Source organism: Sphingomonas sp. BK481 (assembly GCF_014194875.1).
Classification (GTDB): Bacteria; Pseudomonadota; Alphaproteobacteria; order Sphingomonadales; family Sphingomonadaceae; genus Sphingomonas; species Sphingomonas aerolata.
Genome location: NZ_JACIAP010000020.1, coordinates 1 through 41,742 on the forward strand (window position 1 = coordinate 1; position 41,742 = coordinate 41,742).

At 56.8% G+C, this 41,742-nt stretch carries 38 protein-coding genes and 3 pseudogenes; 16 read left to right on the forward strand and 25 right to left on the reverse strand.

Going from position 1 to position 41,742, the window contains the following annotated elements:
• Positions 1-741 precede the first annotated feature (741 nt).
• Positions 742-1,473: pseudogene (locus FHY04_RS23110) on the forward strand (Tn3 family transposase); the annotation flags it as partial.
• Between the two features lie 608 nt (positions 1,474-2,081).
• On the opposite strand, the gene FHY04_RS20795 reads toward FHY04_RS23110, so the two are convergent.
• The 7 genes from FHY04_RS20795 to FHY04_RS20825 all read right to left on the reverse strand — a co-directional run bounded on the left by FHY04_RS20795 (position 2,082) and on the right by FHY04_RS20825 (position 11,380).
• Positions 2,082-3,035 carry a replication initiator protein A gene (locus tag FHY04_RS20795; protein ID WP_183937725.1) on the reverse strand — a complete coding sequence of 318 codons (954 nt, stop codon included), beginning with the start codon at positions 3,033-3,035 and terminating at the stop codon, positions 2,082-2,084.
• Positions 3,032-3,361 carry a hypothetical protein gene (locus tag FHY04_RS20800; protein WP_183937727.1) on the reverse strand — a complete coding sequence of 110 codons (330 nt, stop codon included), beginning with the start codon at positions 3,359-3,361 and terminating at the stop codon, positions 3,032-3,034. The genes FHY04_RS20795 and FHY04_RS20800 overlap by 4 nt, the downstream gene beginning before the upstream one ends.
• On the reverse strand, positions 3,361-4,014 hold the full coding sequence (locus tag FHY04_RS20805) for a ParA family protein (protein ID WP_183937729.1): 654 nt from the start codon (positions 4,012-4,014) through the stop codon (positions 3,361-3,363). Before FHY04_RS20805 ends, FHY04_RS20800 begins: the two co-directional genes overlap by 1 nt.
• A gap of 2,354 nt (positions 4,015-6,368) precedes the next feature.
• Complete coding sequence (locus tag FHY04_RS20810; RefSeq protein ID WP_183937731.1) at positions 6,369-7,772, reverse strand: hypothetical protein; 1,404 nt, start codon at positions 7,770-7,772, stop codon at positions 6,369-6,371.
• Positions 7,773-8,126: 354 nt separating this feature from the next.
• Positions 8,127-9,563: a hypothetical protein gene (locus FHY04_RS20815; RefSeq protein ID WP_183937733.1), complete on the reverse strand. Its 1,437-nt coding sequence runs from the start codon at positions 9,561-9,563 to the stop codon at positions 8,127-8,129.
• 70 nt (positions 9,564-9,633) lie between these two features.
• Positions 9,634-10,752 carry a LuxR C-terminal-related transcriptional regulator gene (locus FHY04_RS20820; protein ID WP_183937735.1) on the reverse strand — a complete coding sequence of 373 codons (1,119 nt, stop codon included), beginning with the start codon at positions 10,750-10,752 and terminating at the stop codon, positions 9,634-9,636.
• A 1-nt stretch (position 10,753) separates the two neighbouring features.
• Entirely contained in the window at positions 10,754-11,380 is a 627-nt protein-coding gene (locus FHY04_RS20825) for a recombinase family protein (RefSeq protein WP_183937737.1), read from the reverse strand.
• A gap of 129 nt (positions 11,381-11,509) precedes the next feature.
• Here FHY04_RS20825 and FHY04_RS20830 point away from each other — a divergent pair.
• Together FHY04_RS20830 and FHY04_RS22790 are read left to right on the forward strand one after the other, a co-directional pair.
• Positions 11,510-13,767: pseudogene (locus tag FHY04_RS20830) on the forward strand (Tn3 family transposase).
• A gap of 120 nt (positions 13,768-13,887) precedes the next feature.
• The gene (locus tag FHY04_RS22790; protein WP_260171705.1) at positions 13,888-13,992 is read left to right on the forward strand and encodes a zinc-binding dehydrogenase; all 105 of its coding nucleotides are present in this window, start codon (positions 13,888-13,890) and stop codon (positions 13,990-13,992) included.
• Positions 13,993-14,123: 131 nt separating this feature from the next.
• On the opposite strand, the gene FHY04_RS20840 is transcribed toward FHY04_RS22790, so the two are convergent.
• Positions 14,124-14,582: an EAL domain-containing protein gene (locus FHY04_RS20840; protein WP_183937739.1), complete on the reverse strand. Its 459-nt coding sequence runs from the start codon at positions 14,580-14,582 to the stop codon at positions 14,124-14,126.
• A gap of 508 nt (positions 14,583-15,090) precedes the next feature.
• Between FHY04_RS20840 and FHY04_RS22345 the strand changes: the two genes are divergently transcribed.
• Positions 15,091-15,237, forward strand: a complete 147-nt coding sequence (locus FHY04_RS22345; protein ID WP_221211921.1) for a hypothetical protein — start codon at positions 15,091-15,093, stop codon at positions 15,235-15,237.
• A 632-nt stretch (positions 15,238-15,869) separates the two neighbouring features.
• Here FHY04_RS22345 and FHY04_RS20845 read toward each other — a convergent pair.
• Positions 15,870-17,927, reverse strand: a complete 2,058-nt coding sequence (locus tag FHY04_RS20845) for a hypothetical protein (RefSeq protein ID WP_221211922.1) — start codon at positions 17,925-17,927, stop codon at positions 15,870-15,872.
• A 654-nt stretch (positions 17,928-18,581) separates the two neighbouring features.
• On the reverse strand, positions 18,582-19,556 hold the full coding sequence (gene opgC, locus FHY04_RS20850) for an OpgC domain-containing protein (protein ID WP_183937781.1): 975 nt from the start codon (positions 19,554-19,556) through the stop codon (positions 18,582-18,584).
• Between the two features lie 708 nt (positions 19,557-20,264).
• On the opposite strand from opgC, the gene FHY04_RS20855 reads away from it, so the two are divergent.
• Positions 20,265-21,263 carry a phosphoribosyltransferase family protein gene (locus FHY04_RS20855; protein ID WP_183937743.1) on the forward strand — a complete coding sequence of 333 codons (999 nt, stop codon included), beginning with the start codon at positions 20,265-20,267 and terminating at the stop codon, positions 21,261-21,263.
• Between the two features lie 439 nt (positions 21,264-21,702).
• Here the strand turns inward: FHY04_RS20855 and FHY04_RS20860 are convergent, their stop codons facing one another.
• Entirely contained in the window at positions 21,703-22,641 is a 939-nt protein-coding gene (locus FHY04_RS20860) for a ribose-phosphate pyrophosphokinase (RefSeq protein ID WP_183937745.1), read from the reverse strand.
• Positions 22,642-22,737: 96 nt separating this feature from the next.
• Here FHY04_RS20860 and FHY04_RS20865 point away from each other — a divergent pair.
• Positions 22,738-22,991 (forward strand): annotated as a pseudogene (locus FHY04_RS20865) (integrase core domain-containing protein); the annotation flags it as partial.
• A 211-nt stretch (positions 22,992-23,202) separates the two neighbouring features.
• On the opposite strand, the gene FHY04_RS20870 reads toward FHY04_RS20865, so the two are convergent.
• Positions 23,203-23,604 (reverse strand): hypothetical protein, encoded by a 402-nt coding sequence (locus tag FHY04_RS20870; protein WP_183937746.1) that lies wholly within the window; start codon positions 23,602-23,604, stop codon positions 23,203-23,205.
• A 479-nt stretch (positions 23,605-24,083) separates the two neighbouring features.
• Here FHY04_RS20870 and FHY04_RS23000 point away from each other — a divergent pair, with 479 nt between their 5' ends.
• Positions 24,084-24,230, forward strand: coding sequence for a hypothetical protein (locus FHY04_RS23000; protein WP_311725856.1), 147 nt, complete (start codon positions 24,084-24,086; stop codon positions 24,228-24,230).
• 920 nt (positions 24,231-25,150) lie between these two features.
• Here FHY04_RS23000 and FHY04_RS20880 read toward each other — a convergent pair.
• Positions 25,151-25,372 carry a hypothetical protein gene (locus tag FHY04_RS20880; protein ID WP_183937748.1) on the reverse strand — a complete coding sequence of 74 codons (222 nt, stop codon included), beginning with the start codon at positions 25,370-25,372 and terminating at the stop codon, positions 25,151-25,153.
• 327 nt (positions 25,373-25,699) lie between these two features.
• Positions 25,700-25,942: a hypothetical protein gene (locus FHY04_RS20885; protein ID WP_183937749.1), complete on the reverse strand. Its 243-nt coding sequence runs from the start codon at positions 25,940-25,942 to the stop codon at positions 25,700-25,702.
• A 1,106-nt stretch (positions 25,943-27,048) separates the two neighbouring features.
• Here FHY04_RS20885 and FHY04_RS23115 point away from each other — a divergent pair.
• A complete protein-coding gene (locus FHY04_RS23115) occupies positions 27,049-27,285 on the forward strand; it encodes an integrase core domain-containing protein (protein WP_409349187.1) in 237 nt (78 codons plus the stop codon).
• 1,102 nt (positions 27,286-28,387) lie between these two features.
• Here the strand turns inward: FHY04_RS23115 and FHY04_RS20895 are convergent.
• From FHY04_RS20895 to FHY04_RS20920, 6 genes are all read right to left on the reverse strand, one after another.
• Positions 28,388-28,822, reverse strand: coding sequence for a hypothetical protein (locus FHY04_RS20895; RefSeq protein WP_183937753.1), 435 nt, complete (start codon positions 28,820-28,822; stop codon positions 28,388-28,390).
• A gap of 83 nt (positions 28,823-28,905) precedes the next feature.
• The gene (locus FHY04_RS20900; protein WP_183937755.1) at positions 28,906-29,712 is read right to left on the reverse strand and encodes a hypothetical protein; all 807 of its coding nucleotides are present in this window, start codon (positions 29,710-29,712) and stop codon (positions 28,906-28,908) included.
• A gap of 3 nt (positions 29,713-29,715) precedes the next feature.
• A complete protein-coding gene (locus tag FHY04_RS20905; protein ID WP_183937756.1) occupies positions 29,716-30,789 on the reverse strand; it encodes a DGQHR domain-containing protein in 1,074 nt (357 codons plus the stop codon).
• 541 nt (positions 30,790-31,330) lie between these two features.
• Complete coding sequence (locus FHY04_RS20910) at positions 31,331-31,540, reverse strand: hypothetical protein (protein ID WP_183937758.1); 210 nt, start codon at positions 31,538-31,540, stop codon at positions 31,331-31,333.
• 157 nt (positions 31,541-31,697) lie between these two features.
• Entirely contained in the window at positions 31,698-32,249 is a 552-nt protein-coding gene (locus FHY04_RS20915; RefSeq protein WP_183937760.1) for an FxDxF family PEP-CTERM protein, read from the reverse strand.
• A gap of 316 nt (positions 32,250-32,565) precedes the next feature.
• On the reverse strand, positions 32,566-32,907 hold the full coding sequence (locus FHY04_RS20920; RefSeq protein ID WP_183937762.1) for a hypothetical protein: 342 nt from the start codon (positions 32,905-32,907) through the stop codon (positions 32,566-32,568).
• Between the two features lie 216 nt (positions 32,908-33,123).
• Here FHY04_RS20920 and FHY04_RS20925 point away from each other — a divergent pair, with 216 nt between their 5' ends.
• Positions 33,124-33,705, forward strand: a complete 582-nt coding sequence (locus FHY04_RS20925) for a recombinase family protein (RefSeq protein WP_183937763.1) — start codon at positions 33,124-33,126, stop codon at positions 33,703-33,705.
• 50 nt (positions 33,706-33,755) lie between these two features.
• Complete coding sequence (locus tag FHY04_RS20930; RefSeq protein ID WP_183937765.1) at positions 33,756-33,974, forward strand: hypothetical protein; 219 nt, start codon at positions 33,756-33,758, stop codon at positions 33,972-33,974.
• 510 nt (positions 33,975-34,484) lie between these two features.
• Here FHY04_RS20930 and FHY04_RS20935 read toward each other — a convergent pair.
• The 4 genes from FHY04_RS20935 to FHY04_RS22810 all read right to left on the reverse strand — a co-directional run bounded on the left by FHY04_RS20935 (position 34,485) and on the right by FHY04_RS22810 (position 36,790).
• Positions 34,485-34,985 (reverse strand): MucR family transcriptional regulator, encoded by a 501-nt coding sequence (locus FHY04_RS20935; protein ID WP_183937767.1) that lies wholly within the window; start codon positions 34,983-34,985, stop codon positions 34,485-34,487.
• Positions 34,986-35,316: 331 nt separating this feature from the next.
• Positions 35,317-35,724: a response regulator gene (locus FHY04_RS20940; protein ID WP_183937769.1), complete on the reverse strand. Its 408-nt coding sequence runs from the start codon at positions 35,722-35,724 to the stop codon at positions 35,317-35,319.
• Between the two features lie 752 nt (positions 35,725-36,476).
• Positions 36,477-36,668: a DUF6771 family protein gene (locus FHY04_RS23120; protein ID WP_056405810.1), complete on the reverse strand. Its 192-nt coding sequence runs from the start codon at positions 36,666-36,668 to the stop codon at positions 36,477-36,479.
• Positions 36,668-36,790 carry a hypothetical protein gene (locus FHY04_RS22810; protein ID WP_260171700.1) on the reverse strand — a complete coding sequence of 41 codons (123 nt, stop codon included), beginning with the start codon at positions 36,788-36,790 and terminating at the stop codon, positions 36,668-36,670. The genes FHY04_RS23120 and FHY04_RS22810 overlap by 1 nt, the downstream gene beginning before the upstream one ends.
• Positions 36,791-37,044: 254 nt before the next feature.
• On the opposite strand from FHY04_RS22810, the gene FHY04_RS20950 reads away from it, so the two are divergent.
• The 6 genes from FHY04_RS20950 to FHY04_RS20975 all read left to right on the forward strand — a co-directional run bounded on the left by FHY04_RS20950 (position 37,045) and on the right by FHY04_RS20975 (position 40,663).
• Positions 37,045-37,662 (forward strand): hypothetical protein, encoded by a 618-nt coding sequence (locus tag FHY04_RS20950; protein ID WP_183937771.1) that lies wholly within the window; start codon positions 37,045-37,047, stop codon positions 37,660-37,662.
• 183 nt (positions 37,663-37,845) lie between these two features.
• On the forward strand, positions 37,846-38,280 hold the full coding sequence (locus FHY04_RS20955; RefSeq protein ID WP_183937773.1) for a pyridoxamine 5'-phosphate oxidase family protein: 435 nt from the start codon (positions 37,846-37,848) through the stop codon (positions 38,278-38,280).
• Between the two features lie 156 nt (positions 38,281-38,436).
• The gene (locus FHY04_RS20960) at positions 38,437-39,000 is read left to right on the forward strand and encodes a recombinase family protein (protein ID WP_183937775.1); all 564 of its coding nucleotides are present in this window, start codon (positions 38,437-38,439) and stop codon (positions 38,998-39,000) included.
• 409 nt (positions 39,001-39,409) lie between these two features.
• Positions 39,410-39,541, forward strand: a complete 132-nt coding sequence (locus tag FHY04_RS22815; RefSeq protein ID WP_260171702.1) for a hypothetical protein — start codon at positions 39,410-39,412, stop codon at positions 39,539-39,541.
• 67 nt (positions 39,542-39,608) lie between these two features.
• A complete protein-coding gene (locus FHY04_RS20970) occupies positions 39,609-40,091 on the forward strand; it encodes a helix-turn-helix domain-containing protein (RefSeq protein WP_183937777.1) in 483 nt (160 codons plus the stop codon).
• Positions 40,091-40,663: a putative toxin-antitoxin system toxin component, PIN family gene (locus FHY04_RS20975; protein ID WP_183937779.1), complete on the forward strand. Its 573-nt coding sequence runs from the start codon at positions 40,091-40,093 to the stop codon at positions 40,661-40,663. Before FHY04_RS20970 ends, FHY04_RS20975 begins: the two co-directional genes overlap by 1 nt.
• A gap of 144 nt (positions 40,664-40,807) precedes the next feature.
• Here the strand turns inward: FHY04_RS20975 and FHY04_RS22820 are convergent, their stop codons facing one another.
• On the reverse strand, positions 40,808-41,593 hold the full coding sequence (locus tag FHY04_RS22820) for a transposase (protein ID WP_260171703.1): 786 nt from the start codon (positions 41,591-41,593) through the stop codon (positions 40,808-40,810).
• Positions 41,594-41,742 lie beyond the last annotated feature (149 nt).

A 41,742-nucleotide genomic window follows, 5' to 3' on the forward strand; every position in this document is an offset into this window, starting at 1 on the left:
CATCGGCCGCATCGTGGACCTCTACTCACCCCAGGAATGCTCGAACTATTTTGCAGCCGCTGGTTACGATGCAGACTGATCAGAAACCGCTCTAATGGATCGTCTTTAGACGATCCATCGTGTGTGTTCGCGTCGCCGTTTTTCGCGGCTAAATTCTGGTTGGTGGTCATCGCTGCGGCTCCATCATATTGATGTCGGCAGGGAGATTTCTAGCGGCCGAAACATGGCGAACCTGTTCGGCATGAGCGCTGGACGTATCAATGGATCGGGACATTTTGCCTCCTGTTGATCAAGAGGCGAGCCCGGCCAGAAGCCGGGCGTTGGAAACCCTGCGCTAGGACAAGGCGCTGCCACCTTTGGGCAAGCCTTGGACATGCGTGACAGCCGCCCGGCCGAGAAGCTCGACCGGACCTAGCGATTGTCGGGGTTTCCATGCCCCACGGACGGGATTGACCGTGCCGCGCACTCTCGATTGCACTAGCTGCCGCTGCGCGCAAGACATGCTTGCGGGTGCAGCCCGTCAAGGATGCCGGGCAGGAGATTGCCCCTGCTGTCCATCAGAGCTTGTGCGATGATCTGCCCCCTTAGGCGCCGCGTGTCGAAGCGCATGCGCTCGTCGCAGTGTGATCCTCCATATCATCGCTACAGAACCGCTGGAGCGCTGATTGTTGCACACCCATGCCGGAGTACCTTACTCTGGCCCCAGCGGGCCTCTTAGAGCTTCTGGAAGCCATGCAGGGCATTCGCAAGCATGTCACCGACACTGCCGGGGCGGTCGATCACGTTTTCGACCTATGCCATCTACTCGGCTTCCGCCTCGCATCGCGCATCTGTGACCTCAACGAGCGCCGGCCGTATGGCTTGTCACTCCTCGACCCGTGGCCGACACTACGCCCGTTCGTAGCCGCTCCGGTTACCGTTAGCGCGATCGAGGCGGATTGTGTCGAAACGCTGCGGCTCGCGGCCTCGATCTGGGCGGTCACCGTCAGTGCCTCGGTTATGTTGCGCAAGCTGGCGGTTTTTCGCGTCAAAACTCGGCTGCCCGCGCATTGCTCGAGATCGGGGGGATCGAGCGCACCCTGTCATGCTCGACTGGTTTGACGATCCCGAACAGCGGCGTCGCACCGGTACCACCCTCAACAAGGGTGAAGCCCAGAATGTGCTCACCCGCGCTATCTTCTTAAACCGCCTCGGTGAATTGCACTACCGTACATTCGAGAACCAGCGCCATCGTGACTCCGGGCTGATCCTTCTTATCGCGGCCGTCACCCTCTGGAACACGGTCTATCTCGACCTCGCTGTCCGGCATCTGTGCGCCAGCGGTGCCGAGATGCCGGACGAACTGCTCGCCCGTGTCGCGCCGTTGCGGTGGGAGCACATTAGCCTCACCGGCGATTATCTGTGAAGCGAGACGGACAAACCTCGTGAACGGTTCAGCCCTTTTCGCCTCATCAGAACGGTCGGGATGTTTAGCCTACGTTTTCGAACATCCTCTTACCGGTTTCCTTGCCCTTATACATAACACGATTACTACTACGACGGTACGGAAGACTAGGTGACGGCCACTCTCACTACCCTGCCCTTTTACGGAACGATGCAGGTACACACCATCAGATCCGTCTGTGTTTATCGAAAGCATGGGGCTCTTAGGCCGTCCTGTGACGGCGTTAGCCGGCATAGAGGAAAAGCGCATTGATCCTGACGATCAATTCCACAGCCCTTTCTTATCTCACTCCAGGCTGCTCATTTGCGTTAGAGATTCTGTTAAATATGAACTGTTAAGAAGGTTAAGCTTCGAAAAAGTGGAATTTGTGGCCTGTTTTGAATTTCTTACGGGAGAGCCCAGTGGGTGATACCCCGTCATTTGGTGGGTGATCCCCCGATAGTGTGGTGGGTGATCCCCCGAAGCGATAGTGTGTGAAACCCCGAGCCTGTTAATCTGAAAAATGGCTTTTCAACTTGGTTGTCCACAGGTTGGGCAGTCCAGCGAACTTAGACGCTGTCAGTTAAGGTCCGAGGACTGGCGTTCTTGGTGGGTGATACCCCGACAATTTTAACCGCGGTGGGTGATACCCCGATAGTCACCGCCGGCCTGCAAGATGGTCCATCTTGGCGTCTACTTGCTCGGTGCGCCGGCGATCAGCATCGAATCGAGCGCGTCGATCTTCCTCCGCCCGCGTCCGCTCAGCGAGGGCTATCGCTTCAGCCTCGCCACGACGCCTGAACATGACGGCAGCGCTTTTATCCGCCGTCTTTGCCGGTTCCATTATGTAATCGGGGAGCTGGTTGGCCTCGATCACCCGTCGAAGCATCCGATTGAACTCCTTGGGCTGGGCATCGCTACCCGTTTTGTCGCGCAGCACCTCTACCCGACATAACCACCCACCCTGTTGCGATCCGACATGCTTGCGCGCAATGCGATACAGCGCCCGCTCCAGCCCCCCGGACAAGAGAAAATAGTCGGGGTGCATAGTCAGCAACGATTTCTCGTTGACGATACCCTCATAAACCCAGTCCGACAGGGTCAACGTCATACCCCGTGGTTGCTCGGTCTCAGCGTCCGTGTCGAACGTCCAGCTATCGAGCCAGTTGAAGCCGGCCTTCTGCCGACGTGTCGTTGCGCGGATCGAGGTGGTAATGGAAGTGGTCTGGAGCCGGAGCAGTGCGGCTTGCAGTTCCTGATAGTCCCTGCCGCCTGTGCCGCGCTTGATCGCCCGTAAAAGGTCATAGGGTGTTGTCGTCAACGTGCGCGGCAGATCATTCAAACCCTGCTGCTTCATACGGTTTAGCGTGGATGCAGCCCATATCAGAATATCGGCGTCCCATATGGTCGCCATGCCATAATCCGGGATCGCCTGCACACGCACCCAGGCCTCGCCGTCAGGACTGCGATATTCGATGGGCTTGAGACGCTTGCGCTTCTGGAGCGAAAAGAACGGTCTCTCCATCAGCTCTCGCTGGTCGCGAAGCGACAGATCGCCCAGCGCCGGGATGAATAGGTCGAACTCGGGATTGGGATCGCGCCGCTTGCTCATGGCGCGAACCTGGTATGGCCTCGCTTGACCAAATACTGACGAAGCAAGCGCTCGGTAACGACAGTGAGCGGTTCCCCGCCCTCCTCGACGCTGAGCTGACGCAACGCGCGGTGCATGTCCTCGGGGATGTGGATCAGCACAGGCTTCTTGCCGGCATGGCTGCTGCGCCGCGCCGGTGCGGACGGCGCCGACGGGTTGGCCGGGCGTCGTGGCGTAGCCGCCTTCGGCGGTTCGGGAATCACGTCAGCGACGGAGGTAGCTGTGGGTGTTGAATCCGCAGGTTCGTCATCGAAGATGCCCGCAAGAGCGGAGGGCTTACGGGCCATTACGCCGCCTCGCTTACTGGCTTAGTCGCATATCCGCTTAATCGCTTAGCTTCAGCATAGGCGGCGCGTAGCTCGACCGCCGCTTTGCTCTCAGGATTCGTCTCGGCAGCGGTGCGGCCCTGCGGTGTAGCCTTGTAAAAATCCTTGCGGAAATGAAGCCGACTGTCGAACACCGTCACGCTCTTGGCAACGAAGCCGGCCTGGGCCTCCTGCCCCTCTCCACCCTGATGTGGGACTTGAGTGAGGATGACTGCGAACGGCGTACCGGCCTGCTGCACCTGCTTGACGGTCTGCAACACCGAATGAACATCCAGCCCGCGTGGTGCGACTGGAATAATAACGAAATCTGCCTGCTCCGCTGCAAGCATGGCGATATCCTTGGAGTTTGCAGGCGTGTCGATGATGATAAGGTCGATCTTGCCGCTGGCTCGCCCGCGCGAGACGTGAAGCGGCAGGCCAGCGACGCTGCTGTCCTTCACTGTCACGTCTTCCTCGCCCCGGCGCTCCGACCAGTAAAGCGCCGAGCCCTGCCGATCGTCGGCATCGAGAATTACTACGGATGCGCCTTCGCGCGCTGCCTCAACGGCAAATCCCGTGGAGAGGGTGGTCTTGGATTGACCGCCCTTTTGCGCGATCACGGCCCATACCTGCACAGCTGCTGCTCCTAATAATCGGTTAAGCGACTTATATAGCTTAGTCGCTTAGTAGTAAAGACGGTAAGTTGCTTAGCCATCCCCTTCCTGCTGTTTCGACCACTGCCGAGTGGATCGCTGCACATCGACCTATGACCAATTGGGCAAAAGCGGCGGGCCAGCCGCCTGAGCCATTTCCGGGCGGTCCACAGGGTCTAGCCGCAAGCCGCGCACTCGCATTTGGGTAGCCGTGCCGCCTGCTTTTTCGGTAGCGTCGCCGCCCCGCCATTGACTGGGCCATGGGGAGGGCGCCAGTTGCAGCCAGCATCGGTGGGACTACAGGGGAGGGCGTTGCCGAGCATGGCGGCGCGCATCGGTCCGACCACGCCAAACCACGGTCGGCTGCGACAAATTAAAGATAGAACGCGGTCCCCGCAGAACGCTTCAAATGAACCACATTAAGCCATTAATCCATTAAGCTGTTAATCTACTAAGCCACGAAGCTACTAAGCTACTAAGCTACTAAGCTACTAAGCTACTAGGCTACTAAGCTACTAAGCTAGTGGGCGTTAGGCCTGCGATTGGGTAGGCATGCGGGAGTTATGACGGGGCTGCCCTGTAGATATCAGCGCTGATTGGCACGGTTCTGTCAGAGATAAGTGTCACCTAGCAGGGGTGCGTGGCGTTCTCGGAGTCGATCCTATTTGTAGAATCGAAGCTACACAGGCCGCGTCGCAAAAGGGGTCCCTTTTGCAACGGCAAAAACGCTTACCTGCAGTCATTCGAGGCTTATATACGGTGAGAAAATGCGACGTCGCGTCTTAACCTCATCGTCATGATCGGCTTGCGATAGAGCGACATGATTCGATGGTATTGCCATGCTGCCTTGACCCGAACGTGCGCCGGGTGAAAAAAAGTCGACAGCACCGATGAGGTCATCGGGATGGTAAATGACGACGGCACGTTTAAGATTGAACTCGTCGCGGACGGTATTCCGGGCGTCGTTTTGCCAGACGCGCGAATGATCAAAGGCCGGTTGTCGCCCGCCGCGCTGAAGCGCTTTCGAACGTTGGAACAAAGTTCCTCGCCAGTTGACGCCACAGTGCGCCTTAGGCAGGCGGTAAATCGTCGCTCCCAGAAAGTAGGCAGACCACCCGGTGATTTAGTTGTGACAATCTGCGATTTTCAAGCGCCTAGATTTAGATAAAACATTCCCTAAGTGTTTGATCCCACGGTTTGATGGTGCGAATAAGCGGATGTTAGTCACCCGTAAAAAGGTCGAGGCCCCAACCAACCCCACAAGCGGCAAGTAGGGGGCCGGTGAGAGGATGGTCAAAAACGTACGCTAAGACGGTGATGTGCCAACGGCGTGATCGACAGCTGTGATCCTACCTCGTTTGAAGGATGCCTTGTCCGGGACGATGCTATATCATGAGAACGCGCAGGCTTCTGTGTTTGGGGATGTCAGATGAAAGCTACTTCGTGCGTAGTATGTGCGATCACATCGTTGACGTTCTGCAACCCCGCTTTCGCGAGCGTTATTGCATCGGCGAAGGACTTGGCGGCGGCTCAGATCGCCTTAGCTAGATCAGCGTCAGACTCGGGCGATGGAAAAGTCACAATATGCGTCGTTGATGGCGAGGCATCCGACTCTGTAGAAAATATAAAGAGGCCCCGCAGGTGCCGTAATTATGTACGAGATGCTGTCGGGAAGATGGTTGCGGCAGGGGGCTTCTATGAAAAGCCGCCTGTCCTTGAAATCTATGAGCCCTCGGTTTGGACCACAACGAGCCGCCTTGCTTCCCGATTACTGGATTATGTAGGTAGCTTCGTGGCTGGGACGCCAGGAGTTGCGCCAGACCGATCATCTGACGATCGGACACTTACCGATATCGACGCTCTGGTTATGTCGGTCGATGCGGGCCGGGTGAAAGCGCTTGGCCATGTGCAGAATGAACGATCTTCGACCGGGCTGCGCCGGAGCGTGGCAATAATGACGAATGTAGCCAGTAGTGTCGAACAAGCTGGTTCTGCTTCCTTGGCTGGGGTGGCGGAAGGCGCGTTACAGCAAGCGACGCTTCCGTCCTTTGCCCCTTTTCCCCAGTCTAATAATACACCCTCGACAGCACATCCTATTCCAACCATTCCGACGGTACCCCCCCGGACGGCTGCAACTCCGCCCGCGAGAGTTGCGAACGGCGGACGGTCGAGTGAATTGGGCGGTTCCGGCCCTCACTAGGGGCACTGGCCCGGCGCAGGCCATCAACGTTCGAAATTTGCCGCGAAGCTCCTGTGGATAGTAGCTTCGGCTGCGCGTCACCGCGCCCGCCTCGCCTTGAGCTCGCGCTCACGCGGCCGGCTTCGTCATCACCGTCTCATTCAGGCTTTCGGGTCTCAATTCTCGGCTCGTGTTCGATCCGGCGGCACAGTTCCACGAGCGACTGCTGCTCATAAGGCCGCGCTTCATAAGGACCAGCAGGGAACGGCGTCCCTTCATCACCGGAATACAACCGCAGCCCGGCCTGGCCGAGGTTAAGCCCGCTGCTTTTGATCGCTGAAGCGTTCCGATTAAGCCAATCAGCGAAATTACGCGCCTGTTCGTAGCTGGTGAAGTCGAGAGGCAAGTTCTGCCCGAAGACGTCGCGGAGCGTTAGTTCAGCATCGCTTCGACCATAGAGGTGCCAGCTCGGGCGGCGCACGGTGGTCGCCGGCACCAGCTCGACGCGCTCCTTCTTGTAGACGCCCCGCTTGTAGTCCGCCTTTTGCTTCCCCTCGACATAGGTGCTGGGGTTTCCCGTGACCTGCCGCAGCTCATAGTAAAGGTGGACGTCGGCGATCAGCGGACAAGACGGCGGTGACTTCTGCAGCGTCACCTCGAGCGTGATGTCGCCGGGTGACTGTAATACGCCGGAATCACTGGCGAGTCTCAGCCTGGTAACGCGTTGCGAGCGTTCCTCTAGCTGCAAAGGTGACGGCGGGAGATCACGGCGCCAGCGACGCGGATCGATGCGCATTGTCAGCGCAATCAACGTATTACCGGAGATGTCGAGGTTGCGCTCGCTCTCCCGCAAGATTCGAAGCTCGGTCGGTAGGATGTCGGCGCCGAGCTTCATGTATTGCTGGTTGATCGTCGCGTTGGTGACCCGCTGGTTGCTAAGATTGCCGGTGACGCCGGCGCTGGTGCCCAGTACATCGGTCAAGACGCTCGTCACCGGCGGGGCGGTAGTGGTCGTGGCAGTGGTATCAGAAGTCGTTCGGCCGAGCTGGGCCTGAAGGCTGGCGGTGGATGTGTTCGTAATCTGCGCGATGTTCAACAGCTGGTTGTCGGTTGCGATGACGGTGTAGCCGTCGAACACAAAGTTAAGGGGAGTGACCTCGATCCAGGTTCGGACTAGCCGGTCGGCCGGTCCGGCGTCCCAGCCCCGGCTCACGGTCGCGACGAGCGTCTGTTTGTAGCTCCCTTCGACCGCAGCCGTTCCTTCCGACTGCGCGGCCTTCTGCGCGATCGGACGAGCCAGCGCGTCACGGATGTCCTCAGGCTTTGCACCGGTGGCGGTCATCGTCTCGATGAAGGCCGCTTGCCCTTGGTCCGACAGATCCTTCAGCGAGGCCGGAGGGTTGCCCGACGCGAGCGTCGGGAAGCTATAAAGTGCGACCGAGGGCTTTCGCCACTCGAACTCGGACGCGGTTGGCGGTGCCGGCAGCCGGTCGATCACCGGGCTGTAGCCTTTCGCCCAGCGGCGTTCCTCGGGGCTCGCGCAGCCAGCGAGCATCAGCATTGTGACCAACGGAACCGCTCTCACGCAATCTCTCCCGGCCACAGTGGCGAAGCCTGAGGCTGCACCTCGCAAACGACCACTTGGTAGGGCATGCCGTATTCGCAGTCCGGGATCGCGACTTCATCGATAACGGCGAGTAGGGCGCGAGGCTTGGCTCGCCGATTGTTGAAATCAAGGCATCCCCCCGGTGGGGCTCCATAGAAGGGAACCGGATCCTTCGGACTATTCCAGTCCGCAAGCAGAACAAAGATATTCTCCACTATGCTAACCCCTTTTAATCAAGGAATAAATATAGTTGTCGATATTTTTTTTAGAAACACTACAAGCTTCCAAGAAAAATTCTAACAGAGTAGTTTAGGGATTTTGTCCGGCACGAACAGCCAGCGTGCGGAACTTGACGCGGAGTTCTTGGAGAGAGCTGGCTTCGATATTAGCCGAAGACTGCGCTATGTCGGACGTTAATCTGACCTGCTGAGCCAGAACAGGGAACGTCGCCGCTGTCATATCTTGCCCTATAGCAGACATTGTCGGTTGTGCATTCATGATGTTGCCGAACATGGTCGTACCTCCTCCTGCTTGCATCCCGGATACGCCAGCCGACAGCCAAGCGGCGTCGAGCGCCTTCTGTCCCTTGCGCTCGGCGGTGAGCAGGGCTTGCAGCGAGTCCCCAAGCGGGCTGTTCCAGACATGATGGACGAACCGGCGGCTCTGGATGGCTCGGAACCGCGTTTCGGCACGAAGGAAATCAGGAACAAGGGGATTTGAGGTCAACCCCGCGAGTTCCGCATATCGCTGTTGTTGGCCGGCGTCGCTGTCCGCTGCAATAATAGGGGCAGCTTCTCCGCGGACCTTTTTTACGACTTTGCGCATGATCTTGGCTTGTTCCGGCAGCTCTTCAGGGCCGGAGGCCAGCAGTTGCGTGAATTCCTTGCCGCTGAGCCACTGCTGTGCGTAGGAACTCATCGCTTTTTGCGGAATTCGATCGATGATTGACGCTAGCGTGATGCTATTGTTGCGGTGGTCGCGGGCATCCATGACGAGGGTCATAGGTGTGACCTGATCGCCTTCGCTCCGAGGTCCGAGCGTGTTCGTCGTGCCGTTGTAGCCGGGATACTGATAGGCTTGGAAATAGACCTCGACGGGAGTGCCCGACAGATCGGTGGACGATTTCAGTATCGCTTCGCCATTTTCATCGGCATCGGCGATCAGCGGGTTGAGGATTACCGCGCCCTCGCCCATCTCTGTCACGAGTTGCTGATAGAAGGGTGTCACCCAAAAGATTGTCTTGGGGATCGTCCAAACAGCCGGATTTTCCATCGGTTGCTCATCGACCATGAAGAGTGATTTGAGAACAGTGGTTTTCTTAGGCTTTAAAGCCTTCAGCGATCGATTAAGAGCGCGCATCCCGTTCTCGGTGGCTCCGGCAATAAAGGATATTGCCATCACGGGGGATTTCGCCGGTTGCATCCTCATCGCTGCGACTTGACTACGCGGTACAGCCTGAGCGGAAATCTTGGACGAGGCAAGGGCGGTGGAGGCAATCAGCGCCATTCCACAGGATAGTGAAGCTATACGACGCCTGTTCATCTTCAAATCTCCATTACTGGACCGGATCGGCCGCTGCTTGATGCCCCCGATCGGCATCGCCGCTGGCGCAGGCCTCATCGCGAGCAGACTCAAGCGCTGTGAGGCCGCTCGCGATATCTTAAGCGATGGCGTATTACGGATGCGCAGCAACACAATCTTTACTACTACCACTAAGATCTTCGACGGAATGTGATCGGCGCTCATTGTGTCCCCCGGGGAAATCCTATCCGGGTTGGAACGATGGCGCATACTCCGTTTGAAGTACGCGAGAAATTCAGGCGTCTCCATGTCTTGACGTGGGGAGTGCGGTATAGGTGTGCACCAGTGCGACCAGCTCGGCTTGCCGGGCACAGCCGGTCTTCTCGAACACGCTGCGAAGGTGTACCTTCGCCGTTGTCACCGCGATCGCCATCACCTCGGCCGCAACTGCAATATTTCGCCCTTCGGCAAGGTAGCGGACCAGCGTGGCCTCCCTTGCTGTTAGGTCGAACAGAACGCGGAGCAAATCGGCGTTCGGGGTCGTGCGATTGTGGCCATCGGCTACAATCATTACGAAGCCATTGGAGCCGAAGACATCGCGCGCCAGTCGCCGAAGCGGAATGATATGGACGACACAGGGACGATCGCCTGCGTGACCGGCCACGATGAATGACGCGGATACGACCTTTGCCATGCCGATCTGCATCGCACCACGAAAGCGGCTTTCGGTGTCCGCGTCGAGAAATCTCAGCCGCCCATGAGGATCAACGGCACGGGGGCCGAGAATGCTTTCGAACTCCTGATTAGCAGCTACCAGCCGACCATCAATGGCAAGGATTGCAGCGGGGCAGCCGGTCAGTGCCAGCGTGTCGACGATAAGACGATGACGGTTCAGCCCAACATGGGCTGAAAGGCTGAGCGCGCGCGCCAGATGCGGGCGGAGACGATTGAGTGCCGGAAGTGCCTGTTTCGCAGCCTCTTCTGTTTGCATTCCTTCCAGCGTCATGGCGAGCATGGAATGATGCGGTCCTTGCACCACGGTCCCGACAGCATGTTCGAAGCCGGCGGGGATAAGGAGGTCTCGGTATACCGGCATGGCTGCACGCTGCGATGCGGTTCGGTAATCGGCGTTGCTGCGGAAGCAGGGCGCGTGTTCGGCGACCAGCGGCGCGGCGCGCTCGTTGGGCGACATATAACCTTCCGCGACGTAGCGCTCGAATGTCGGCGCGAACCCATTGGTGACGATGACCTGTTGATCGCTGCCGACGACCGAGAAGAGCATTGCCCCGCCCGCGCCGTAATGATCCGCCAAGCTCTGAAGAACGTTTGGCCACCGATCCACGACGACAGCAGCCTCGTAGATAGCGTCGATAAACGCTTCCTCGATTGGGGCAGGGATGATGCGCGTCGGCATTCTACCGCGCCCTTCGCGTCAACAACTTTTCGCCATCGGGCCTGATCTCGCCCTTGGGCGTGACGTGGCGGTAGAGCGTTTGTCGGGTGACCCCCAGTTCGGCGCACAGATCGGCGACCTTGGTTTCGGGCTTGCCCATCGCGGCCTGCGCAAGACGCAGCTTGGCGGGGGTCATCTTGAACGGGCGACCGCCATGCCGCCCGCGTGCCCGCGCGGAGTCCAGACCAGCGCGGGTGCGCTCGACGATCAGTTCGCGCTCGAACTCGGCGAGGCCAGCAAAGATCGCGAAGATCAGCCGACCGTTGGCGGTGGTGGTGTCGATCGATGCGCCTTCGCCGGCAAGCACCTTCAGGCCGATGCCGCGCTTCGTCAGGTCGCCGACCGTGTTGACGAGGTGGCGCAGATCGCGACCAAGCCGGTCGAGTTTCCAGATCACGAGTGTGTCGCCGCGGCGCAGTGCCTTCAAGCAGGCGTCCAGTCCCGGCCGCTTGTCGAGCCGGCCCGACGCGGCATCCTCATAGATATGCTCGGGATCGACGCCGGCCGCGACCAGCACATCACGCTGAAGGTCGTGGACCTGGCTGCCGTCCGCCTTGGACACCCGCGCGTAACCAATTTGCGTCGTCACATATACGTCCGTCTGCGTGACGGAGCGGCATTGCCCGTCGGTCGATCGCTATAATGTCATATAACCCGTCTTGTGGTCTACGCTCCATGAACAGGGTCGCTTTCATGTTGCGTGACGAACAGGAAGCCGATGCCGCCCAGAACCATATTGTCCCCCGCCCAGCGCAGCGCGATCTTCGATCCGCCGCCTGATCAGGCAACGATCGAACGGCTCTACACCCTCGGTCCCGATGACCTCGGACAGATCGCGCGTCGCCGGCGCGGGGCGAACCCGCTCGGATATGCGGTGCAGCTCTGCTACCTGCATCATCCGGGACGGAGCCTACTGCCGGGTGAGGCGGTGCCTGCCGCCATGCTGGCGCTGCTCGCCGACCAGAGCGGTTGCCGAACCGACGACTTCGCCGAATATTCCGCGCGCGCGACGACGCTGCGCGAGCATCGCGCCGAGATCGAAGCCCAACTTGGTCTGCGCGCCTTCGACCGGATCGACGTGCGATCGATGCTGGCGCTGGGATCGGAGATCGCCACTTCGACCAATCGTGGTGATGCAATCGTCGCTGGCATGGTCGATCGCCTGCGGCTCGACCGGATCGTGCTGCCCGCGGCATCGACGCTGGAACGGCTCGCCCTCATCGTGCGGGCGCAGGCACGCAAGGCCGCGCATGCCGGACTGATCCGCGACTGCACGGCCGATCAGGAAGCGGCGCTCGAACGCCTAGCTTCATCAAGCCGCGCTGGCGCAAGGTCGTGCAGCCGGCCGAAGGGACGATCGACCGCCGCGCCTACGAGATCGCCGTGATCGTCCATCTGCGCGAACGGCTCGGTTCGGGCAGCATCTGGGTGGACGGCAGCCGCGCCTATCGCACGCTCGACGATTCCCTGTTGCCGGTGCCCGCGTTCGAAACGATGCGCGCCGATGGCAATCTGCGCCTGGCCGTGTCGTCTGGTTTCGCCGAATGGTATGCGGATCGTCGCACCCTGCTGAACCAGCGTATGACCGAGGTGGAACGCGCAGCCGCGACCGGCGAGCTGGTCGACGTGACGATCGAGCGCGGGCAGTTGGTGATTTCGCCGGTCCGTCGAACGCCATCCGACGACGTCGAGGCACTGAAGGCCCGGCTCTACGCGATGGTGCCGCGTGTCCGGGTCACCGACCTGCTGGTGGAGGTCGCCGCATGGTCGGGCTTCGCCGACCGTTTCGTCCATGCTCGCAGCGGCGAGCCGGCCTCCGACCAGTCCGCGCTGATGGGTGCGATCCTCGCCGATGCGACCAACCTGGGCCTCGGGCGCATGGCAGAAAGCTCGCGTGGGCTGACCCTGTCCCCCCTGCGCTGGACGGCGGAATGGCATGTGCGCGACGAAACCTATCTGTCGGCGCTAGCGGCGATCCTCGATTGCCACACCGCGCATCCGCTCGCCCAGGTCTGGGGACCGGGCGACACATCGTCGTCGGACGGGCAGTTCTTCCGTGCCGGCGGTCAGGGCGAGGCGCGCGCCGATCGCAACGCCCGCTATGGCACTGATCCCGGCGTGCTGTTCTACACCCATGTCACCGACCGCTTCACGCCGTTCCACACCAAGGTCATCGCAGCCAATGCCGGAGAGGCCGCGCACGTCCTCGATGGCCTGCTCGACCATGAGAGCGAGCTAATAATCCGCGAACATGCGACCGACACGGCAGGGGCGGTCGATCATGTCTTCGGTCTGTGCCAACTGCTCGGCTTCCGCTTCGCGCCGCGCATCCGCGACCTCAACGAACGCCGGCTCTATGGCCTGTCATCGCTCGAACCCTGGCCGACGCTGCGCCCGCTCGTCGCAGGGCCGGTCAACGTCCGCGCGATCGAGGAGAATTGGGACGAAACCCTGCGCCTTGCCGCCTCGATCCGCGCCGGCACCGTCAGCGCTTCGGTCATGCTGCGCAAGCTGGCAGGTTTTCCGCGTCAAAATCCAGTCGCCCGCGCGCTACGCGAGGTCGGACGGATCGAGCGCACCCTGTTCATGCTCAACTGGTTCGACGATCCCGAACAGCGGCGCCGAACCGGCAGCATCCTCAACAAGGGCGAGGCCCGCAACGCGCTCGCCCGCGCCATCTTCTTCAACCGCCTCGGCGAATTGCGCGACCGCACTTTCGAGAACCAGCGCCATCGTGCCTCCGGCCTGACCCTGCTCACCGCAGCCGTCACGCTCTGGAACACCGTCTATCTCGACCGCGCCGTCCGGCATGTGCGCGCCAGCGGTGTCGAGGTGCCGGACGAACTCCTCGCCCATGTCGCGCCGCTGGGCTGGGAGCATATCGGCCTCACCGGCGACTATCTGTGGAGCGAGATGGACAAACCCCGCGAACGGTTCAGGCCACTCCGCCTCTACCAGCAAGGCCGGGACGCTTAGCGTACGTTTTCGAACATCCTCTCACCGGTCCCCAAGTAGGTGCATCTGGTCGGGCTTAGCGATTATGAAGCGCTTGCGCGAGCCAAAGCCTTCATCCCCGAGGGTCTGTAAAGCGGCAAGCTGGACCCGGTGGTGTCGCGGACATTCCCGTTCGACCAAATTCAGGAAGCGACGCGTTTCCTCGAATCCAACGAGCAGATTGGCAAGATCGTCGTAACTGTCTGATCCCCGAGTGGGAAAGCCACTTTAGGCTCTCCCACCAATGAGGCTGACCACGCAAACCAGCGACTGCTTCAAGCTATGTCGGAATATCCCGACTTTCGGCTGTTTCGGATATTGGAAAGGATGTAATAGCTTCAGCGTCCGTTCAGCACCTCGGCCACCTGCGGCACTGGCCTGCCGATATAATAGCCTTGTACTTGGTCGCACCCCCATTCCCGCAACTGTTTCAGCTGTAGCGCGGTTTCCACGCCTTCTGCGACGATGGACATGCCAAGGCTCCTGCCTAGACCGATCGTGGCCTTGACGATCACCGCGGAGGGGGCATGCGACAACATCGTCGCGACAAAGCTCCGATCGATCTTCAGCTTGTCGAAGCTGAATTCGTTGAGATTGCTGAGCGAGGAATGGCCGGTGCCGAAATCGTCCATCGAGATGATGGCGCCCGCCACCTGAAGCTGGCTGAGGTGGCCGATATGTTCGTTCGCGGCTCCGACCTCGGCACCAATTTCTAGCCCGCTTGCGAGCAGCAGCAGCGAAGGCACGAGTACGGCTGCACAGGCGGCCGTCACCTTGGTCGAGATCGAGAAATGCACCGCTGATACCTCTTTGTGTGGGCGGTCTAAAAAGACGCCTTTAACAAGGGATTAGGCCGACGTCGCGGCTGTGCGAGCTAGTCTTGATCGCGAAGGGCAGGGCGACCGAAAGATCCCGACAATTTCCGACTGGATTAGTCCTTGCGTCCGGACATCATCCGTTCCGACGCGGCCTGCGCTTCCTCGAGAGGTTGGCATGGTCGTATCGCGCACGTCCTAATTCCCTGCTGACGCGAATATTCTGATTTTCGTGCGTCTCGAGTGTCGTCGTTTTTTGCGACAGTCGCATAATCTATTACGAGATGAAGCTCCATCAGCACTTCGAGAAGCTGTCCAAGCAACGCGCGCGCGAACATGCCGCAGCATTGAGCCGAGCGCGCAAAGCCGATTAAAAGCGGGCCGAGAAAGATTAGTAAGCGACCCGTACGGCCGCTATACTGTCGTCGATGGGTTGCGAACATAATGCGGGTTATTGCCCCGTGTCTTCTCTTATAGTTATGGAACCGACATGGCCAAACGTTATCGCTCCCGCATCGATTTCCGTAACCATCTACGAGAGATAAATGCCGCGCGGCGCAATCAGCTAGGCCGCAGCGACGTTGCAAAGGCCCTCGCTAACGCCAAGGACACGGCAAAAGTAATGTTGGGCTTGTAGCCCTTCATATAAGGCCGCACGGCAGCGTTAGCGGGGCATTCAGCAAACTGGTCTATTGCGGCGGCATGCCCATCACCGATCCAGACAGTCGCGCCGAACTGATCGAGTCTATCCATCAGCCTTGAAAGGCGACGCTAGGCGAATGCCTGCGTCGCTGGAACGCACTTGATCCACTTAGGCGTACGCAAAGCGATCTCGTGATTGAGGAAAAAGGCGGTAATAGGCTGACGCTGAATGCAGTTATGATCGCTATCGTGGCTAAACGCCTGGTGGCTTGACGCCCATCGGGGGTCACTCAGCGAGATTTGACTCTCGCCTTTGCGTTCAGCTACTCCAGCATCGCCTCCTGGGTCTGCCGCCGCTAGCAAACCTTCTGTGGAAGGCTTCCGCCTTGTCCGACGGCGGCGACGATCATGTCCGCGCGGCGGCCTTAAATATGCAGGCGCACACGATCGTCATCGGGAACCTCCACTATTCCCGAGCGACTGTGCCGGATCCTCCTGGTTTGCCAGCGTGTGGTGCCGAGGACGCGATCGTCGCTGGTTGAGCCTATCGTGAACGTCCGGCTCAGCAATTGATAGAGTCTACCGGAGCTGAGGCAAATATGGCGGTAAGACTCACGACAAACGACCTCAGGTGAACCCTGGCCGGTTCAACCATCTTTTCGCCAGCGGCAAAGCTACACGTGTACTCCGCTTTGCCGCGTCAATTATTGTGCGTCGTGGGGCAGAAGCAAACCGAAGCGCGTAATTACTTCTTATACGAGAACCTTGCGGCCACTGCGTCGATAAGGCTACTGACTTACCGACGCTTCGGGCCAAACGATCGCCGATCAGGATGTCGAGCGTGGGCCCGAAGTCACAGTAGCTGCGACTACTGCCCTGTCCCGTCTCCCACGGAAAGCTTCCCCACTTATTGGCTTCTGCTCGCGACGGCGACGACCAGAATATGTCTATTACGTCAGCCAAAGCATGCCCCAGTTCAACTCCGGTACTTTCAATACCCTCTGAGAGCTGTAATGACGATGCAAATTCGCCCACAACGTCATAAACCATATCTAGCCCCCACGCGCTGACCTCATCATCGCGACTGAGATCTAGTATGGGGACAATTTTGGACCCATCGTCGAAGTATTTAACAAGCGAGCCATGCCTGCCGGCGCAGAACATCTCGAACAACGAGAAAAGATGTTTGGGCGCCCTATGTGACCTTCGTGAATCACTTAATATGGGCGAATGAGTCTGTTCGTTGCTTATATTCTTGTCAGTCTGCATCGGGGAGGTTCTTGCGTCAAAGTAGAACCCTTCACGTAGATCATCCCACTGACTCTCACTTTGCTCTAAGCCAAAAAAGAGTCCTAATGCCGGCGCAACATTGTGCTCCTGCTGTAAGTCGATAAGGGTGTCATGCTGTGTGCCTCGCCACCCGACATCGACAAAGCCATGCGGAATATTATCAAAAAGGCCCTCCTGCCGAAGATAACCCTCAAGTAAGTGTTTTTTGCGGGCGGCAGCTTGGTCCAACGTGCCTTCACTATGTAGCCGAAGAAGCGCTTCTTCAAGCACATTACGGTCCGTTTTCGACTTCCAATGCTTCGCATTCTCCGAGCGAGACTTGATCAATTCTGACTTCTCAGAATCAGTGATCCCGGTCCTCTCGAGAATATCCTCGTTTGAGACGCCCTTCGACGAAAGCCAGATAAGGCTGTTCCAGATATGCTTATTGTGCCTAGGGCTCGAAACTGACGAGTTCCACGCATACCGACTTCCGTAAAGATAGCGAAGTTCAACGTCTAATTTAAGGCGAGAGGCTATCCTTTGTGCGATATGCAGTAAGATTTCTCCGTCACGTGATACAAAGTATAGACGCTTCAAGTTCAAGTGGATTGCTTGGCGTAGAAGCCACAGCACGTATGCCGTAAGAACTGGAGCGACGACACCTGCCGCTACGTCGACAAGCGCGGGATCGCCTTTTCCGTCTGCGCTTGCACGCGACCGTGCTAGCCGCGATGCGCCCGCCATTGCGCTCGTCAATCCGTCACTCTCGTGACGGTATTTTTGCAGCGCGATCTCGTAGCGGTTTGGATTACCAGTATCTATTAAATGGCCGACGGCCCCGGCCTTGCGAGCGCCTCGAACGTCAACTTTCGCGGAGTTCCCGTAGTGCGTGATACCAGTGACGGGTATTTCTAACGCTGAGGCGACATACTCAAACAGCTTTCCCGTACGCTTCGAGCAACCATGAGCGTGCGACACAAATAGTCTGTCCCCCTCTTGCCAGAATCCGTGACTCTCGAGCTGCTGCTGTATGAACTCAACAGGTAAGTACATGTCCGATATAAACACTGCGCGGCCGTGCACGACCCTAGATTGCTCGACCAGATGTCTAACACTGTCGATCGGTCGTAACAGCCTTGCCTCTTCCGCCATCTCGAGGACTTGTAGGCGATGGGCGTCCTCGCTTTGGATCCCGGCCACAGCCGCTAATTCGGTATAGATATGAGACAAGGTAGCTTGATCGCCTCGTGCTTCAATCGCTCGGCGCTCAGCTGCTTCTCGTGCACGGGAAAAGGCAATGCTGGATGTCTGTATAAGCCCTACCTTTGCCGCGATGGTGCCCACTCGGTCGAAGACAGCTTGATGGGGACTTACAGCTCGGATTAGGAGCGTCTCAAAAACATCAAAAGTCATCGCACTTTCGCCGGAACGTGACTTAGCTACGACTGTGCCGCTGGGCGCCCGGGGCGCCGGTGTCGGTATACGCGACGAGTTAACTTGTCCCGTTGTTTCAGCAGTCATTCCGCACCCTGTACATATTAGCGTTATCGTTCGTGGGGCATCGAGTGAGGCCTATCAAGAGGTGGATTCACTACCTTGTGCTTATTCGGGATATTTATCTTGGTTCAGAACTCGTTGATGGAAGACGACCAATCTGATTCAGGCTCGGCGAGGAAAGCTGCAGACGAGTAACCTGTACTGGCTAACGAATGAGCACATGGAGCGCCTTCGACTGTACATTTCCCAGTAGCCGCGGCAAGCCGCGGCTTTATGATCGGCGGACTTTCAGCGGTATCGTCTCGTCAATAGCAACGGGTGCGCTGGCGCGATGCGTCGAAGGATTATGGCCCGCCTATGACGCTCCACAACCGGTGGAAGCGATACGGTGAGAAGAGCAATGCCCCCTCCTTCTGATGCAGCAACAGGACCCCGCCCCCACGCAATCATTAAGCTTAGGCTATAATCCGCGATTGCGTAGGCATCGCCCTGCAAATCCATTTACACGGCGTCCATGCCCGCGCGCGGCCTACCGTTGCTGCTAGGCCGCCCACCAAGAATTACGCCGCTTCATCGGTTAGTCGCCGCGATCTTGGCGACCTTGCGATTATCCCAATACTTCGCAGCTCCCCAAACCAATAAAACTGTACCTATAGTTAAGGTAGCATACCCGCTCCACCCTAAAGACAGCCGCAGCCAAATATATACTGCTAGAAACGTTGCCGCCGAACTCAAAATAAATACGTTTAGGCTATGCCGGCCAATGAGGCCCAGCGCCCGTAGAATAGGGTTTTGAAGATGGTCTTTTAATAAGGTTACCAGACCCGCATAGAGTAATAGAACTAGTAGAGAATGCAAAAGTCGTATTGCCCCCAATGTGCCACGGTCTGCTAAGTAAAAGTGCGGCGCATTGGGTATCGCTTTTGCGACGCCAACACCTACAAATATCGCTAGCGTGACCCAAAAGATAAGCCGTCGCTGCTCGAGCATTTGAAATAGACGAACATGTAGCTTAACGCTTCCTGCTGCCATGGGAGCGAAAAAAATCAGCTGCCATGCTAATGGATGGAACCTCCACCGATCAGCTTCGATCGGATTTGGTGAACCGCCGATCTCGGGTGCTATTCGAAAGCCAAGTTGAAAACCGCAATATATTAGTATCGAAATAATGACCAGGCCTACTGGTGAACGGCGCAGTATCCAGAGGGCCAATGGGCTTACTAACATTAGTATAATGTAGAGATGCAATATATCGACGAGAAATGGCCCCCAAGCTAATACCAGAAAGAAGGCCACCGCTCGAAATGGGTCTATAATAATCGGTGTTAGCCGGAAAACTAAATTGTATGAGACATTACTTGCCAGCGTAAAGGCGGCCGCGATGGAGAACAGCAATATGTTCCAAGCATACAGTTTTCCTGCACGCTTTAGAATCAGCGCGCCACCGTCTACTTTGTTAACATAGACCATTCCCACCATGTAGCCAGACAACGCCACAAATATCTCAGCAGCAGACGATATTGAGACCGTTGTTACTGTTGGAATTTGCGGCCCTTACAGGCCAAGCCTGCCTATCATCAGCGATAAATGATTGATGATAATGGTGACCATTGCAAAGCCGCGTATCGTATCAATCCGAGTATCGCGCTGCATGTAGAGATGTCTCCGTTCAATCTCATTGCTGTAGAAACTTGGGCGGCAGCCCCCGCCGCTGCGCTAATAACATTTCCATGTGCAGAGCAAGCACCTGATCCTCGCCTTCAAACACAGCGACGGCGCCTCGTCCCTGATCGGGCGCCGCTTTTCCTCGACGTTCGGCGACCTACTAAGTGCGACCTAGCGTGGTGGCAGGGCGTGGTGGTTAGGGGGGCGCGTTCATTATTGTGCCTGCAAAGAGTACGGGCCGGATAGCGCTGAACAGCCTATATCTTGACATGCTCTTCCCCGGGTAATCGGCGCATTGCTACGTAAAGCAGGGGCGCCCCGTCTTGATGACGTTTTGCCTAGTCCCAAAGCCGTATCCGGGTGGTTTGGAGACCACAACTGTGCAACAAAGGGCTTTTGCCGACGTCCTATTTTGATACATATTTGGCAGCGATCGATAGTTTCCGTTGGCGACCGCGTTATTGTATGACAAAATGCCATGAAAGCGTTAAGCGTGAAGTGAGTGCCAGTGTAAACTTTACTGCTGATTGCTCCGACATGCGATAGCGATTCCTGGCTTACAATTATGTAGAATAATCGGGGGGATCCATGAACTTTCGCTCAATTGCGGACTTAAACCGAGATGTTGTTGCTAATTTGCATCGACTTCCACAAGATATTGACGTCGTTGTCGGCATAGCGCGCAGCGGAATGCTACCAGCATCGCTTATTGCGCTCGCATTGAACTTACCGCTGGCGGAGATGCACCATTTTTCTACCGGAAGGCTTCTAGGTACCGGCGGTACGCGGAAAACTAAGCGTTCAAACGTTACCTTTGCTGACGTTCGCCACGCGTTGATTGTTGATGACAGCATTCATACGGGCACCTCGCTTCAAGAGGCCCGCGCATTGCTCGCGCCATTAGCGGACCAGATGAAATTAACATTTTGTGCCATTTATGCCGCAGACGCTTCGGCGGTGGGCGACGAGCTGACTTTAGTGCACTTACCGCAGCCCAGAGTATTTGAGTGGAACTTAATGCATCACCCGATACTTAACCGTGCTTGCGTTGACATTGACGGCGTACTTTGTCTTGATCCAACACATGAACAAAATGATGACGGTCAAGCCTACCTAAACTTTCTACGTGAAGCAACGGCTCGTCCCATCCCAACTATGCGGATTAAAGAACTAGTCACAAGCAGGCTAGAAAAATATCGGCCGGAGACCGAGGCCTGGCTTAAGAAGCACAATATTGATTATGAGAAACTTGTGATGCTTGATCTTCCAAGTGCTGAGGAGCGTCGCCGTCTTGGTGCACATGGTAGCTTCAAGGGTGAGTATTATCGTAAAAGCAGCGCTATCATCTTCATCGAAAGCGAACTGCGCCAAGCAGAGGAAATTGCAAGCATCAGCGGCAAGCCCGTACTGTCAATCGAGGGGCCGGTAATGTGCTACCCTGGCATATCGACCGCTTCGATATTACATAAAATTCGCGGCAATGTAGGGCCGCGTCAGAGAGCGCTACGCCTCGTCCGGCGCGTAGTAGGCGCCAAACGTTACGAGTTCGCAAAAACGCTTTTGAGACCAAGACGTGCGAATGCTTGATCTTTCTGTAGTCGGCACTAGTGTTGGCTATTGGGTAGACAGTTTGGACGCCTACCCTTTTATGTTATAGCGAGGCTGCCTCTATGGCTCACGGATCGTGGCGGCCTTGCTCAACTTTGCAGCCAGCCTTAAAAAACTTTTGGATCGCATTTTGCGACCTTGTGCCAGTTTTGCCGCTCTCCCCGCATCGGAAGAACTGCGTGATTGTGGCCGGCTTCTGCGAGGCGGGCTTCAAGTCTCTGGCCACACTGCCCCGAGCGCTGGCTCCTAGTGATATTTTGGGAAGGCGCGATGCTGGATAACGAGATAGCCTGCGGCGTTCAACGGGATCATACGGCAATTGCAGCGATCCGGCGCTTATTCAGGCGTCAGCAGCTAAGCTCTAGGCTGGCATTGACGTCTTCGGCGGACCGATCCGGGGAGGCATTGCCTGCGGCGGTTAGTCGAACAGGCTTGATACGCTCGTCTCGTCGGCGATGCGTTTGACCGCCTCGCCGAGCAGGGGTGCGATCTGTAGGTGGCGGATCTTGCCTCCGGCGCTCTTGATTGCATCGTGATTGCCAATCGAGTCGGTGATCACCAACTCGCCCAGTTCCGAGCCTTCGACCCGCGCCACCGCGCCGCCCGATAGTACGCCGTGCGTAACATATGCGACGACGTCCGCCGCACCCGCATCCTTCAGCGCGGCCGCCGCATTGCAGAGCGTGCCGGCCGAATCAACTATGTCGTCGACCAAGATGCAGAAACGGCCTTCGACTTCGCCGATGATGTTCATCACTTCTGACTCGCCGGCGCGCTCACGTCGCTTGTCGACGATCGCGAGAGGCGCGTTGTCGAGACGCTTGGCAAGTACGCGGGCGCGGACGACGCCGCCGACGTCGGGCGAGACGACCATGAGGTTCTTGCCTCTGAACCGAGCGAGAATATCGGCCGACATTACCGGCGCCGCATAGAGATTATCGGTCGGGATATCAAAGAAGCCCTGAATCTGCCCCGCATGCAGATCGACCGACAACACGCGGTTCGCACCCGCGACAGTAATGAGATTGGCGACAAGTTTGGCAGAGATTGGCGTACGTGGACCAGGCTTCCGGTCCTGTCGTGCATAGCCCATGTACGGGATCACCGCGGTAATCCGTCGCGCCGACGCACGCTTGAGAGCGTCGATCATGATGAGCAGTTCCATGAGATTGTCGTTCGCGGGATAGCCGGTTGACTGTATAACGAACACGTCCTCGCCGCGGACGTTCTCGTTGATCTCAACAAAGACCTCTTCGTCAGCGAAGCGGCGTACGCTGACGTCGGTCAACGGGATTTCCAGATAGGCGGAGATTTCCTGCGCGAGCGGCGTGTTCGAGTTGCCGGTCATCAATTTCATGAGTCTTTTTCCCGCCCAATAACGCGAACATCTAAGCGCAGGTTCCGATTAATGAAAGGGCTTGCCCAGCAGCGCTTGCTTGAAGCTATGACGTGCATGATGGTCAGCGACAACGGCCTTAAATTGATCAGTCATGCCGTCCTCGCTTGGTGTCAGGACACCGGGGTCGAGTGCATTATATCGCGCCGTACAAACCGCAGCAGAATGGCTTTGTGGAATCGTTCAATGGTCGCTTGCGCGAGGGGTGTTTGAACAAACACCTGTTCCCGTCGCTGGCGGCAGCGAGACGGATCATCGAGGCATGGCGGACGAACTACAACACCGTGCGTCCGCACAGCAGTCTTGCGGGATGACACCCGCCAACATTACGAACCGCCCCCGCGAAAGGCATATGGACACCGGAGCTAAGTTATCAGCGGCCTGAAAACGGGAGCACGTCAGGCACTCAGGCGGATGCCCGTCAAGCAAGCGGCTACAGCTCCAGGTAGTTTATCCAAACACACTGCCGCACAAAGTGCTCGGATCATCGTGCTGACGTCACCACCTGACTGTTCGTTCATGTTAATGAAATATTAACATTACAATACTGCTTGAGTCGAAGGGCGGCATGTTAACCAGCAAAAAAGGGGTCCGAAAATGCGTTACTGGATTTTCGACAAGCCGAACAAGTAATTGAGCCGCCCGGCTTGCAAAAGCCGGGCGCTTTATATGATAGACTACAAGCATTTTTGAATAACCCGATGATGGGCGCTGACCGACCGGTAGCGCCTCCGTCTTCAAGCAGCCCTCCTCGGTGAGGTTCGGCGACTGGATTATTGAAGCGCCCGTTATAATGTAGCGCAGTTGCGCCGCCTCTGGATGCCCCGCACCAAACGCTTCAAAGTCGTAACCATTGGTCAGGTTCGAGACACTTTCGCCTTTTGGAATGAAACTAGGGCTAGTCGCGGTCAGTAATCCTGCCATCTTTCGCGGATGATAATTCTGTATGGCGTACTCGCGGTCGTCTGGGGCCTCCCCATCGCTATCATACTGGCAACCTCAGTCGGCTATGGCGTTTCCCCTCGCTTCGCTCAATTTATGCGAACACATCTCGGGTTCTGACAACGGCATCATTTACCGTGATTCAGGTCATCGATAATGCACGACGACTGGAGGACGACCGAAGCTGTACGTTTTTGCGTCGACTTGGAAGCAGCCGTTCTGGCCTTATCACGGCAACGCTCAGTCCGCTTCGCGCGTGCGATATCGGTCACTGCGGGTCGGTTCAACGTAACCGTAGAGCTTGGAATGTCTGGATGTGGGCGATCGCGGAACGGCCGCTTTTCGAATGCCACGGTTCAAACCGGATACACGAAGCAATTCAGAGCAGATGACTCCTTTGGAAAGTGATGCCACCCCATGCCCATTCTCTCCGTGGCCATGATGGTTACGGAGAGAATGCTATGGGTACGTCAGAGTTCGATCCAATCGCAGGCGAACGCCGCCCCTGGAACGGCGGGCGCGAAGTGGGTGCCAAGCGTGCGCTCAAGCCGCAACAGGTCTGGGCCATTCGCTTCTTCCTCGATCAGCATCAGCGACTGGGGAATTGAGCAGTGCTCAACCTACCGATCGACAGCAAACTGCGTAAGTATGATGTAGCGACGATGAGGATCGGCGACATCGTCCTTGGTGGCTATGTCCGAACCCGACGATCGTCGTGCCGGCGAAAACCGGCAGGCCGGTGCAGTTCGAGTGATGGTTTGCCCGAATGGCAAGGCCAAGTCAGCTCTGATGCCGTCATCATTATGATTCTCCAGTGATGAAGCAATTCTGAGGTTCGGTTGTTACCCAAGGCCGGGCGGCTCCTCGCCCGCTCCAGCCTGCCCGCCATGTGTTCACATAGCGCTTCGATGCAGGCCCTTAACTAATTCTTAATTACAAAACCGTATCTGATAGACGAGGCCTTGCCCCCCGTGAAGGGTTCCCTGCTCTTCACGATGCCGCCCCAGCTGGGACGGGCAGGGAGTTTGGCTTAAGCTTTAGCCTTAAAGCCCTCAAGTCATCTGCTTATCGAATAAACCTTAACCGTTGTGCGGACCGCGATCGGCGTGACCGGGATGCTGTCCTCGGCAAGGCATGTAACAACGAACAGCCTTCACCACGGCACGCTGTCGGCATTGTAGACCATTCCCAGCACCCTGGTGCCAAATCCAGGCCATGATGGTCGGGCTGTTCGCCGCCCGCGGCGCCTCCCAAGAAGCGATCAGGCGCGGGGAAGCCACGCCGGATCTGATGCCGTCGTCATTTTTCGTTTGATGTGAAGCTATCGGGAGGCTGCTCGTTATCGACGCGCCGAGGGTACCCCAAAGGGCCTCGGTCGGCCCGCCCGCCCCCTCCCGGCTTGGGCGAGCAGTTAGGCCTCGGGTTTCCCCCGGTGGTTAGCGGCGATTACGGAGCCCATCTCGTGCGGGCGGACTGTGCCGTCACGCAGTTTCGAAAAAATCGCGGCATGATACCGCCGCAGAGATCCTCAGCCAGGAGTGCCCCAGTTGGCATCCTCGTTAGCGGCATTGGCTGTTCGAACCAGATGCTCAACGTAGTTCTGAAAAACCGGAACTGTAAACGTGACGAGCGTCGGTTCGCCCTGCGGCTCCTTAAATGTCAGGACGACGAACCGGCTGCCTTCCTCGTCAAGCACGAGTCCGACCTCCATTGCACCAGTGCCACTGGGAGTGATGATCGTGGCTGCCATGGTAGTGCCTTTCTGCTCGTCCTAGGAGCCGCTTCAGCGGAGCCGGCCCGTCAGCCTCCGTCGGTGGTCACGCTGCGTTTGCGGCCGTTTGCGAAGCGCCGCGGTCATTGGCAGCGATGGATATCGCAGTCGTGGATACGACGCGAGCTGTTACGCCTCTCGCCTGCATCCTGCGGTATTCAATATAAAGCGCGATCAAAGAAAACATGGCAACCTCGAGACGCATCTTGCTGGATGGCAGGACAGGCTCGGTACATGTGACGGCTCGCTAGTCAATTCAATTGCGTTCAATTAAATCGTGGTTGCGCCAATCGAAAGCGCACATTGTCACACCGTGAACGGAATGTCTTCGATCAGGGCGGTCAGTGAGTCGTCTTTAAAGGTATGAGGTCGCACAAGTCTATTGGGCAGGGAGATTTTCAGATGGCGCCGTTCGATCGGCTTCATGGCCCGGACTTTATGCGCCATTACAAGCAGCGTTCCCTCGAACAGAAGCTCGCTCGCTTCGTCGTTATTTTGCGCGGCTGGCATACGCACCAACGTTGCTGCCTCGGCCCAGGGAAAGTCCATTAATCGTATTCCTCAAAACGCCACGCCTTGTCGTCATACCACTTCGGCGACAATATGCTATTCATCTAGCCAGGATCGAAGACAGCAGCTACTGACCAGAACCTCCCGCGCTATGTCCGCGCCATGACCACGCGGGCGTGCTGTTCTACCTCGATCCACCCTATTGGGACTGCGAGACGGATTACGGCCAGGACATGTTCGAGCGCGCCGACTTCGACCAGCTCGCCGACCAGCTGGCCAGGATCAGGGGCGGTACATCCTGTCGATCAACGACACGCTGGGGCGCGTGCAACGTTCGCGCGGTTCCACGTCGCGACCGCCGAGGTAATGTACACTGTCGAATCAGGGGCGGCGCAGCGCGCGGGCGAGCCGTATCCAATTTCACCGCAAGTTGAGATTTTCAACAACCCGCCGGAGTTTTAGACAGACCGTTCAGATACACGGACCAGCGTTTGGGGCGGGCAGGTCTGCGCAGGCAGCAGCGTGGCAATTTCTGCTCGAGTGGAAAACGGGCCTGTATTACCGCAGGATTGCAATTCTGAAATGCGCTTGTGGCGTAGAAGACTCTCTGCGAGGCTGACCTTAGAGCCCGCCTACCCAAGACAGTGAAAGCTCGGCATCCCGCTCGCGACATTAATCCTGTCACACGAGCGGGCGGGATGCTTTACGTGTAATTAACTATCAAGCGTTTAGCCAGCGACCGAGGCTCTGGCCTTCAGTACAGCGTACCTTTTAGCGCCTCGCCATGTTTCTTCACACGGACATGCGGGGCGCTTTTGCTTAATCTAATTAGTACCTGCGGCCATTAACGCCTTCTTTACCATATGGTTTTATCAAGGATCGTCTTAGGAAAGTTCGTCGATCGCTCGTGCATTGATGATGACTATCAATGAGGTGCATCATGAATGCCTCCCACCGATCAAACTTCCCTGTAGCACAGTCTGCTGCCTACACTATGGTTAGTCAGTACGGGGTCGATGCTGCGTTCGTCGCCCAGCGCGAAGTCGATGCCAAGATTAAGCGTGGAGACCTCCATGGGGCACTTGAGCTTGATCAAGTACGCCGTGAACTCCTGGATCTTATCATAGATATAGAGCCTCCCGCGCATTACTGATCCTCCAAAGAATGACTTTGTGGAATCGTCCAATGCGCGCTTGCGCGACGAGCGTTTTAGCGCGCACCTGTTCCCGTCTTTGACGACGGTGAGACGGATCATCGGGGCATGGCGGACGGACTACAACACCGTGCGCCCTCACCGCAGTCCTCGGACTGGCACACGCCGACTTTACGCCCCCCCTCGCCACGGGCATATGGACAATGCGCTAAGTTATCAGCGGCCTTAAAACGAGAGCAGGTCACTTGTTGCCTCGTACCGCCGGACATAGGGTCCTACGCTGCCTGTTCCTCGTCGCTCAATGACCCGATCGCTGCAGCGGTGATGGCGCGATGCGCTCGCCACGTCCTCGGCGACATTCAGGACGCGGATACCGATCGCCTGGATTTGATCGACGCTGGTCACTTGCAGGTCGCCAGCACACGCGCATCATCAAAAACCTACTTATCTAAATCAAGGCGCAAGCGTCACCGGGATACAGGGCAGGTATTGGCCGTTCACTGCTTTACGACGCAGGGAAGTGCCGATGCTAAAGCTTATATTTATACCGGTAACGATCGCGTCCCTCGGGATCACGACTGGTGCGATATCGCAGTCCAGTAAGTCGACAGGTCCGGCAACATCCGCAGGCTCAAAGAGCAAGCCGACCGTGGCGCCGAAGAAGCGGCAAAGTCCGACTTACTCGACAAGGGCCAAAGTGCCGGCGAAACGCCTGCCGAATGCCCCGAATTCCAAGCTTCCGGACACTGATCCTCAGTCAATTGCAAACTCGGGTCGCAACTAGGTGAGGGTGAGGCGGAGGTTCTGACTGTTGGTCCATATCGTATGGCCAATCGCCTGGAACGTCGCTTCTAGCCTAAAGATGAGGGTGGTCTGCCCCTACTTTCACCACGGTCCGTTTATGCGGACGGCTACGGGAAGTTTGATACGTCACCACTCGAGCAGAGAGACAAAAAATTCGTCAGTTGCGGTTAATGCGCCTTTCACCGTATGGAATTACAATTACGAAATAGAGCTCCTGCATAAGTCCCCTTGTCGAAAGACAAGCACTTTTAACTCGGGGGGTTCATATGCGCTACTGGCCTATCGGTAAGCCCATCAGGGCTTAATGTTGTCAACAGCCTGAGTAGCTATCACGGTTCCTACTACCGCATTTTGCAGGGGATAGTGCAATGCGTTACTGGAACAATGGTAAGGTTCACAGGGGCTGGTGACTGATACTTGTCACTTTTAACGTAATTGATTCCAATATGCGAAATTGGAATCACGCAAAGCCCAATAACGGCTAAGCTCGAAAATGCCCGGCTTTCAAAGTCGGGCATTTTTTGCCATCAAGACCTGGTCATGTCCTTTACCGGCATCTCAAAGGTGAAGGCCCGAGGAACAAGGCCAAGCACTTTTACAGCCTTTTGCATGGCTTCGTTATGTATCGATATCGTGAAGTGGATTTCGGTAAACCACCCGTTTAGGTGAACCTTCCGAAACCGCGAAAGTACGGCAGCAAAGGCTGCAGGAGTGGTAGGCGAACCCCTAAGCAAACGTAATTGTGAGGGTTCGATCATCATGGTCCTCGCCCCAATTGATACCGCCAACGCACGTTCCGCTTTCATCAAAGGGGTCACGACACCAAAGTAAGCTTTGCGTACGTTAGGTACGAACAAATTCAGAATGGCAAGAACTCGCACGAAGCCGCCGGTCTCACAGCCGGGGCCGAACGCCAGCTCCCACGGACGCGGACGTTCGTGAGCAAAGCTGAGCAATCGCATTGGGTAATGACGATTAGCTGGTAGCGGAATGGAAACCCGTGACGCAATGATAGCGGACGTTTGCGGGTCTCAGTTCAAGCGCCCTACCGGACCAATAATGCTTTGATTTCATCGATGCCTGTGGTGCAGGCTTCACCAAGCAAAGTAGCGATGACGTCCTGCTGATCTTGGCTCAATAGGTTTACTAAGCCGCCGTCTGTTGCCTCGTCCAGTATCTGACGACAGAAACATAGCGGTACAGCAAGACCTGCATGATCCTCAAGAAAACAGTAAATGGAGCTTGCGTCATTAAGGTAGGTGGTAATCCAACTGTCCAAGGACCCATTTGAAAGCGAACTCTCGAAATGGGATAAGCCGGGTTCACTAAACGTCGCATCCCTATAATTAACAGTCTCTCTTTTTCCCATAAGCCATTCAAATGTATGCTGGCCATTTATTTTGTTTGAGAGCAAAATCTCGGACCCTTCGTAGTCCTTAATAAATGCGTTCAATATAACTTTATGGTCTCCCTTCCCAGAGCGTTTAATAGGTTGGGAGTTTCTTGATACGTGTAATGTATAAAGAGTACCACAACGAAATATTCCGTATCCCCGAACAGCATAAGCAACTCTCACCAAATAAAAGCTGGCGTAATATAGCTTGATTACAGCCCAAGAATGGTAACCCTTTCGGATCGAGACCATGGCTTCGGCAATGCTAATTGCAGCTTTATAATAAGTGCTTCTTACATCTTGCTTAAGCGCTCGCGTTAAGTCGCTCGATAGAGCATCACTTACGGACATAGCCTCAAAAGTAGATTTGTATGATTTCAGTTGTGAAGGATCTGGACATCCGAGATAGCGTTCTATGACCTCCTGAAACTGGTGACGATTAGAACTCGTATTCATCATGATCTAGAACTCGTATTCATCATGATCCGGGAGCGCGTTCAAGGAATTACTTTCAAGAAGAGTTCTAATAGCCTTTCGTGCAGTCTTCCCGTCTTTACCTCTTAATTCATCCCACGTTATAAGGCCGGACTGATCAAGACCAATAAAGTGCTTCATCGTAGGAACAGAGAAGGAGCGCTTTTCGGCGCAATGCTTGATGAGAACTTCGACAAAGAAATCTACCGCACCATTGAATCCAGCAGCTTTTAAGAAAGGATTTTTATTTGCTGAGTTCCATATCTGCTTATTGTCATAAAAGTCATACAGAGATTGAAAAAAGTTATTAATTGCTGCTTTTTGTCGCTCAAAATCTCTAATTTTATATGTGTAAAATGTTCCATTTTCTGGCTTTAGGTGTTCTTTAAGTGCCGAAACAAATGTAGAAAGTTCTATACTGCCCTGACCTCTGGGGGCACCAGGAAACTTCAACTGGTTGTACAGCGGGCTTTCTGGATCATCATTTAGTTCACGCGCGAGATCAGTAGCACGGTTAACTGCATGCGCTTCATCATCAACCACTTCGCCAAAAAGATCGTAGATCAAACTTTTTGGAACAGGCTTCTGTTCTGTGTTTATGTTCAAGAATATCTTTGCGGCATTACTAGTTGTCAAACCAACACAAAGCGTAACCAGCAATTCCTGATCACCAATTTCATCACGAACCTGAATAGCTTGCGCTAGCCCTGCTAGACGGTGCTGTCCATCAATCACCTGTGCAACGGACTTGATTATTGGCAGCGTAATCTTACCACCAGAAAATGATGGTTTGAAATTTTCATCAGTCCAGTTTAGTATAAAAGAGTTGAAAAATGTGTTTCCGTCGAGAATATACGTTCTGATACCATTAATTCGTCTTGCATTTAGAGGGCGTTGAACTGCTCCCTCTTCGTCATCGCGGCCTCGAACGGCTACATAATGAAGAGTTATGAGATCCCTGGCCTTAATGGCAAACGTAAATGCGGGAGTAGTTCCAAAAGTCGTTTCAAGATAGGAGGTGGTATAACTCTGGCTCGCACGTGGAACGCTTGTCTTAGCCATCAAATATATCTCCGGATTGACTCACTAATTAAACAATTTTCCTCCCCATGCAAATAGCCGTGCTCGGTTGTCACAGCCTGATCAATCATATGTCTGCTTCTGTGCGTTGCGACGTCGTTCCACGGGGCAGATCTCGGTGCATGCTGCCGGACCGCTCAATGGAGAGGGAATGGCCGGTTCGGGGGAAGAGCGGCGCTTTAGGCGGGAGCCGGGGAGCGGCTTACGTAGGCCGCTTTCTGACTCTGGCCGTCAAACACTGGTATGCCGGTCAGCGTCAGAGTGTCCGACAGCGCACGGTTTGGACGGGTTGCCGGACAAGATCGGCGGGCAACGGGTTTACGGACACGTTCTGTTCGCTTCTAGCGTACGCAAAACTCACTTTCGTGTCGTGACCCCTCAAAAGCCAGAATTGCGGGATGGTCCCATCTGCATGGTGGATATCTCAGCCAACCATTGCGCTGATGATCGGCACCCGCGGCGTAGGCAGCCCTCAGGCCTTCCTTGCTATGTGCGAGTTTGGTAACATGCTCCAAGCGTAGTCTCATGTTATAGTTCTTCGCCCACGCTTGAACATCATGACCCCAAAATGGCGCACACCGGTGGTCATTACCAGTCCCAGCCGCGTACGTGCCTCTGCGTGGCTGTAGATCGATGGATGCCGATACCAGGACGTGTGCTCGATACCTGACGGCGTCCATTCACGCGCGTTCGCGATCTCGGGGTTTGCGCCGTTGGCCGTAGTATCGGCCATCCCGCTTGCCCAATTATCGATCGACGGCGCCCACCGCGCCACATGGATCCTTGTACAGAACCATCGCGCCGGATGTTAAACAAAAACAGCCGCCAACCTCGCGAGGTTGACGGCTGCCTTCACACAGCTGGACACTGGGACCAGCTGTGAAATGTGCTTAGGCGAATGCGATCTTCGCCTGGCGACGACGAACGCGCATCGATGCGCCAATACCGCCGATACCGAACAGCATGATTGCCCAGGTACCAGCCTCGGGAACTGCTGCCGTCGGCTCGAAGGTCGCGGTGCCGGCATAGGAGCCGTTGCCACGCGACGTGCCGTTCACGACGATCTGGTTCGGCACACCCGAAGCGATCGCGACGTTGCTGATCTCGAAAAACTCGGCATTGTCGACAATGGTCTTCGTGGCTGCAAAGCCATTGATGAACACCGACAGGATGTCGAGATCGGTCGAGCTCGTCAACCGCGTGGTGTTCGTGCTCAGCGTGCCGCTAGCCAGACCGGTCTGATCGATAATGAAGTTGAAGGTATCCTGGAACGAGCCGGCCGCGATGCCCGAACGGCCGAAATCTGCCGAAACGGTACCATCGTTGATATCGCCGCGAACGGTGAACTCCGGATCGGCCGGAGTGAAGTCAATGGCATGGGCCGCTGGGGCCATCGCGAAGGCGGATGCGAATGCCATGGTCGAAAGCAGTAGACGCTTCATGATAATTTCCTCAAGTTTGTACTTAACGAAATAATAACGGGGGCCATGGCGGCACGCAAACCCCTCAATCGCAAAATCCAGCTATGACCTTGAGAATGTCGATTTTCGGGAAGAGCGTGCCTTTTCCATCACAGACGGCTCTTGGGAGACCGCTTCCTGCAGGCTCTGGGCAAAATTTGCTTGCAAAGGAACTGGCTCAAGACGGCCTGGACGCCGTACTTTGGCTTACGTCGGCGCAATATGAAACAGACGTTACAGCCTCGCCTAATGCCAGCTGAAGGCAGGTGATCTGTTATGTCGCAGTGACAGACGCTCTTTAGGTCAGCAGTCCTATTAGAAACATTAGGCACCCCATCCCTAAGGTCGTCCACAGCGCCCAGTTTGACATAACTCCGGCGGGCTTCAGCCAACGTAGAACCGCGCTTGAAAATCCCGCAAAGACGATGCCGGTCACAAGCACCGCACAAGGCTGCATCGGACCGTCAGGAGTTTGGGGAAGCGCCTGTATAATGAAGATTATCAAGACCATCGCAAGCATCAGGCCGCCCGCACGCTTCAAATGATCGGCGTATACATCGCTGACGTGCCGAGCGCCCGTTTCTTCGCGTGCGACACGTTCGCACTCTTCGTTCAACCATTCATATCGATCAGGCTTCATCTGGCAATCATGCCACGGGGGACGAGTGTCCGCCATTAGGCGCCAGCGGTCCGGCCACTTTTAGGTTGGGCGCCGCACCCTGTCGAAAAACACATGATTTACGACATCTCCGGTCTCGGCCTTCGCTCAATAAACGCCGCCTTCGGTCATAACATTCGACAAACCCTGTCGTTTTGATTGAGTGTTCGAGAACTTGCTTTCCGGGGTTTGTCGTACATGCTGGTTGGATGTATGCGGGTCTCGTCGACTGATGACAGCCAAACGGTCGATCTTCAGCGGGACGCGCTAGTCGCAGCCGGCGTCGATCATCGTCATTTCCATACCGACAAGGCATCCGCCGCGCGCGACGATCGGCCAGGACTGAAAGCCTGCCTCGACTATCTGAACGAGGGCGACACGCTAATCGTGTGGAAGCTCGACCGGCTTGGACGCTCTCTGCCGCAGCTACTGGCGATCGTCACCGATCTGAAGACGCGCGGTATCGCATTCCGGTCGCTGACCGAGCAGATGGATACGACCACGCCACACGGCGAACTGCTGTTCTCCCTCTTCGGCGCACTCGCACAGTATGAGCGCGCGCTGACGCGCGAGCGCGTAATGGCTGGGCTTGCTGCGGCAAAGCGTCGCGGACTCCAGGGTGGTCGCCCGCCGATGATCGATCCCGAAACCCTCGAACGCATTACAGCCGCGCTAGATGGTGGGGCCAGCAAGGTATCTGTCTATCGGACCTTCAAGGTACCGCGCTCGATGCTAATCGGCACGCTGGCCCGGATCGGCTGGACCGCACCAAGCGCATAGGGATTCCTGTTCGGTTGGGTTAGTGGTCTCAATCAACAGGAGCTAACTCAATGCGTTACGTAATCCGTAAAGACGGCGAGATGTCCACGCTGGGTGTTCACCGAAACAGCTTCGACGAAGCGCTCGCTACCGCTGATGAAATGATCGCAATGCGCGATGACGAAAAGTCGATTGCGGTGGAAGACACGTGGGAAAATCGGACGATAGACGAAGCTGAAATAGCGTCTTTGATTGCCGCAAGATCGCCGGACACGGCTGACAATGTGTGACGCAGTGCATTTAGGCGCGGTCGTTGGGGGATACGAGTGAACGGTTACGTGGAATTCTACAGTCTTGAGGGTGATCCGATCGTTGTAAACGTCGATCGCGTAAACTTTGTGCGCCGTTTCAAAGGTGGCAATGATGCAAGTGCTGTAAACTTTGAGAAGGGCAATTATGTAGTGGTCAAGGGAAACCTCGCATCAGTGATGAAAACCCTCCAAGAGGGATAGCCGTTTTCCTGTCAGGCTCTATCGTCACAGTTCAACTGCCTAATGGAGGCGAACCGGACCACAATAGGGATCAACCTTTTGGTTGATCATACTGGTACATCAAATGCGCGTATTTCTAATGGCCATGCTACTCACGCTCGGTGCTTGCAACGATCACAAGAGGCCCAATTCTTTCGACGCCAAGCCGGACGAGAACAGCGCAACTCCCTACAACGGCGTGCCGTTAGGAGAGCAAAAGAAATAACTGCCTGGGGTGGCCGGCCTTTAATTCTAAAGGCCGGCCTGCAATCACTCTGCGGTGTCGTCGGCTTTGCGCTTACGCGGTGCAGGCTTTGCCGCTTCTGGCTTGGCCTCATTCGTCTGACCGGGCTTCCGACCCAGGCCAATGCTCTTGGCCATGGTGCGGCGCGCCTCAGAATAGGTAGGAGCGACCATGGGGTAATCAGCCTTCAGGCCATAACGCTCGCGATATTCCACTGGCGTCATGCCGTTAGTGGCGAGGTGACGGCGCAGCGTCTTGTACGGCTTGCCATCGATCATGCTGATGATGTGATCGGGGCTGGCGAGGGACTTCCGGGCCGTTACCGCGCCAACGTATTCCTTGGGCTCTTCCGCAGGGCTTTCTTCGGTCTGCGAACCGCCAACAAGCGACTGAACGCTGCTGTGCATCTGCGATAGAAATGCAGGAACGTCGTCGGCCGACGTACGGGTATTTGGATTGCTGAGCCAAGCGATTGTCAGCTCGGTAGCGAGTTCAACAGCGTTGGGCTGGTAGGTATCGTCAGACATTAAGTGCTCCATTTAGCTGGCGGGTAAGTAGGGCGCCCTGAATGATCGCACAACCTTTCAAAAAGCTATTCTGTGAGGTCTCTTTTACGGATGAGATCGACTGGCTTACGATCAAAACGGCTGAGAGAACCGCCGATTTAGAGTTCACCGGAGATATAACGTCAGCGAAGGGCGGTTCTTGGGGGTAAGTCGAGCCGGTTTGGTCTTTTCAATCTTCAGACCAAGACCGCTAGTCACGTGGACTTCCCCGTCCTCTGCCGATCGCTATTCGTGCCTGACACACGCTTGCAATTTTTTGGCTCCGCAACTTGGATACGGTCTGAACGCCAGTCTAGACCGCTTTTTTTAGAGGCTCCGGCAGCTTGCCATCGGGCAGGGTCTCGCGGAGATGGCCATGGATCATCTGCGCATTGAACGGCTTGGACACGAATGTCGCCTTCTCGGGTAAGTCACCCGTCTTCGGCCGGAGGTGGCCGCTGCCGATGACGATCTCGATCCAGGGGTAGTTCTCTGCGACGTGGTGGGCGAGCGCAAACCCGTTAGTGTCACCCGGCATATCGACGTCTGAGAAGAGCAGGGTGATTGTGTGCGCGTACTCGGGGAGCATCGCGATCGCAGCATCGCCGTGATCCGCTTCATAGGTGCGGAAACCCGCATCTTCGAGAATACCTGTGACATCCATGAGGATGAACGGGTCATCGTCAACGGCAAGTGCATAGGGGACTGTTGATAGGGACATGCCGCACTAACCCGTCACGTGCCAAAACGGCTCCGACGGATCTCTGGCTTTGACATTTTCAAGCCATCTTTGCGAATGCAAACGCCTGATTGGCCCATTGGCCGAAAGGACCCAGACAATAAAATGCCCCGCTGCGGGGGGGGCAGCGGGACGCTTTAGAACCAGCGGGCCAAAGGGGGGGGGAGTGCCCGGCCGGTTATGACATCAACAGTGCAGGCCGGCGTCGGTTCCGCGCATAGTTACGAAAATGCCCTGCCAATCTGAAGACCGACAGGGCATTGCGAGCTCTCACCGCCGTTCCCCCCGAAAGGGCAGGACGCTTCCAGCGTATTTAGAAACTGCCTAGCTTGTAGTGTGTTCCCCGGCGCTCGTCTGTGATGCTGGACCATGTGAACGGTCGCCCCGGCATCAGCGGCATAGTCGGTGATGACGCCCGCCCCTACAAGAAGGCCACCTTACCCTCTCAGCTTCCGCTCGAAGCGCTTCCATTGGCGTTCGTCCCGACCGTAACCGGGAAAGGACGGCGGTAGTGGCGTCGGTGCGATCCTGCTTGGCCTACTGTCGCAAGCCGAACATCGCAGATATCCGGGGAGGCATTCGACCGACATGTTCTTGCGTTTGAGGTAGCACCATCTTGCTAGAACCAGGCGGTGCACGACGCCCTTACGCCCGCACTTGGAGCATACGCACCCCACATTAGCTTCGTGCTTCGTGAAATCCCCAGCGTCTTAAACTACGTGTTGCCCACAGGATCACCAGGGCAAAGCCATCTGCGCCGTTTCAGTGTCTACAGGCTGATATAGAGTGCCGTAGACATGCCTTGCCACTTCCAGGCGTGCGTCTGCTCTCAGTCCCTCGCGCGGGGCGGTAAGGCCGATCAAAGCCCATGCAGGCGCGTCCTCGATAATGGCCGCAATCCGCTCCGGCGAAATCACGCTAGCCATCAGAAGCAATCGGTCGAGAACTTGCCGTACGGCGACAGCCCACGCCGCGCGAACTCTGCTTCAATCGGCGCCAGGCGGGTCTCAGGACCGTCTTCTAAGCATTGGAAAAAGATGGTCTGCATCTCGCAAGGCCGAAGCTCTGGCAAGATCTCGGCAATCAGAGTGTGAGTCTGACTGAGGGGCTGTGCGCCGTCGCGCATCGACTCGAGTGCGTGTTCCATACCCGGATCATAGCGGAACATAAAGAGAACGCTAGTGTGATCCTAACTTTTCAACCCGGAGGTTTAATCAGCCTTTTTAACTGCTTTTGCAGCGTCGCGATTCGTTAGAAGGATATCTGCATCACGAATGCAGTCATTCTATCGCTGTAGAAACGATGCACTTTCTGAAATTTATCCGAAAAAGGCGCTGGCGATTTGATCTAGTGAACCTGCGCCCAATCTGCGAATTAGACCGTTGCGTTCATAACGTCCCGGAGCAGTATTGGAGAAGTGAAATGGCACTAGAAAACATTGTTAACGCGGCCAAGTCTGCTTTGAAGGATGTCGTCTCGTCGCCATCCGCTGACCCAATTTCCGACCGCGACGAGGTTTTGCAGGATTTAAATCTGGCCGAAAAGGCATGGGCAACCGACGGTGTTCATTCAGGAACATGGTTCGTCCGTGACGGCGAGCATGTTGCCCTCACGCCTACGACGCGAAATGGGGCGACACTGACGATCGGTGGTCAAACGACGAACTTCATTCCCGTTGACCGCTTTGCCGATTACCTGGTGAACATGCGGGCCGCTATCGAAGCAGGCGAATTTGATCGCGAGATAGCAGGTGCGCTCCATGGTTCGGCTAACGTCGGGGGAATTGCCGAGGTTGCGCTTCCGCGGGCTAGAGAAGGCAGCCCGCAAGATATCCGACAAGTGCAACAGGATGCTGTATTAATTCGTGAGGGGCGCAATCCGGACGGATCGCTATCTGCAGTCGTGCGCAGTGGATCGTAGCAACTACTGCGAACAGAGTGGCTCGGCAGGCCTGGGGAGGGGGCCCTGCCTCACCTGTCAATTTTCTAAAAACTGTTCGCGATTGTACCGATAGTCGTGTCGGCGCACGCGACTATTACGCCACTACGTTCGTTGCAACCGCTTGGGCAAACTTTCATGGCCCCACATTGAAGGAGCAACACGATGTCGGACCTCAACCTACACGACTTGTCAAAGAAGATGGCGAAGTTGGACTTCACGATGATGGCCACTCGCTCACCCAATGGCACCCTAACAGCCCGCCCGATGAGCAACAACGGCGATGTCGAATACCAAGGCGACAGCTACTTCTTCGCCTACCAAAACTCGCGAAAGATTGCTGACCTGCGTGCCGATCCGCACGTCACGCTTAGCTATACCGGCGCCGTCGGTATGCTCGGCGGTCCCCCGTTGTTTGTAACTGTCGAAGGTGCCGCTGCGCTGATCGAGGACAAGGCTGCATTCGCCGATCACTGGACCAAGGATCTCGATCGGTACTTTCCCGAGGGCATCGACACACCTGGTGTCGTGATGATCCGTGTCGATGCAAAGGCGATCCGCTACTGGGATGGTAGCGACGAGGGTGAGATCACCATCTGAGCGAGGCACCTAAAGCCCGTACCATACAGGACTTCCGCGGCATTGTCGCGGAAGTCCTAAGTTTCGCGACAGAGCCCTAAGTGATCGTATTCTTTCGTGTGCTGCTGTCGCAAAAGTCGTTTGCAAAATGCTTTTATTCTAATACAATTTTGCGACATGCTGATTGGCTATGCTCGTGTGTCCACCGATGACCAAGATCTCCGCCTGCAACGCGCCACGTTGAAGGAGGCTGGATGCAAGCAGACGTTTGAGGAAAAGATCTCGGGCGCAAAGCGTGACCGGCCCCAGCTTGCTAAAATGATCGAGCAGCTGCGTGACGAAGACACGGTGGTGGTGACGCGGCTTGACCGGCTGGCACGTTCGACCCGCAACCTGCTCGATATTGCCGAGAGACTGAAGGAGGTCGGCGCCGGTCTGCGCTCGCTGGCCGAGCCCTGGGCGGATACGACGTCGCCTGCGGGCCGCATGGTCCTGACCGTGTTCGCCGGCATCGCCGAGTTTGAGCGCGAGCTGATCCACCAGCGCACCAGCAGCGGACGGGTAGCGGCCAAGGCAAGAGGGGTGCGCTTCGGCCGTCCGCCCAAGCTCACCCCCGATCAGATCGCGCTAGGGGAACGGCTGGTGAGCGAAGGCACGTCGGTGCGCGAGGCCGCCAAGCTGCTCAAATGCCACCATGCCACACTCTACCGGGCGCTGACAGCAGCAACGGTGGTTCCATGACGCGGTGGACTGTGCAGCCTGACGTTTCGGCAGGGAAGGCCTGATGCCTATCCGGCCCGAGCACGTGTTCTTGTACCCGATCGACTGGGTGCAGCTATCGCACCAGGTACGCTTTGTGCGGGCGGGAGGACACTGCGAGCATTGTGGACGTCCCCACAGACAGAAGGTCTTCCACCTAGGCGACGGACGGTGGTGGGATCGGAACCGGCAATACTGGCGCAATGGCCGGGGCCGGCGCGTGCGACGACCTACGGAGAACATTCTGGTACAAGGCCGGTGGACACCGGTGGTCCTAGCCTGTGCGCACCTCAATCATGATCCGAGCGACAGTACGCTTCACCAGCTCGCAGCGCTCTGCCAGCGCTGCCACATGCTCCACGATGGCCCGGAGCATCGACGCCGGCGCTGGATGAACGCACACTATCGGCGTGCGCTGGGCGATCTCTTCTACGGCCCATACCCCAAGCTGGGAGACGACTGGATCACGCCCACCCCGCTCAGCATGCTCGACGATCACCGCAGTGGAACGTTCTCCCGTTGACACCCGTTTCACTTATTGCGTTTACAACTCGCACTTACTAGATGGCTTCCGCCCTGGGAGATGAAACATGGCCGCCGTGGCCTTCAATATCGACGAGGCCTACGAGCCTACTGCACACGAGATCGAGGCGGCCGGTAACGCCGCGCGTGCACTGTCGAGGGTTGATTCCAGCCGCCCTATTCACATGACTGTAGAAGGGGCAGGCGAGGACGTTATCAGCCTGCCGTCTGGTGTGTTCAACAGCATCGTCAAGATGCTGGTTGAGATCGGCAACGGTCATGCCGTCACTGTCGTGCCGGTACAGGCAGAGCTTACAACTAGCCAAGCAGCCGACCTGCTCAACATGTCGCGTCCACACCTCATCAAGCTCTTAGAACGCGGTGATCTGCCGTTCCGGATGGTCGGCACGCATCGTAAACTGCTCGGACGCGACGTGCTGACCTACCGCAGCCGCATGGATGCGGCCCGGCATGAGGCCCTGCAGGAAATGGCGAATCTGGATCAGGAAGCTGGCCTCTTCGACGATCACGCGCCTCTCGATCGTCCCTGATGCTGGTCGGCCGCTACACCGTCCTGCTCGATGCCAACGTCATGCACCCCTCCATCGTGCGGGGTGCGCTTTTGTGGTTCGCCGCCAGCCGGCTGTTCCGTCCGCTCTGGAGCGAGGCCATCCTGGCCGAGTGGGAGGAAAGCTTAAGGCGACGGTTTGCCGATCTGGCAGCTGACCATTTCCAACGGCAGCGGACCTACATGGACAGCTTCGGAGAGGCGCTGGTGGAAGGCTATGAACCGCTGATGCCTGCCCTGACACTGCCTGATCCTAAGGACGTCCATGTTCTTGCAGCAGCGATTCACGGCAGAGCCGATGCGATTGTCACGTACAACCTCAAGGATTTTCCGGTCGAAGCGGCCGCCCGCCACGGTATCGAGGTGAAGCATCCCGACGACTTCATCGTTAATGTCATCGACCTTGATACGGCCAAGGCGCTGACCGCAATCGGCAGCCAGCGCCGTCAGTTTCGCAATCCCGCTGTCACCGCCGAGGATTACCTCGACCGCTTTCGGAAAAGCGGTTTGGTCCAAGCGAGCCACCGACTGCAACCCCTTGTCGAGCTATTTTGAATGAGGGTTTTGACACCAGTAAGCGCTTGAAAGGCGGTGACCCATCTCAAGCGTCAGAACCGTCCGAGACCGTTGAAAAAGGCCTGCGCGAAATTGGCGTGGCGGATGTCTGGTAACGCCGGACACCGGAGGATGCGCCGCGTGTCAGACCGGCACGGCCTGCCGGGCCAGCAGCTGAAGGTTGTATGCCGCGGCAGCCATGGTGAACTTCTCGGCTGCTCCGGCGAGGCCTCGCAGCTTAAGCGTTCGTAGCCTTAGGTTGCGTTTCAGGTGGCCGAACACGCGCTCGATCCGCTGTCTTCGACGCCGCGCGTGCACATAGGCGTCGGTGCCGGCAAGGGCGCGCACGGTATCGCGAGCACCCTCGCTGACGAGGCGGGTAGCATCACGCCGTCCCTGCCGTCCGTCGTTACAACCGATCAGGTAGCCGCTAAGCTCAGCTGGGAGGAACACCCAACGCCTCGCTGTCCATGCCCTCCGCATGGAGCAGCTACTCCAACGCTTTGCAGACAACCGACCCGAGCGACCAAACGGGCGGGGTAAAACGCCGCTCGCCATCGTGATCGTCGACCGCGAAGGCCGGCCAATTCCCAATAATTGTGCGGTGGTATCCAGTTTCGCATGGGGGCTTCCACTCGCCCTGTCCGGTGATCCGGCCGCGCTTAGTGAATGGGAGCAGGCCGGCACGAAACTCCAGGACGCGCTGCATAACTGCTTAAACGCCGCGCCTTTTTCCAATCGGTGTCGATAGGCGTACTCGTCAAAGCGTTCTCTATCTTCCTCACGGATACGAAGGCTGTAGTGATTGGGATATAGTAACGTCCGCCGCTCCCGCTTTTTCGCCTTCTTCGGCTCCACGACGGCTGTAGAAACCTCGGGTGCTTCTGGTTCCGATTCTGGTTCGTTTTCGGGCGGGGAAGTGGTCATCATAGTGACAGGTTCGTGCGCTTTAATCAGGTCCCGCAAAGCTTCAGTGAGACGCTCTAGAGCGGTTTCTCACCGTGCTGAATCATAAGGGGATTCCCGTCGCTGCGGTTTTCTGATTCAGGTGCGTGCCGGTGCAGGAGGCTGGCATGGAT

Bases quoted from the DNA above. Each gene is read 5' to 3' on its own strand.
- FHY04_RS20975 (WP_183937779.1), top strand. From the start codon at position 40,091: ATGCTGGTCGGCCGCTACACCGTCCTGCTCGATGCCAACGTCATGCAC.
- FHY04_RS23000 (WP_311725856.1), top strand. From the start codon at position 24,084: ATGGGTACGTCAGAGTTCGATCCAATCGCAGGCGAACGCCGCCCCTGG.
- FHY04_RS20930 (WP_183937765.1), top strand. From the start codon at position 33,756: ATGCGTTACGTAATCCGTAAAGACGGCGAGATGTCCACGCTGGGTGTT.
- FHY04_RS20955 (WP_183937773.1), top strand. From the start codon at position 37,846: ATGTCGGACCTCAACCTACACGACTTGTCAAAGAAGATGGCGAAGTTG.
- FHY04_RS20950 (WP_183937771.1), top strand. From the start codon at position 37,045: ATGCACTTTCTGAAATTTATCCGAAAAAGGCGCTGGCGATTTGATCTA.
- FHY04_RS20970 (WP_183937777.1), top strand. From the start codon at position 39,609: ATGGCCGCCGTGGCCTTCAATATCGACGAGGCCTACGAGCCTACTGCA.
- FHY04_RS20800 (WP_183937727.1), bottom strand. From the start codon at position 3,361: ATGGCCCGTAAGCCCTCCGCTCTTGCGGGCATCTTCGATGACGAACCT.
- FHY04_RS20870 (WP_183937746.1), bottom strand. From the start codon at position 23,604: ATGGCAGGATTACTGACCGCGACTAGCCCTAGTTTCATTCCAAAAGGC.
- FHY04_RS20810 (WP_183937731.1), bottom strand. From the start codon at position 7,772: ATGCTGATGCTCGCTGGCTGCGCGAGCCCCGAGGAACGCCGCTGGGCG.
- FHY04_RS20895 (WP_183937753.1), bottom strand. From the start codon at position 28,822: ATGCGATTGCTCAGCTTTGCTCACGAACGTCCGCGTCCGTGGGAGCTG.
- FHY04_RS20795 (WP_183937725.1), bottom strand. From the start codon at position 3,035: ATGAGCAAGCGGCGCGATCCCAATCCCGAGTTCGACCTATTCATCCCG.
- FHY04_RS22345 (WP_221211921.1), top strand. From the start codon at position 15,091: ATGGCCAAACGTTATCGCTCCCGCATCGATTTCCGTAACCATCTACGA.
- FHY04_RS20935 (WP_183937767.1), bottom strand. From the start codon at position 34,985: ATGTCTGACGATACCTACCAGCCCAACGCTGTTGAACTCGCTACCGAG.
- FHY04_RS20925 (WP_183937763.1), top strand. From the start codon at position 33,124: ATGCTGGTTGGATGTATGCGGGTCTCGTCGACTGATGACAGCCAAACG.
- FHY04_RS20845 (WP_221211922.1), bottom strand. From the start codon at position 17,927: ATGACTTTTGATGTTTTTGAGACGCTCCTAATCCGAGCTGTAAGTCCC.
- FHY04_RS22820 (WP_260171703.1), bottom strand. From the start codon at position 41,593: ATGATGACCACTTCCCCGCCCGAAAACGAACCAGAATCGGAACCAGAA.
- FHY04_RS20820 (WP_183937735.1), bottom strand. From the start codon at position 10,752: ATGCCGACGCGCATCATCCCTGCCCCAATCGAGGAAGCGTTTATCGAC.
- FHY04_RS20910 (WP_183937758.1), bottom strand. From the start codon at position 31,540: ATGGCCGATACTACGGCCAACGGCGCAAACCCCGAGATCGCGAACGCG.
- FHY04_RS20960 (WP_183937775.1), top strand. From the start codon at position 38,437: ATGCTGATTGGCTATGCTCGTGTGTCCACCGATGACCAAGATCTCCGC.
- FHY04_RS20940 (WP_183937769.1), bottom strand. From the start codon at position 35,724: ATGTCCCTATCAACAGTCCCCTATGCACTTGCCGTTGACGATGACCCG.
- FHY04_RS20900 (WP_183937755.1), bottom strand. From the start codon at position 29,712: ATGATGAATACGAGTTCTAATCGTCACCAGTTTCAGGAGGTCATAGAA.
- FHY04_RS22815 (WP_260171702.1), top strand. From the start codon at position 39,410: ATGAACGCACACTATCGGCGTGCGCTGGGCGATCTCTTCTACGGCCCA.
- FHY04_RS20815 (WP_183937733.1), bottom strand. From the start codon at position 9,563: ATGAGCGCCGATCACATTCCGTCGAAGATCTTAGTGGTAGTAGTAAAG.
- FHY04_RS20920 (WP_183937762.1), bottom strand. From the start codon at position 32,907: ATGAAGCCTGATCGATATGAATGGTTGAACGAAGAGTGCGAACGTGTC.
- FHY04_RS20905 (WP_183937756.1), bottom strand. From the start codon at position 30,789: ATGGCTAAGACAAGCGTTCCACGTGCGAGCCAGAGTTATACCACCTCC.
- FHY04_RS20855 (WP_183937743.1), top strand. From the start codon at position 20,265: ATGAACTTTCGCTCAATTGCGGACTTAAACCGAGATGTTGTTGCTAAT.
- FHY04_RS20860 (WP_183937745.1), bottom strand. From the start codon at position 22,641: ATGAAATTGATGACCGGCAACTCGAACACGCCGCTCGCGCAGGAAATC.
- FHY04_RS23120 (WP_056405810.1), bottom strand. From the start codon at position 36,668: ATGGCTAGCGTGATTTCGCCGGAGCGGATTGCGGCCATTATCGAGGAC.
- FHY04_RS20885 (WP_183937749.1), bottom strand. From the start codon at position 25,942: ATGGACTTTCCCTGGGCCGAGGCAGCAACGTTGGTGCGTATGCCAGCC.
- FHY04_RS20915 (WP_183937760.1), bottom strand. From the start codon at position 32,249: ATGAAGCGTCTACTGCTTTCGACCATGGCATTCGCATCCGCCTTCGCG.
- FHY04_RS20880 (WP_183937748.1), bottom strand. From the start codon at position 25,372: ATGGCAGCCACGATCATCACTCCCAGTGGCACTGGTGCAATGGAGGTC.
- FHY04_RS22810 (WP_260171700.1), bottom strand. From the start codon at position 36,790: ATGCAGACCATCTTTTTCCAATGCTTAGAAGACGGTCCTGAGACCCGC.